50 protein-coding genes and 4 tRNA genes (2 of these 54 running past the window's edge) are annotated in these 57,244 nt (G+C 70.7%); 23 read left to right on the top strand and 31 right to left on the bottom strand.

Annotated elements, in window-relative coordinates:
• The 3 genes in view from ACFO6S_RS06430 to ACFO6S_RS06420 are tightly spaced (at most 40 nt apart) and all read right to left on the bottom strand, a layout consistent with a single transcriptional unit that may run on beyond the window.
• Positions 1-2,021: the 5' portion of an ATP-dependent DNA helicase gene (locus ACFO6S_RS06430; protein WP_378415150.1), read on the bottom strand. It extends 10 nt beyond the left edge of the window; the window shows 2,021 of its 2,031 coding nt (coding positions 1-2,021); it begins with the start codon at positions 2,019-2,021; its stop codon lies beyond the left edge, outside the window.
• 40 nt (positions 2,022-2,061) lie between these two features.
• Positions 2,062-2,655, bottom strand: coding sequence for an isochorismatase family protein (locus ACFO6S_RS06425; RefSeq protein WP_378415148.1), 594 nt, complete (start codon positions 2,653-2,655; stop codon positions 2,062-2,064).
• A gap of 29 nt (positions 2,656-2,684) precedes the next feature.
• On the bottom strand, positions 2,685-3,938 hold the full coding sequence (locus ACFO6S_RS06420; protein ID WP_378415260.1) for a nicotinate phosphoribosyltransferase: 1,254 nt from the start codon (positions 3,936-3,938) through the stop codon (positions 2,685-2,687).
• 214 nt (positions 3,939-4,152) lie between these two features.
• Here ACFO6S_RS06420 and clpS point away from each other — a divergent pair, with 214 nt between their 5' ends.
• The 7 genes from clpS to rdgB all read left to right on the top strand — a co-directional run bounded on the left by clpS (position 4,153) and on the right by rdgB (position 9,247).
• Positions 4,153-4,488 (top strand): ATP-dependent Clp protease adapter ClpS, encoded by a 336-nt coding sequence (gene clpS, locus ACFO6S_RS06415; protein ID WP_378415147.1) that lies wholly within the window; start codon positions 4,153-4,155, stop codon positions 4,486-4,488.
• A gap of 58 nt (positions 4,489-4,546) precedes the next feature.
• The gene (gene aosR, locus ACFO6S_RS06410; RefSeq protein ID WP_378415145.1) at positions 4,547-5,122 is read left to right on the top strand and encodes an oxidative stress transcriptional regulator AosR; all 576 of its coding nucleotides are present in this window, start codon (positions 4,547-4,549) and stop codon (positions 5,120-5,122) included.
• A complete protein-coding gene (locus ACFO6S_RS06405; RefSeq protein ID WP_378415144.1) occupies positions 5,119-6,192 on the top strand; it encodes a P1 family peptidase in 1,074 nt (357 codons plus the stop codon). Before aosR ends, ACFO6S_RS06405 begins: the two co-directional genes overlap by 4 nt.
• Positions 6,193-6,265: 73 nt before the next feature.
• Positions 6,266-6,931 (top strand): rhomboid family intramembrane serine protease, encoded by a 666-nt coding sequence (locus tag ACFO6S_RS06400; protein ID WP_378415142.1) that lies wholly within the window; start codon positions 6,266-6,268, stop codon positions 6,929-6,931.
• A 122-nt stretch (positions 6,932-7,053) separates the two neighbouring features.
• Complete coding sequence (locus ACFO6S_RS06395) at positions 7,054-7,812, top strand: cyclic nucleotide-degrading phosphodiesterase (RefSeq protein ID WP_378415140.1); 759 nt, start codon at positions 7,054-7,056, stop codon at positions 7,810-7,812.
• A 27-nt stretch (positions 7,813-7,839) separates the two neighbouring features.
• Positions 7,840-8,628 carry a ribonuclease PH gene (gene rph / locus ACFO6S_RS06390; RefSeq protein WP_378415138.1) on the top strand — a complete coding sequence of 263 codons (789 nt, stop codon included), beginning with the start codon at positions 7,840-7,842 and terminating at the stop codon, positions 8,626-8,628.
• Entirely contained in the window at positions 8,621-9,247 is a 627-nt protein-coding gene (gene rdgB / locus ACFO6S_RS06385) for an RdgB/HAM1 family non-canonical purine NTP pyrophosphatase (RefSeq protein ID WP_378415136.1), read from the top strand. Before rph ends, rdgB begins: the two co-directional genes overlap by 8 nt.
• 61 nt (positions 9,248-9,308) lie before the next feature.
• Here the strand turns inward: rdgB and ACFO6S_RS06380 are convergent, their stop codons facing one another.
• The 4 genes from ACFO6S_RS06380 to ACFO6S_RS06365 all read right to left on the bottom strand — a co-directional run bounded on the left by ACFO6S_RS06380 (position 9,309) and on the right by ACFO6S_RS06365 (position 11,159).
• Positions 9,309-9,698 carry a DUF3817 domain-containing protein gene (locus ACFO6S_RS06380; RefSeq protein ID WP_378415134.1) on the bottom strand — a complete coding sequence of 130 codons (390 nt, stop codon included), beginning with the start codon at positions 9,696-9,698 and terminating at the stop codon, positions 9,309-9,311.
• Complete coding sequence (locus ACFO6S_RS06375; RefSeq protein ID WP_378415132.1) at positions 9,695-10,093, bottom strand: transcriptional regulator; 399 nt, start codon at positions 10,091-10,093, stop codon at positions 9,695-9,697. The genes ACFO6S_RS06380 and ACFO6S_RS06375 overlap by 4 nt, the downstream gene beginning before the upstream one ends.
• Before the next feature lie 146 nt (positions 10,094-10,239).
• Positions 10,240-10,449: a hypothetical protein gene (locus tag ACFO6S_RS06370; RefSeq protein WP_378415131.1), complete on the bottom strand. Its 210-nt coding sequence runs from the start codon at positions 10,447-10,449 to the stop codon at positions 10,240-10,242.
• Between the two features lie 68 nt (positions 10,450-10,517).
• On the bottom strand, positions 10,518-11,159 hold the full coding sequence (locus tag ACFO6S_RS06365) for a dihydrofolate reductase family protein (RefSeq protein ID WP_378415129.1): 642 nt from the start codon (positions 11,157-11,159) through the stop codon (positions 10,518-10,520).
• Positions 11,160-11,853: 694 nt separating this feature from the next.
• Here ACFO6S_RS06365 and ACFO6S_RS06360 point away from each other — a divergent pair.
• Positions 11,854-12,537, top strand: coding sequence for a DNA alkylation repair protein (locus ACFO6S_RS06360; RefSeq protein ID WP_378415128.1), 684 nt, complete (start codon positions 11,854-11,856; stop codon positions 12,535-12,537).
• 28 nt (positions 12,538-12,565) lie between these two features.
• On the opposite strand, the gene ACFO6S_RS06355 is transcribed toward ACFO6S_RS06360, so the two are convergent.
• The gene (locus ACFO6S_RS06355) at positions 12,566-13,483 is read right to left on the bottom strand and encodes a LysR family transcriptional regulator (protein ID WP_378415126.1); all 918 of its coding nucleotides are present in this window, start codon (positions 13,481-13,483) and stop codon (positions 12,566-12,568) included.
• A 94-nt stretch (positions 13,484-13,577) separates the two neighbouring features.
• On the opposite strand from ACFO6S_RS06355, the gene mqo reads away from it, so the two are divergent.
• The gene (gene mqo, locus ACFO6S_RS06350) at positions 13,578-15,059 is read left to right on the top strand and encodes a malate dehydrogenase (quinone) (protein WP_378415124.1); all 1,482 of its coding nucleotides are present in this window, start codon (positions 13,578-13,580) and stop codon (positions 15,057-15,059) included.
• 108 nt (positions 15,060-15,167) lie between these two features.
• On the opposite strand, the gene ACFO6S_RS06345 is transcribed toward mqo, so the two are convergent.
• Positions 15,168-15,249, bottom strand: a tRNA-Leu gene (locus tag ACFO6S_RS06345).
• Between the two features lie 764 nt (positions 15,250-16,013).
• On the opposite strand from ACFO6S_RS06345, the gene ACFO6S_RS06340 reads away from it, so the two are divergent.
• Both ACFO6S_RS06340 and acpS read left to right on the top strand, forming a co-directional pair.
• Positions 16,014-25,316 carry a fatty acid synthase subunit beta domain-containing protein gene (locus tag ACFO6S_RS06340; protein ID WP_378415122.1) on the top strand — a complete coding sequence of 3,101 codons (9,303 nt, stop codon included), beginning with the start codon at positions 16,014-16,016 and terminating at the stop codon, positions 25,314-25,316.
• A complete protein-coding gene (gene acpS, locus ACFO6S_RS06335) occupies positions 25,316-25,732 on the top strand; it encodes a holo-ACP synthase AcpS (RefSeq protein ID WP_378415120.1) in 417 nt (138 codons plus the stop codon). Before ACFO6S_RS06340 ends, acpS begins: the two co-directional genes overlap by 1 nt.
• Before the next feature lie 92 nt (positions 25,733-25,824).
• Here acpS and ACFO6S_RS06330 read toward each other — a convergent pair whose 3' ends face one another.
• Positions 25,825-26,514, bottom strand: a complete 690-nt coding sequence (locus ACFO6S_RS06330) for a TetR/AcrR family transcriptional regulator (protein WP_378415118.1) — start codon at positions 26,512-26,514, stop codon at positions 25,825-25,827.
• A 181-nt stretch (positions 26,515-26,695) separates the two neighbouring features.
• Here ACFO6S_RS06330 and ACFO6S_RS06325 point away from each other — a divergent pair, with 181 nt between their 5' ends.
• The gene (locus ACFO6S_RS06325) at positions 26,696-27,673 is read left to right on the top strand and encodes a pirin family protein (RefSeq protein WP_378415117.1); all 978 of its coding nucleotides are present in this window, start codon (positions 26,696-26,698) and stop codon (positions 27,671-27,673) included.
• 35 nt (positions 27,674-27,708) lie between these two features.
• Here the strand turns inward: ACFO6S_RS06325 and ACFO6S_RS06320 are convergent, their stop codons facing one another.
• Positions 27,709-28,491: an ABC transporter permease gene (locus ACFO6S_RS06320; protein ID WP_378415115.1), complete on the bottom strand. Its 783-nt coding sequence runs from the start codon at positions 28,489-28,491 to the stop codon at positions 27,709-27,711.
• Positions 28,488-29,462, bottom strand: a complete 975-nt coding sequence (locus ACFO6S_RS06315) for an ATP-binding cassette domain-containing protein (protein WP_378415114.1) — start codon at positions 29,460-29,462, stop codon at positions 28,488-28,490. Before ACFO6S_RS06315 ends, ACFO6S_RS06320 begins: the two co-directional genes overlap by 4 nt.
• Positions 29,463-29,531: 69 nt before the next feature.
• On the opposite strand from ACFO6S_RS06315, the gene ACFO6S_RS06310 reads away from it, so the two are divergent.
• From ACFO6S_RS06310 to ACFO6S_RS06295, 4 genes are all read left to right on the top strand, one after another.
• The gene (locus tag ACFO6S_RS06310; RefSeq protein ID WP_378415112.1) at positions 29,532-30,338 is read left to right on the top strand and encodes a TetR/AcrR family transcriptional regulator; all 807 of its coding nucleotides are present in this window, start codon (positions 29,532-29,534) and stop codon (positions 30,336-30,338) included.
• Between the two features lie 139 nt (positions 30,339-30,477).
• Complete coding sequence (locus ACFO6S_RS06305) at positions 30,478-31,941, top strand: glutamate/gamma-aminobutyrate antiporter GadC (RefSeq protein WP_378415110.1); 1,464 nt, start codon at positions 30,478-30,480, stop codon at positions 31,939-31,941.
• Position 31,942: 1 nt separating this feature from the next.
• The gene (locus tag ACFO6S_RS06300) at positions 31,943-32,419 is read left to right on the top strand and encodes a hypothetical protein (protein ID WP_378415109.1); all 477 of its coding nucleotides are present in this window, start codon (positions 31,943-31,945) and stop codon (positions 32,417-32,419) included.
• Positions 32,419-33,786 carry a dipeptidase gene (locus ACFO6S_RS06295; protein WP_378415107.1) on the top strand — a complete coding sequence of 456 codons (1,368 nt, stop codon included), beginning with the start codon at positions 32,419-32,421 and terminating at the stop codon, positions 33,784-33,786. Before ACFO6S_RS06300 ends, ACFO6S_RS06295 begins: the two co-directional genes overlap by 1 nt.
• An 89-nt stretch (positions 33,787-33,875) precedes the next feature.
• Here ACFO6S_RS06295 and bcp read toward each other — a convergent pair whose 3' ends face one another.
• Positions 33,876-34,349: a thioredoxin-dependent thiol peroxidase gene (bcp, locus tag ACFO6S_RS06290; RefSeq protein ID WP_378415105.1), complete on the bottom strand. Its 474-nt coding sequence runs from the start codon at positions 34,347-34,349 to the stop codon at positions 33,876-33,878.
• Positions 34,350-34,476: 127 nt separating this feature from the next.
• Here bcp and ACFO6S_RS06285 point away from each other — a divergent pair, with 127 nt between their 5' ends.
• From ACFO6S_RS06285 to ACFO6S_RS06275, 3 genes are read left to right on the top strand one after another with little or no spacing between them, the layout of a single operon-like run.
• Positions 34,477-34,698 carry a DUF3618 domain-containing protein gene (locus ACFO6S_RS06285; protein ID WP_378415103.1) on the top strand — a complete coding sequence of 74 codons (222 nt, stop codon included), beginning with the start codon at positions 34,477-34,479 and terminating at the stop codon, positions 34,696-34,698.
• A 26-nt stretch (positions 34,699-34,724) separates the two neighbouring features.
• Entirely contained in the window at positions 34,725-35,192 is a 468-nt protein-coding gene (locus ACFO6S_RS06280) for a hypothetical protein (protein ID WP_378415101.1), read from the top strand.
• 59 nt (positions 35,193-35,251) lie between these two features.
• Positions 35,252-35,650: a low affinity iron permease family protein gene (locus ACFO6S_RS06275; protein WP_378415100.1), complete on the top strand. Its 399-nt coding sequence runs from the start codon at positions 35,252-35,254 to the stop codon at positions 35,648-35,650.
• 27 nt (positions 35,651-35,677) lie between these two features.
• Here ACFO6S_RS06275 and ACFO6S_RS06270 read toward each other — a convergent pair whose 3' ends face one another.
• The 4 genes from ACFO6S_RS06270 to ACFO6S_RS06255 all read right to left on the bottom strand — a co-directional run bounded on the left by ACFO6S_RS06270 (position 35,678) and on the right by ACFO6S_RS06255 (position 38,233).
• On the bottom strand, positions 35,678-36,457 hold the full coding sequence (locus tag ACFO6S_RS06270) for a DUF1206 domain-containing protein (RefSeq protein ID WP_378415258.1): 780 nt from the start codon (positions 36,455-36,457) through the stop codon (positions 35,678-35,680).
• A 76-nt stretch (positions 36,458-36,533) separates the two neighbouring features.
• Entirely contained in the window at positions 36,534-37,772 is a 1,239-nt protein-coding gene (locus tag ACFO6S_RS06265; RefSeq protein ID WP_378415098.1) for a fatty acid desaturase family protein, read from the bottom strand.
• Between the two features lie 63 nt (positions 37,773-37,835).
• A complete protein-coding gene (locus ACFO6S_RS06260) occupies positions 37,836-37,991 on the bottom strand; it encodes a DUF6131 family protein (RefSeq protein WP_378415096.1) in 156 nt (51 codons plus the stop codon).
• 68 nt (positions 37,992-38,059) lie between these two features.
• Positions 38,060-38,233, bottom strand: a complete 174-nt coding sequence (locus ACFO6S_RS06255; RefSeq protein ID WP_378415094.1) for a CsbD family protein — start codon at positions 38,231-38,233, stop codon at positions 38,060-38,062.
• Positions 38,234-38,522: 289 nt separating this feature from the next.
• Here ACFO6S_RS06255 and ACFO6S_RS06250 point away from each other — a divergent pair, with 289 nt between their 5' ends.
• Together ACFO6S_RS06250 and ACFO6S_RS06245 are read left to right on the top strand one after the other, a co-directional pair.
• Positions 38,523-39,260: a TetR/AcrR family transcriptional regulator C-terminal domain-containing protein gene (locus ACFO6S_RS06250; protein WP_378415257.1), complete on the top strand. Its 738-nt coding sequence runs from the start codon at positions 38,523-38,525 to the stop codon at positions 39,258-39,260.
• A gap of 140 nt (positions 39,261-39,400) precedes the next feature.
• A complete protein-coding gene (locus ACFO6S_RS06245) occupies positions 39,401-39,802 on the top strand; it encodes a hypothetical protein (protein ID WP_378415092.1) in 402 nt (133 codons plus the stop codon).
• 73 nt (positions 39,803-39,875) lie between these two features.
• On the opposite strand, the gene ACFO6S_RS06240 is transcribed toward ACFO6S_RS06245, so the two are convergent.
• The 4 genes from ACFO6S_RS06240 to ACFO6S_RS06225 all read right to left on the bottom strand — a co-directional run bounded on the left by ACFO6S_RS06240 (position 39,876) and on the right by ACFO6S_RS06225 (position 43,893).
• A tRNA-Lys gene (locus ACFO6S_RS06240) sits at positions 39,876-39,948 on the bottom strand.
• Between the two features lie 106 nt (positions 39,949-40,054).
• Positions 40,055-41,272, bottom strand: coding sequence for a DUF2254 family protein (locus ACFO6S_RS06235; RefSeq protein ID WP_378415090.1), 1,218 nt, complete (start codon positions 41,270-41,272; stop codon positions 40,055-40,057).
• Positions 41,273-41,286: 14 nt separating this feature from the next.
• A complete protein-coding gene (locus tag ACFO6S_RS06230; RefSeq protein WP_378415089.1) occupies positions 41,287-43,650 on the bottom strand; it encodes an arylsulfatase in 2,364 nt (787 codons plus the stop codon).
• 170 nt (positions 43,651-43,820) lie between these two features.
• Positions 43,821-43,893 (bottom strand) — tRNA-Lys (locus ACFO6S_RS06225).
• A 281-nt stretch (positions 43,894-44,174) separates the two neighbouring features.
• On the opposite strand from ACFO6S_RS06225, the gene ACFO6S_RS06220 reads away from it, so the two are divergent.
• The gene (locus ACFO6S_RS06220; RefSeq protein WP_378415087.1) at positions 44,175-45,374 is read left to right on the top strand and encodes a L,D-transpeptidase; all 1,200 of its coding nucleotides are present in this window, start codon (positions 44,175-44,177) and stop codon (positions 45,372-45,374) included.
• 195 nt (positions 45,375-45,569) lie between these two features.
• On the opposite strand, the gene ACFO6S_RS06215 is transcribed toward ACFO6S_RS06220, so the two are convergent.
• Both ACFO6S_RS06215 and orn read right to left on the bottom strand, forming a co-directional pair.
• Positions 45,570-45,642, bottom strand: a tRNA-His gene (locus tag ACFO6S_RS06215).
• 89 nt (positions 45,643-45,731) lie between these two features.
• Positions 45,732-46,331: an oligoribonuclease gene (gene orn, locus ACFO6S_RS06210; RefSeq protein WP_378415085.1), complete on the bottom strand. Its 600-nt coding sequence runs from the start codon at positions 46,329-46,331 to the stop codon at positions 45,732-45,734.
• A gap of 82 nt (positions 46,332-46,413) precedes the next feature.
• Between orn and ACFO6S_RS06205 the strand changes: the two genes are divergently transcribed.
• Positions 46,414-48,390: a helicase HerA-like domain-containing protein gene (locus ACFO6S_RS06205; RefSeq protein WP_378415083.1), complete on the top strand. Its 1,977-nt coding sequence runs from the start codon at positions 46,414-46,416 to the stop codon at positions 48,388-48,390.
• 63 nt (positions 48,391-48,453) lie between these two features.
• On the opposite strand, the gene ACFO6S_RS06200 is transcribed toward ACFO6S_RS06205, so the two are convergent.
• From ACFO6S_RS06200 to ACFO6S_RS06165, 8 genes are all read right to left on the bottom strand, one after another.
• On the bottom strand, positions 48,454-50,088 hold the full coding sequence (locus ACFO6S_RS06200) for an AMP-binding protein (RefSeq protein WP_378415081.1): 1,635 nt from the start codon (positions 50,086-50,088) through the stop codon (positions 48,454-48,456).
• Positions 50,089-50,193: 105 nt separating this feature from the next.
• Complete coding sequence (gene lysA, locus ACFO6S_RS06195; RefSeq protein ID WP_378415079.1) at positions 50,194-51,537, bottom strand: diaminopimelate decarboxylase; 1,344 nt, start codon at positions 51,535-51,537, stop codon at positions 50,194-50,196.
• Positions 51,538-51,640: 103 nt separating this feature from the next.
• Positions 51,641-52,444, bottom strand: coding sequence for a mycolate reductase (gene cmrA, locus ACFO6S_RS06190; RefSeq protein ID WP_378415077.1), 804 nt, complete (start codon positions 52,442-52,444; stop codon positions 51,641-51,643).
• Between the two features lie 90 nt (positions 52,445-52,534).
• Entirely contained in the window at positions 52,535-54,565 is a 2,031-nt protein-coding gene (locus ACFO6S_RS06185) for an FAD-dependent oxidoreductase (RefSeq protein WP_378415076.1), read from the bottom strand.
• 72 nt (positions 54,566-54,637) lie between these two features.
• Complete coding sequence (locus ACFO6S_RS06180; protein WP_378415074.1) at positions 54,638-55,165, bottom strand: PadR family transcriptional regulator; 528 nt, start codon at positions 55,163-55,165, stop codon at positions 54,638-54,640.
• Positions 55,166-55,272: 107 nt separating this feature from the next.
• Positions 55,273-56,169: an SGNH/GDSL hydrolase family protein gene (locus tag ACFO6S_RS06175; RefSeq protein ID WP_378415072.1), complete on the bottom strand. Its 897-nt coding sequence runs from the start codon at positions 56,167-56,169 to the stop codon at positions 55,273-55,275.
• A 159-nt stretch (positions 56,170-56,328) separates the two neighbouring features.
• A complete protein-coding gene (locus tag ACFO6S_RS06170) occupies positions 56,329-56,910 on the bottom strand; it encodes a DUF4203 domain-containing protein (RefSeq protein ID WP_378415070.1) in 582 nt (193 codons plus the stop codon).
• Positions 56,907-57,244, bottom strand: partial view of an alpha/beta fold hydrolase gene (locus tag ACFO6S_RS06165; RefSeq protein WP_378415068.1) — the 3' end only. It continues 526 nt past the right edge of the window; only the last 338 of its 864 coding nucleotides appear in the window; the start codon falls outside the window, past its right edge; it ends in the stop codon at positions 56,907-56,909. The genes ACFO6S_RS06170 and ACFO6S_RS06165 overlap by 4 nt, the downstream gene beginning before the upstream one ends.

The following is a 57,244-nucleotide window of genomic DNA, read 5'->3' as shown; positions in this document are numbered from 1 at the left end:
GCGAGCCGGGTGAGCGCCTTGCGCACGACCTGCGGGTCCGAGGTCTCCCAGAACGGCGGCAGCGAGGCCCGCAGGTAGCCGCCGTAGCGGGCGGTCGCCAGCCGGGAGTCGAGGATCGCGACCACGCCGCGGTCGTCGACGCTGCGCAGCAGCCTGCCGACGCCCTGCGCGAGCAGCAGCGCGGCGTGGTTGGCGGCGACGGCCATGAAGCCGTTGCCGCCGTGCGACTCGACGGCGCGCTGGCGGGCCACCAGCAGCGGGTCGTCGGGACGCGGGAACGGGATCCGGTCCAGGATCACCAGCGAGAGCGACGGACCCGGGACGTCCACCCCCTGCCACAACGAGAGGGTGCCGAACAGCGAGGTGGCCTCGTCCGCGGCGAACTTGCGCACCAGCTGGCCCGTCGCGTCCTCGCCCTGGCACAGCACCGGGGTGTCGAGGCGCTCGCGCATCGCCTCGGCGGCGGCCTTGGCCGCGCGCATCGAGGAGAACAGCCCGAGGGTGCGTCCGCCGGCGGCGGTGACCAGCTCGGCGATCTCGTCGAGGTAGCTCTGCGCCAGGCCGTCGCGGCCCGGCGGGGGCAGATGCTTTGCGACGTAGAGGATTCCGGCCTTCGCATGGTCGAAGGGGGAGCCGACGTCGAGCGAGTTCCACTTGATCGTCGCGCCGTCGGACGGGGCCTCGGTGCCGGTGGCCATCGCGGGGTCGCTGCGGACCCCGGACTCGGCAGGCAGGCCCCAGTTCACCGCCAACCCGTCGAAGGACCCGCCCACGGTCAGCGTCGCGGACGTCAGCACCACGGTCGACTCGGCGAACAGCTTGGCCCGCAGCAGCCCGCCGACGGACAGCGGCGCCATCCGGACCAGCTTGCCGCGGCGTTCCTCCTCGGCCAGCCACACCACGTCGCGGTGCTTGGCGGGGTCCGGCTCGTCGAACGCGGTGAGCACCCGGACGGCGCTGTCGTGCACCTCGTCGACGGCGGCCAGGGCGGCCGTGCGGGCCGCGGCGGCCTCGGGGTCGCTGGTGTTCATCCCCGGCTTGATCGGACCGATCGCGGTACGCACCGACCAGGCGGCGTCGCGGACCGCGGCCAGCGCGGCGCCGGCGCCGTCGGGCAGTCGTTCCCACCGTCCGGCGCGGCACTCGTCGAGCATCGACGCCCAGCCCTCCGAGGCCGCCTCCATCCGGTCCACGTCCTGCTCCTCGACCAGCTTGACGCAGCGCCGGGCTGCGGCCGTGATCGTGGTCGGGGCCAGCTCGGCGGTGGCCACGCTGGTGACGCGGTCCACCAGTTCGTGTGCCTCGTCGATGACCACCACGTCGTGCTCGGGCAGCACCGCGATGCCGGTGATCGCGTCGATCGCGAGCAGGGCGTGGTTGGTCACCACCACGTCCACCGCCGCGGCCTCGGCCCGCGCGATCTCCGCGAAGCAGTCCTCGCCGACGGGGCAGCGGGCCTTGCCGAGGCACTCGCGGGCGGTGACGCTGACCTGGCGCCAGGCCTGGTCTCCGACGCCGGGCACCAGCTCGTCCCGGTCACCGGTCTCGGTGTCGGAGGACCACTCGGTCAGCCGCTTGACCTCACGGCCGAGCCGGGAGATGGCGAAGGCGTCGAACAGCTCGGCGTTCTCCGGTTCCTCCGAGGCGCCGGTGTGGATCTTGTTCAGGCACAGGTAGTTGCCGCGGCCCTTGAGGATCGCGAACTGGGGTCGGCGTCCCAGCGTCTTGGTCAGTGCGTCGGCCAGCCGCGGCAGGTCGCGGTCGACGAGCTGGCGTTGCAGCGCGATGGTGGCGGTGGAGATCACCACGGTGCGGCCCGACTCGACGGCGTGCCGCACGCTCGGTACCAGGTAGGCCAGCGACTTGCCGGTGCCGGTGCCGGCCTGCACGGCCAGGTGTTCGCCGGTGTCGATGGCGTGGGCGACGGCCGACGCCATGGTCAGCTGGTTGCGCCGCTCGGCGCCGCCGAGCGCGTGCACCGCCTCGGACAGCAGTTCGGGGACGGTGGGGAGTTCGGGCACCGGGCAAGGCTACCGGCCGGTGCCGACACCGCCCGCACCGTCACGCCGGGGCAGCGAGCTCGCCGACGAGGCGGACCCCGGCCGCGCGCAGTCGCTCGAGGGCGGCGCCGAGGGTGTCGGGGGAGACCGCGGCCGTGTACGCCAGCAGCACGGTGGTCTCGAAGCCCTCGCGTCGTGCGTCCAGCGCGGTCGCCAGCACGCAGTGGTCGGTCGCGATGCCGACCACGTCCACAGCCCCGACACCACGCTCGCGCAGCCACCCGGCCAGCGTTTCGCCGGTCTCGGACGATCCCTCGAAGCCGGAGTAGGCGGCGGCGTACGCGCCCTTGGCGAACACCTCCTGCACGCTCCGCAGGTCCAGGTCGGGGTGGAACTGCGCGCCCGGTGTGCCGGCCCGGCAGTGTGGCGGCCAGGTGTCCACGTAGTCCGGGTGGTCGGAGAAGTGGGCGCCCGGGTCCACGTGCCGGTCCGCGGTCGCGACCACGGCGTCGTAGCGGTCGGGCGCGGACGCGAGGTAGTCGCCGACGGCCCGCGCCACCGCGGCGCCGCCGGCCACGGCCAAGGAGCCGCCCTCGCAGAAGTCGTTCTGTACGTCGACGACGACCAGCGCCCGCCCGCCCGATGTCTTGCTCACGTGCTCATTCTCCCTGTGATGTGGCCGCCCTAGCCGACGAAGCGGGTCGGGACGGCGGCCTCGCCGCGGGAGAGCTTGAGCCCCTCCCACGGCAGGCTGACCAGGCCGCGGGCCACGAGGTCACGGCCCTCCGCGAGGGTCGGCAGGCCCGGCTCCCGAACGCCGCCGCGGTACATCGGGACCATCAGGTCCCGGCAGGCCAGATCGCCGGGGTCGGGCCGCTCGCCGTCGGCCGGGTAGACGACCTCCTCGACGATCGTCCCGGTGGGCTTCGTCAGCCGGACGGCGCACTTGGTGCCGCCGCGGGACTCCTTGTGGCTGCTCCGCTTGGCCACCGGCAGGCCGTCGACCTCGACGAGCTTGTAGACCATGCCCGCGGTGGGCGCGCCGGAGCCGGTCACCAGCGAGGTGCCCACACCGTAGGTGTCCACCGGCTCGGCCCGCAGTGCCGCGATCGCGTACTCGTCGAGGTCGCCGGAGACCACGATCCTGGTGTTCGCCGCGCCCAGGTCGTCGAGCTGCGTGCGCACCTGACGGGCCCACACGCCCAGGTCGCCGGAGTCGATCCGGACGCCGCCGAGCTCGGGGCCGGCGACGGCGACGGCGGTCTTGACGCCCTCGGTGATGTCGTAGGTGTCGACGAGCAGGGTGGTGCCCACGCCCAGTGCCTCGACCTGCGCGCGGAAGGCCGCGGCCTCGTCGGGTCCGGCCTCGGTGGTGTGCAGCAGGGTGAACGAGTGCGCGCTGGTGCCTGCGCCCGGAAGCTCGTACCGGCGCACGGCCTCGAGGTTCGAGGTGGCGGTGAACCCGGCCAGGTAGGCCGCCCGCGAACACGCGACAGCGGACTCCTCGTGGGCGCGGCGCGAGCCCATCTCGATCATCGTGCGGCCTGCGGCGGCGCTGACCATCCGGGTCGCCGCCGACAGGATCGCGCTGTCGTGGTTGAGGACCGACAGGATCAGGGTCTCGAGCACGACGCACTCGCCGAAGGTGCCGCGGACCGACAGGATTGGCGAACCGGGGAAGTACAGCTCGCCCTCGCGGTAGCCGTCGATGTCGCCGGTGAACCGGAACTCGCGCAGCCAGTCGACGGTGCGCTCGTCGAGGAACTTCGCCACCACGGCCAGCTCCGGTTCGCCGAACCGGAACCGGTCCAGCGCGTCGAGCAGCCGGCCGACGCCGCCGACCACGCCGTAGCGGCGGCCGTCGGGAAGCCGGCGGGCGAACACCTCGAAGCTGCAGTTGCGGTGCGCGGATCCGTCGGTCAGTGCGGCCGAGAGCATGGTCAGCTCGTACTGATCGGTGAGCAGGGCCGTGCTGGTACCCGGCTGGGACCACTGCGCTGAGCGGTCGGGAGCGTCGGATGCGGCGGTGTCGGAACCTGGATACGTGGTCACCGGGTCACCCTAGCCAGACGATTGCCGCGGGAGCCGTCGGCCACTCGGCGTTTTGTCCGACGATGTTCATTCTGTCCCGATCACGTCGTAGGCTGGCTGTATGGCTCCAGGCCCCACGATGACCCCGACAGCGCGGATTCCCGCAGCAGCCCCGCAGGTCCTACCCGCGGAGGCGGAAGTTACTGACGAGGACGAGGCGCAGGACCGGCCATGGGTGACGCTGGTGTGGGACGACCCGGTGAACCTCATGCACTACGTGACCTTCATCTTCCAGAAGCTGTTCGGCTACAGCAAGGCGAAGGCCACCGACCTGATGATGCAGGTCCACAAGGAGGGCAAGGCCGTGGTCTCCTCCGGGTCCCGCGACAAGATGGAACACGACGTGCAGCGACTGCACGCCGCCGGGCTGTGGGCGACCATGCAGCGGGACAGCTGACGCGGATCTCCCACCGCGGAGACCGAAGAAAACCTGAAAGGACCTGCAGGTACTCATCGTGCGCACATGGAGTCGGAAGAATTCGCTGAGCGGCGTAAGGATTCGATCCGAGTTGGACGCACGGGAGGCGTCGGTGCTCCGGTCGCTGGTGACCTCGGTGCTCTCGCTGCTGCAGGACCGGGCCGCCTCCGCGCCGCAGGACGACCTGGCCGAGCTCACCGGCCTGCGGACCGGGAACTCGACCGCGCCGACGGACGACGCGCTCGCCCGGCTGCTCCCGGACTTCCTCAAGCCCGACGCCGCCGGCGGTGAACGGGCCACCCCGGGCGCGAACGTCAACGGCGCGCTGCGCAGCCTGCACGAGCCGGAGATCATCGACGCGAAGCTCGCGGCGGGTTCGGTGATCCTGCAGACGGTGCCGGCCGAGGGCGGCAAGGTGGTGCTGACCCCCGAGCAGGCCGATGCCTGGCTGTCCGGACTCAACGACGTCCGGTTGGTGCTGGGCGCGACGCTGAAGATCGACGCGGACACCCCCGACGAACTGGACCCCGACGACCCGCGGGCGCCGCATCTCGACGTCTACCACTGGCTCACCTGGATCCAGGACTCGTTGGTGCAGGTGCTGGTGCCGTGATCCCGGGGCAGACCGACTCGCTGACGGACGTCGCCGGGGTGCTGGTGGGTCACCACCACGAACTCGACGAGGACGCTGCGCTGGGTTCGGGCCGGGCCGCCGGGTGCACGGTGGTGCTGACGCCGACCGGCGGCGGCACAGCATCGGTGGACGTGCGCGGCGGCGGTCCGGGTACCCGCGAGACCGACCTGCTCGATCCCAGCCACAGTGTGCAGCGGGTGGACGCGGTGCTGCTCACCGGCGGCAGCGCGTACGGGCTCGCGGCAGGCGACGGCGTGATGCGCTGGCTCGAGGAGCACGGCCGCGGAATCCCGATGGACGCCGACGGGCACGTGGTGCCGATCGTTCCGGGCGCGGTCATCTTCGACCTGCCGGTGGGGGACTGGGCGGTGCGGCCCACCGCGGACCACGGGTTCCTGGCCGCCGATTCCGCCTCGGCGCGGGTCGAGCGGGGATCGGTGGGTGCGGGCGTCGGCGCGCGGGCCGGGACCATCAAGGGCGGCGTCGGCACCGCCAGCCTGGTGCTCGGCCCCGGCCCCGCCGAGGGTGTCACCGTCGCGGCCCTGGTGGTCGCGAACCCCGTCGGTGCCGTTTTCGATCCGGCCTCCGGCCTGCCCTGGGGTGTGGGCGTGGCGGAGCTGGCGCAGCGACGGATGCGGGTGCCGGACCGTGCCGAACTGGCCGCGGCGCTCGCGCTCGGGCAGAAGGGCACGGTGCTCAACACCACCATCGGGGTGGTCGCGACCGACGCGGCGCTGGACAAGGCGGGGTGCCGTCGGGTCGCGGTCGCCGGGCACGACGGGATGGCCAGGGCGATCCGTCCGGCGCACTCGCCGCTCGACGGCGACACCCTGTTCGCCCTCGCCACCGGAACCCACGCGGGCCCGCCCCCCGGCACCGCCCCGCCGGTGCCGGACGCATTCCCCGCGGACCTGCCGGTGCTGGCCGCGGTGTGCGAGGCCGCCGCGGATGTGGTGGCCCGGGCCATCGTCGACGCGATCCTCACCGCGACCCCGGTCGCGGGGATCCCGACCTATCGGGAACTGTTCCCCTCCGCCTTCGACACCTAGGCGACGTCGACAACCCGGCCGAGGCCCAGCCCGGTTGGGTGCGGGTGAGCCCGGAGAGTGGTTGAGTCGAAAGATGACCAACCCCATGGAACAGTTCGGGACGGCTTCGGGACGACCACCGGGGTCAGGCCGGCCGGGAGTGCCCGCGACCACCGAACGCCCGCCCTGGCAGCAGGCCGCGATGGTCGTCGGCGGGTTCGTGGTCGGGCTCTACCTGCTCGAGTTCATCGACATGCTGCTGCGCGGCCGCCTCGACAACGGCGGCGTCGAACCACGCACCCTCGACGGTCTCTGGGGCATCGTGTTCGCGCCGGTGCTGCACGCCGGCTGGGGGCACCTCGTCGCCAACACCATCCCGCTGCTGGTGCTCGGATTCCTGGTGATGCTCTCCGGCATCGGCCGGGGCCTGGCCGCGACCGGCATCATCTGGGTCGTCGGCGGCCTCGGGCAGTGGCTGTTCGGCAGCACGTACTCCGTCCACCTCGGAGCATCGGTGCTGGTCTTCGGCTGGCTCGCCTATCTGATCGCCCGCGGATTCTTCACCAGGAGTTTCGCGCAGTTGGCCCTCGGCGTGGTGGTGCTGATCGTCTACGGCGGGCTGCTCTGGGGCGTGTTCCCGGGGACCAGCGGCATGTCCTGGCAGGGGCACCTGTTCGGCGCGGTCGGTGGCGTCCTGGCCGCCTGGGTGCTCGCGTCCGACGTCCGCAAGGCGCGCGCGGCCCGGGCCGTCACTTCCTGACGGCGTCGAAGTGCCGGCCGGCCTGGGTGTGACGGTGGGCGCACTGCATGGCAGCGGGTGTATTCGTCTCGAAAGGCGTGGGAAGTGTTCAAGCGTCCGACCGTTCGTGGCAGCATGGCAGCATGCGCATCACCGTCCTGGGTTGTTCGGGCAGCGTCGCGGGCCCGGACTCGCCCGCGTCGGGCTACCTGTTGACCGCACCCGGTACACCGCCCGCCGTCATCGACTTCGGCCCCGGCGTGCTGGGCGCGCTGCAGCGGTACGCCGATCCCGGCGAGGTGTCGGTCTTCCTGACCCACCTGCACGCGGACCACTGCCTGGACCTGCCCGGGCTGCTGGTGTGGCGGCGGTACCACCCGAACAAGCCCGCCGGCCGCGCGCTCATGTACGGCCCCACAGGTACCGAACGCCGGATCGGCGTGGCGTCCGCGGAACTCGCAGGCGAACTCGACGACATCTCGGACACCATCGACCTCAGGCTCCTCGAGGACCAGCGTTCGGTGGAGTTCGGCGCGTTGACCGTCGAGGCCCACCGGGTGTTCCACCCGCCGGAGGCCTACGGGCTCCGGTTCACCGACCCCGACGGCCGCACGCTGGCGTACTCCGGCGACACCGGCATGTGCGACGAGGTCGTCGACCTCGCCCGTGGCGCGGACGTGTTCCTGTGCGAGGCGTCCTGGACCCACAGCCCCGACCGACCCGAGGGCATCCACCTGTCCGGGACCGAGGCGGGACAGGTCGCCACGCGGGCCGGGGTGGGCGAGCTGCTGCTCACCCACATCCCGCCGTGGACCTCCCGCGAGGACGTCATCGCCGAGGCGAAGGCGGAGTACTCCGGCCCGGTGCACGCGGTGTCCCCGGGGGATGTCTTCGCCATCTGACCGGTCGCACCGATTAGGCTTCACGTCGTGAGTAGACGACTGGACGGCAGGGCGGACGACGAACTCCGCGAGGTAAGGATCACCCGAGGCTTCACCGGCCACCCGGCGGGATCGGTGCTGGTCGAGTTCGGCAACACCCGGGTGATGTGCACGGCGAGCGTCGAGGAGGGCGTGCCGCGCTGGCGCAAGGGGTCCGGCCTGGGCTGGCTCACCGCGGAGTACGCGATGCTCCCCGCCGCCACCCACACCCGCAGCGGCCGCGAGTCCGTCAAGGGCAAGGTCGGCGGGCGCACCCAGGAGATCAGCCGGCTCGTCGGGCGTTCGTTGCGGGCCTGCATCGACCTCGCGGCGATCGGTGAGAACACCATCGCCATCGACTGCGACGTGCTGCAGGCCGACGGCGGCACCCGCACCGCGGCCATCACCGGCGCGTACGTCGCGCTCGTCGACGCCGTCACCTACCTGCGGGCCGCGGACCTGCTGACCGATCCGCAGCCGATCTCCTGCGGCATCGCGGCCGTCAGCGTCGGCGTCGTCGACGGCCGGGTCCGGCTGGACCTGCCGTACGAGGAGGACTCCCGCGCCGAGGTCGACATGAACATCGTCGCCACCGACACCGGCACCCTGGTCGAGGTGCAGGGCACCGGGGAGGGCGCGACCTTCCCGCGCACCACCCTGGACAAGATGCTGGACTCCGCACTGGCGGGCTGCGAGCAGCTGTTCGAGCTGCAGCGGCAGGCGCTGGAGATGCCGTACCCGGGCGAGCTGCCCGAGCCGAAGAACCCCGAGTCGGCGAAGAAGAAGTTCGGTGCCTGAGGCGGTCCGGCTGCTGGTCGCCAGCCGCAACGCCAAGAAGCTGCGCGAGCTGCGGCGGGTGCTCGAGACCGCCGGGGTGAGCGGCATCGAGTTGGTCGGCCTGGACGAGGTGCCGGACTTCCCGGAGGCGCCCGAGACCGGCGCCACCTTCGAGGAGAACGCCCTGGCGAAGGCGCGCGACGCGGTCGCTGCGACCGGGATGCCCTGCGTCGCAGACGATTCGGGCCTCGAGGTGGACGCACTCAACGGCATGCCGGGGGTGCTGTCCGCGAGGTGGTCGGGCGTGCACGGCGACGACGGCGCGAACACCGCGCTGGTGCTGGCGCAGCTGCTGGACACCCCGGACGAGCGTCGGGGCGCGGCCTTCGTCTCGGCGTGCGCGCTGGTGACGCCCGGCGGGGTGGAGCGCGTCGTGCGCGGGACGTGGCCCGGCGCGATCGCCCGCGAGCCGCGCGGCGACGGCGGCTTCGGCTACGACCCGGTGTTCGTGCCGGCGGGGGAGGGGCGCAGCGCGGCCCAGCTCACCCCGGAGGAGAAGGACGCGGCCTCGCACCGCGGTCGGGCGCTGGCGCAGCTGGTGCCGGACCTCGCGGCGTTGGCCGAGCTCGCCCAGGCGTAGACCGGTACCGGAACGACGACGGCCGCCCGAGATCCTCGGGCGGCCGTCGTCGGTGCGGGTGTCAGAGTCCGAACTCGCTGCGCACCTGCTGGGTGCGCCGGTGCTCGAAGACGAACGACAGGAACGGGACGGTGCCGGCCAGCGCGGTCGCGACGGTGGTGCCGGCCTTCCAGCGGGCCTTGATCGCCAGGTCGACCGTGAAGACCAGGTAGAGCATGTAGAACAGGCCGTGCACCTGGCCCACGTAGAACAGCCAGGCCGGGGCGTCGGCCTTGTCGTCGAGCAGCACGTACTTGTAGACGATCTCGGCGGTCAGCACGAGCAGCCAGATGCCGGTGATCCACGCCAGGACCCGGTAGCGGGTCAGGGCGCCGGCGACCCGCTTGACGTCGGCCTCGGTGCGGGCCGGTGCGACGGTGGCGGTAGCGGTCTCTTCGGGGGCCGTGCTCACTTGGTGCTCCTATCGCCCTCGGCGCGGATCTGCGCGAGGTAGTTGTTGTACGCCGCCATGGCCTCGACCTCGGGGTCGTCGGCATTTGTGCCCACGCTGGCCGCGACGCTGAGCGAGGCGCGGGTGGGCAGCACGTCGGCGGGGATCTCCCGGGGGCCGGCGTCCGCGGCCTCGATCGGGGCGTCGTGGTCCTCGAGCTGGACGAACTTGCGGTACGCGTAGACGACGAAACCCGCGAACAGCGGCCACTGGAAGGCGTAACCGAGGTTCTGGCCGGTGCCGCCGGCCTCCTCGAACCGCATCCACTGCCACCATCCCAACGCCAGGCAGGCTCCTGTCGCGATGACGACGAACAGGATCAGTGCTGGTCGGCGCCGGGAAGGTGAACTTGCCATGCCTCGACGGTACCCGAGCCGACCGAGTGGCCGGCACGACGCCCGACGACCCGTGCGGGCCGTTCGGCCGCCTCGAGGGCACCGCGTCGGACCGTGCCGCGCGCGGGCCGTCGGACCGGGCCACCGGGGCGCTAGGCCGGACCCGGTCAGGTCACTCCCTTGATCCGGATCACGAGTACCGCTCCGACCAGCACAGACAGTGCGGCGACGGCGAACAGCGGCGGGTGGTTCCAGTTGGGGCCGGTCGCGAGGAACGGTGGTGCGATGGCCGACGCCGGTGCGTCGGTGATGCTGACGACGCGGAGGTCCTTCGCCGCCGTCCGCGGGTCGGGCAGCGCCCGGGTGACCAACGCCATGCCCGCCGAGATGGACAGTCAGCGTCGCGACCCCGGGGGCGGCCTCGTCCTTGGACTTGCCGAACCGGTCACCGTCGCCAGAACAGGTGGTGGGCGACTCCGCTCGGGCTCGGTACGACCTCGAGGTGGAATCGGTCGAGCAGCTCGTCGGGTGACTCCCAGAGTCGCAGCCCGGAGCCGAGCTTCACGGGCGAGACCGCCACGTGCATGGTGTCGACGAGGTCGGCGTCGAGGAACTCCCGGACGGTCGTGACCCCGCCGCCGAGTCGGACGTCCTTGCCCTCGGCCGCCTCGCGCGCCTGCTCGAGGACGCCGGCGGGGTCGCCGTCGACGAAGTGGAACGTGGTGTCCGAAAGGGTGATGGAGGGGCGCTGGTGGTGGGTCATGACGAACACCGGGGTGCGGAACGGGGGCTCGTCCCCCCACCAGCCCTGCCATTCGAGGTCGTTCCAGGGCCCACGGTGGGGCCCGAACTTGTTGCGGCCCATGATCTCGGCACCGATGTTGCGTGCGTAGTCACGGGTGAAGTAGTCGTCGAGCCCGCGGCTTCCGCCGGGATCGGTGCGCATCGGCCAGCTGGCGGTCGCGCCGGCCCAGGCGAACATCTCGCCGGGGTCGAGGCCGAACGGGCTCTCGAGGCTCTGGTGCTCGCCCGCACCGATTCCGTCACTCGAGACATTGAAGTTCTGGACTCGCAGTAGCTGTGTCACTCGGGTCTCCTGCCCTCTCGACGATGGATGCACAGGTTGAGACTCCCCGCGTCCGAGAAACTCATCGCGCGCGCTTTCGGTGATCTGTCGAATCGAAGCACCGCGAACGGGCGGTTGCCGGGACATCGGCCTAGAGGTCTCCCTGGTAACCGCCCGTTCGGGCGATCAAGGGCCACATTTCACAGCTCTACGTGGGCGGAGTCCTCGACCCTGTCGTCGCACTCTTCGCCGACGCTGTCGTCGAAGGCGAGCTCGTCGGGGACCCTCAATTCTTGATGAACGCGTTCCTTCATCTGGTGCGTGCCACCGACATGGTGACGGCACCGAACGGTGCGAGTCAGGTGGTCGCCTTGTTCCTGGACGTGGCTCGTCCCCGAGTCGGCCACGCGTAGGACCCGGCATTTCTCCCGTGATCGGGGAGCGGTGAACGCGGGAGGGGTACAGCTGCCCTCATACAGACCTGTGAGGACGAGGTTGCGACCCCCCCGGTGGGGTCGTGACCTCGTTCGGTCCATGATCTTCGACACCGATGTTGCGTGCGTGGTCACGGGTGAACTAGTCGTCGAGCCCGCGGCTTCCGCCGGGATCGGCGCGCACGGGCCAGCTGGCGGTCGCGCCGGCCGTCGAACCGTCGGGGAACCCTCTGCCGCCGCCCGCATAGGCTGACACTTGGACTGGCGCGAAGGAGGCTCAGGTGGCCGAGACGACGGTGGCCGAGTTGACGGCCGAGTTGACGGCCGAGCTGGCCGCGCTCGAGGACCCGAAGTCCCGCGCGGTCAACGAGAGGCACGGCGACGACCACGGGGTGAACCTCGGCAAGCTGCGCGCGATCGCGAAGCGGTTGAAGACCCAGCAGGAGCTCGCGTGCCAGCTCTGGGAGACCGGCGACACCGCCGCGCGACTGCTCGCGCTCCTGATCTGCCGCCCGAAGGCGTTCGAGCGCGACGAGTTGGACGCCATGCTGCGCGATGCGCGCACCCCCAAGGTGCACGACTGGCTCGTGAACTACGTGGTGAAGAAGAGCCCGCTCGCCGAGGAGCTGCGCGTGGCCTGGTCCGCCGACTCGGATCCGGTGGTCGCGAGCGCCGGCTGGGCGCTGACCACCGAACTCGTGGCGAAGAAGCCCGAGGGCCTCGACCTCTCGGGGCTGCTCGACGTCATCGAGGCGCAGATGGCCGACGCCCCGGATCGCCTGCAGTGGGCGATGAACCACTGCCTGGCGCAGATCGGGATCGAGCATCCCGAGTACCGGGCCCGCGCCATCGGGATAGGCGAGCGGCTCGGGGTGCTCGAGGACTATCCGACGCCCCCGAACTGCACGTCGCCGTACGCGCCCACCTGGATCGCAGAGATGGCGCGCCGGCAGCAGCTGAAGTGAGTGCCACTCGCTCGGAGCGCGATCGAGCTCATTCGTCGTCCCCGGGGTCTCGAAGTCGGGCCGATCGCGCGGTGATGTAGGTCCGCAATCGGTGCACGGCCGGAGATGGATGGCGGGTGCCGATCGCCAGACCGATTGCCCGATCATCGATGCCGGTAACGCGCACCGTGGTCAGCCCGGAGACCGCGGTCTCCGATCGCGGCAGCAGTGCGATCCCGAGCCCCCGCGCGACCAGCGCCCGTATCGTCTCGAACTCGCTGATCTCGAACGCGATGTACGGGTCGAATCCGGCGTCCGCGCAGTGCCTTTCGAGCTCCTTGCGGACGTGGTACGTCCGCGGACTGGCGATGAAGTGCTCGTCGGTGAGCTCGTCGAGGTCGACTCGCTCGCGGTGCGCGAGCCGGTGGGTGTTCGCCACGTGGAGCAGTAGGCGCTGGCTACCCAGAACCGTGACGGGGAGGTCGGCCGGGGGCGGGATCATCACCGCGAGATCGAGTCGGCCCTCGCGGACCATCTGCGCGAGCGCCTCGCCGTGCGATTGAACCAGGTGCAGGCGGATGCGGGGCGCGCTGCGGTGAAACTCGGCGAGCAGGGACGGGACGCTGACCGGCCCGAGGGTGAGGGGGAAGCCGAACCGGACGACGCCGCCGTCGGGGTCCGCGTTGCTGCGCACGGTCGTGATCGCATCGTCGAGCTCCCGGATCGCCGCCTCGGTGCGCTGGTGAAGCTCGTGCCCTGCGGTGGTCAGCGTGACGCCCCGCCCCATCTGCTGGAACAGCGGTACGCCCAGCGCCTGTTCGAGTGACTTGATGCGGCGGCTGACCGACGACTGTGGCACTCCCAGCCGGTCGGCGGCGTGGGTGATGTGTCCCTCTCTGGCCGCGGCGTCGAACGCGGCGAGCAGCGGGACGACCGATGCTGTTTCGTCGGACAGAAACCAATCCATATTCGGATGGTAATGGTCGGACAGCCTCATTGGACGGATGGATCTGGTGCGCGCACCCTGGACGCACCCACGAGACGAAGGCAGGTGCGCGACCGTGAATACCCGTCGATCCGCTAGCAGGGCAACACAACTCGGCTCCTACTACGACGTCGTACTGGTCGGCGGTGGCATCATGTCGGCGACGCTCGGTGCGTTGCTCACCAGGCTCGAGCCCGGCTGGTCGGTGCTCGTTCTCGAACGCCTCGACGACCTGGCGCAGGAGAGCAGCGCGGCGTGGAACAACGCCGGGACCGGCCACGCTGGACTTTGCGAACTGAACTACATGCCCGATCCCACCGAGTCGTCCCGGGCCGAGGAGATCGGGCGGCAGTTCCGGCTCTCCCGGCAGTTCTGGGCATCGCTCGTCGATGCGGGGGAGCTGAACGCGTCGTTCGTGAATTCCACGCCGCACATCAATGTGGTCTTCGGCGACCGAGATGTCGCGTACCTGCGGCAGCGGCACCAGACTTTGCGACGGTCACCGCTCTTCTCGGCCATGGAGTACACCGAGGACGCCGAGGTCATCCGCCGGTGGGCGCCCCTGGTGATGGAGGGGCGCGACGAATCCGGGCCGATCGCCGCGACCCGCTACGCGGCCGGCACGGACGTCGATTTCGGTGCGCTGACCCGTGACCTCGTTCGAGGCATGGGCGACCTCGGCGCCGAGGTGCGGACCCGTCACGAGGTGACGCGACTTCATCGCGATCCGGATGGCTCGTGGACCGTCTCGGGACGGGGCAACGGAACCCGGTTCGCGATCAGGTCACGGTTCGTGTTCGTCGGTGCCGGCGGATACGCCCTCAAACTGCTCCAGCGGGCCCGCATCCCCGAAGTTCGGGGGTTTGCCGTGTTCCCGATCGGTGCGCAGTTCATGCGCACCGACCGTCCCGAGTTGGTGTCCCGTCATGAGGCGAAGGTCTACAGCCAGGCCGACGTCGGTGCCCCGCCGATGTCGGTGCCGCACCTCGACAAGCGGGTGATCGACGGGCGCGGCTCGTTGATGTTCGGTCCGTACGCCACGTTCAGCACGCGCCTGCTCACGCGGGGGCGACTCACCGATCTGTTCACCACGATCCGGTTTCACAACATTGCCCCACTGGTTGCGATCGGCATCCGGAACTCGGCGTTGGTGCGCTATCTCGTCGGGCAGCTCCTGGCCTCGCGGGCTCGGAAGCTGCGGCAGCTTCGACGGTTCCACCCCGCTGCCCGGGCCGACGACTGGTCGTTGGTCGACGCGGGCCAGCGGGCGCAACTGGTCAAGCCGCACCCGCGCAAGGTCGGTGTCCTGACCTTCGGCACGGAGGTCGTCACCGGCGCGGACGGATCCATCGCGGGTCTGCTCGGCGCCTCACCTGGGGCGTCGATCGCCCCGGCCGTGATGGTGGAGCTCTTGAGCACGTGCTTTCCCGACCGAGCCCAGAGCTGGCGGCCGACCCTCCGGCGACTGATGCCCGGTCTCGCGCGGCCGGTCGACGTCGACCAGTCGGCGGCCGATGCCGTGCTCGCCGGCACCGGACGCATTCTCGGCGTCGAGTAGTCGCCCACTTCCGTCCTCGGACGAGGGGGCCGGAGCGAAAACGAAACGAGGTCACGAACCCCATCGGATTCGTGACCTCGTCGTCGCGGTTCGTGGAACCGCACCTCGTGCGCGAGGGGGGACTTGAACCCCCACGTCCTAGGACACCAGGACCTAAACCTGGCGCGTCTGCCAATTCCGCCACTCGCGCGTGCGGGCAACAGAATACGCCACGGGCGCGGTCCCGAGACGCGTCGTCTCAGTGAGCGGCGTCGGGGCGCACCCGAGTCGCACTGGAGTCGGATCGGCGGGCCCGAACTTCCCCGGCCCGGCTGGCGGTCTGGGGGTGGCAGTTGGGACGCAGGACGAGGATGTCCTCCGGGGTGAGTCGATTGGGAGCGGGCTTGCCCCTCTGGTGCCCACGACCGGTGAAAAGGGAGGTGTCGATTTCGAGCTTCCTGATTCGACGACTCAGGTGGGCGTGGGTGCCGCCGGCCATCGCGACATCGAGGTGTCGTATCCCCCCCGCGATGCCCGTGGAGTCTCGGACCGCCTGTCGCAGGACTTGCTCCGTGTAGCGCATGGCCCCTCCGAACTGATCGAACGTACATTCGTGTTTGCTGCTACTGCTGGGTAGCGACAGGCTCGGGTGGCCGATTCCCGCGCCGTGCCACGAATATAAATATAACGAGTTGATAACGATCAACATGAGGAGTTCCTCAGGTTTGACGGGACCCTGTTTTCGGCCCAGCCAGCGCGTTCCTTTCCTACTCGCGAGTCACTTCGGAGCCGACTTTGTGACGTCGGTCACGCCTACTACCTGGTAATACGCTTGTCCAGGTGGATAAACATGAGGAACTCCTCATGATCCTGTGCGAACCTGTTTGAGCCCCCGAACGAACCCTCCGCGTGCGCCGACGCGCACTGTGAGGCTTCCGATCGCGGTGGGCTCCGACCAGGAGAGGACTGTCCAGCGTGACGATCGACGAGAGCACACCTGTGGTCAAGGGAAACGGCGCCGGCGGGTCGCGATTCGCGACCACCCGTCCCGGCACCACCAAGTCTCCGCTGCGCGACCGCATCGTCTCCGGTGAGCCTTACGCCCTGGCCTTCGGCGGACAGGGCGCCGCTTGGCTGAGCCCCCTCGAGGAGCTGATCCGCGACAACGGCATCGAGCCCAGCATGACCGCACTGGTCAACGAGGCGGCAGCGCAGCTCGCGCCCGTCGCGCAGGACCTGCTGGTGGTCCGTCCCGCGGGCTTCGACCCGATCGGCTGGATCCTCGAGCAGGACGTCGTCGACGAGGGCGTTGCCCCGGCCGGCCCGTCCGCCGCCGCCCTCACCTCCGCGTCGGTGTCGCTGCCCGGCGTGTTCCTCACCCAGCTCGCTGCGCTCGAAGCGCTGCGGCTGCAGGGCCTCGACCCCGCGACCACCCCGCCGGTCGCCGTCATCGGACACTCGCAGGGCCTGCTCGCCGCCGAGTCCGTCGCCACCGGCGGCACCGAAAACTCCTCGCTCCTCGCACTCGCGCAGCTGATCGGCGCGGCTTCGGTCCTGGTCGGCCGTCGTCGTGGTCTGCTCGGCGGCGCCGAGCGCGCGCCCATGCTCGCCGTCTCCGACGTCGACCCCGCCCGCATGCAGGGCATCGTCGACGAGGTCGCGGAGGGACTGGACCCCGAGCTCGCCGCCGTGATGGCCATCCGCAACGGCCGTCGCCGCGTGGTGCTCTCCGGCCCGCCCGCCCAGCTCGCCCGGGTGCAGCAGCGCGCCGAGCAGATCGCGGCCGACGAGGCCGCCGAGCGGGACGCAAAGAAGCGCGGCGGCGCGGTGTTCTCACCGGTGTTCGAGCCCCTGGCCGTCGAGATCGGCTTCCACCACCCCGGCCTCGCGGATGCCGTCGACACCGTCGGCGCCTGGGCGGCGCGCTGCGGGCTCGACGCCGAGCTGGCCACCCGCCTCGCCCGGGCCTGCCTCACGGACGCCGTCGACTGGGTCGTCGAGGTGGACTCCGCGGTCGACGCCGGCGCCTCCTGGGTGCTGGACCTGGGCCCCGGCGACCTGCTGACCCGGATGACCGCCAACTCGCTGCGCGGCCGCGGCGTCGGCATCATCGCGGCCTCCACCCGCGGCGGCCAGCGCAACCTGTTGACCCCCGGCGCGGCGCCCGAGGTGCCGAAGGCGTGGACCGAGTTCGCCCCCACCCTGGTGACGCTGCCCGACGGCAAGGTCGCCACCTCGACCGCCTTCACCCGGTTGACCGGCCGCTCGCCGATCCTGCTCGCCGGCATGACCCCGACCACCGTCGACGCCAAGATCGTCGCCGCGGCCGCCAACGCCGGCCACTGGGCCGAGCTGGCCGGTGGCGGCCAGGTGACCGAGCAGATCTTCACCGACCGCGTCGCCGAGCTGCAGACGCTGCTCGAGCCGGGCCGCGCCGTGCAGTTCAACTCGCTGTTCCTGGACCCCTACCTGTGGAAGCTCCAGCTCGGCGGCAAGCGACTGGTGCAGCGCGCCCGCGCCGCCGGCGCCCCGATCGACGGCGTCATCGTCACCGCCGGCATCCCGGAGCTCGAGGAGGCCGTCGCGCTGATCGAGGAGCTCGGCGAGGCCGGCATCAGCCACGTCGCGTTCAAGCCCGGAACCGTCGCGCAGATCCGTTCGGTGATCCGCATCGCGAACGAGGTCCCCGACTACCCGGTGATCGTGCACATCGAGGGCGGCAAGGCCGGCGGCCACCACTCCTGGGAGGACCTCGACGACCTGCTGCTGAGCACCTACGCCGAGCTGCGTGCCCGGCCGAACCTGGTGCTGTGCGTCGGCGGCGGCATCGGCACCCCGGAGCGGGCGGCCGAGTACCTCACCGGCCGCTGGTCCGTCGCGGCCGGTTACCCCGCGATGCCGCTGGACGGCATCCTCGTCGGCACCGCCGCGATGGCCACCCTCGAGGCCACCACCTCGCCGGAGGTCAAGCAGCTGCTCGTCGACACCCCGGGCACCCCCGACTGGGTCGGTGCGGGCACCGCCGTCGGCGGTATGGCGTCGGGCCGCAGCCAGCTCGGCGCGGACATCCACGAGATCGACAACGCGGCCTCGCGCACCGGCCGGCTGCTCGACGAGGTCGCCGGCAACGCCGACGCCGTGGCCGAGCGCCGGGACGAGATCATCGCCGCCCTCGACGGCACCGCGAAGCCGTACTTCGGCGACGTCGCGACCATGACCTACGAGCGCTGGCTGCGCCGCTACCTGGAGCTGACCGTCGGGATCGACGCCGCGAAGGTCTTCGACTGCGGCACCGACTGGGCGCAGGCGTACGCCGAGGCCACCGAGCCGGTGTGGCTCGACGGCACCTGGCGTGACCGCTTCGCACAGATGCTCCAGCGCGCCGAGGCCCGCCTGCACCGCAACGACCGCGGACCGATCCAGACCCTGTTCGCCGACGAGGCCACCCTGGACCGTCCCGAGGCCGCGCTGTGCGCCCTCGTGGCCGCCTACCCGGACGCAGGCGCGACCGTGCTGCACCCCGCCGACGTCCCGTTCTTCACCGCCCTGTGCAAGACCGCAGGCAAGCCGGTGAACTTCGTGCCCGTCATCGACAAGGACGTCCGCCGCTGGTGGCGCTCCGACTCGCTGTGGCAGGCCCACGACCCGCGCTACTCCGCCGACCAGGTGTGCGTCATCCCCGGCACCGTCGCGGTCGCAGGCATCACCGAGGTCGACGAGCCGGTCGGCGCGCTGCTGGACCGCTTCGAGCGCGCCACCACCGACGAGCTGCTCGGCGCCGGTGCCACCCCGACCGCGGTCGCAGGCCGTCGCCAGGCCGCCGCGGACCAGGGCCAGCTCGCCGTCGTGCTGGCCTCGCCCGACGTGCTCTGGGCCTCGCGCCTGACCCGCAACCCGGTGCACCGCCTCGGCGACCTCGCCGCCTGGACCGTGGACGGCACGACCGCCACCCACGCCACCACCGGCGCCGCACTGCGCGCCGTCGACGCCGAGACCGTCGAGTTCACTGTGCCGCTGGTCGCCGACCGCGCCGTCACCATCGCGATGACGGTCCCGGCCTCCACGCGTGACGGCGGCGCCCCCGTGGTCACCGAGGCCAACGCCGAGGCCGCCATGTCCGCGCTGCTCGGCGTCGCCGCCGGTCAGGACCTGCCCGAGGTCAAGGACGACACCGCCCGGCTGAACGTCGCCTGGATCCCCGACCTCGTCGCGGACCACGCCGGCGTCACCGCGGCCGGCCTGCCCGCGACGCTGAGCACCGGCGCCAGTGCCGTGCCCGACGTCATCGTCGGCGCCTGCTGGCCGGCCGTGTTCGCCGTGCTCGGCGCCGCGACCACCACCGACGGCATCCACGCCATCGAGGGCATGCTCGACCTCGTCCACCTCGACCACGCGGTGAACCTGGTCGACGCCATCCCGGCCGAGGCCGCGGTGCTCACCGTCAAGGCCGTCGGCGGCGCCGTCGTCGACACCGACATGGGCCGCGTCGTCGAGGTGCGGGTCGAGGTCGGCGCGATGCGCGACCACGGCACCACCGCACCGGCGTTCGCGACCATGGTCGAGCGGTTCGCGATCCGCGGCCGCACCGGCAAGGGCGAGCTGGCCGACCCGGCGCGCGCCGGCGGCTCGCTGACCGACGCCGCGACCGACACCCCGCGCCGTCGCCGCCGCCAGGCCACGATCGTCGCGCCCCGTCACATGGCCGCGTTCGCCCGGGTCTCCGGCGACCACAACCCGATCCACACCTCCGACGCCGCCGCGCTGCTCGCCGGCCTCGGCAGCCCGATCGTGCACGGCATGTGGCTCTCCGCCGCCGCCCAGCAGGTCGTCACCGCGGTCGACCCCGCGGCCACCGTCCCGGCCCGCCGGCTGACCGCGTGGACCGCGCGCTTCCTCGGCATGGTCCGGCCCGGTGCCGAGATCGACGTCCGCGTGGACCGGACCGCCCACGACGGCGGCGCCGAGATCATCGAGGTCGGCTGCCGCGTCGACGGCGAGCTGGTGATGGTCGCCTCCGGCCGCACCGCCGCACCGAAGACCGTCTACGCCTTCCCCGGCCAGGGCATCCAGCGTCCGGGCATGGGCCTCGACGCCCGCGCCCGCTCGAAGGCCGCCCGCGAGATCTGGGACCGCGCCGACAAGCACACCCGCGAGGCCCTCGGCTTCTCGATCCTCGCCGTGGTCCGGGACAACCCGACTGCGGTCAAGGCCCGCGGGGTCGAGCACAAGCACCCGGACGGTGTCCTGCACCTGACCCAGTTCACCCAGGTCGCGATGGCCGTCCTCGGCGTCGCCCAGGTCGCCGAGCTGCGCGAGTCCGGTTCCTTCGTCGAGGGCTCGCTGCTGGCAGGCCACTCGGTCGGCGAGTACAACGCGCTCGCCGCGGTCGCAGGCGTGCTGCCGCTCGAGGCCGTCCTCGAGGTGGTCTTCCAGCGCGGCTCCGCGATGCACGCCCTGGTGCCCCGCGACGAGGCCGGTCGGTCCAACTACCGCCTCGCCGCGATCCGGCCGTCGCAAATCGGCGTGGCCGACGCGGACCTCGAGGAGTTCGTGGCGTCCGTCGCCGCCGATACCGGTGAGTTCCTCGAGATCGTGAACCTGAACCTGCGCGGTTCGCAGTACGCCATCGCGGGCACCGTCGCGGGCCTGGACGCCCTCGAGCTGGAGATCGACCGCAAGCGCGCCGAGACCGGCGGCAAGCGGGCCTACATCCAGATCCCGGGCATCGACGTGCCGTTCCACTCCACCGTGCTGCGCGGCGGCGTCGACGACTTCCGGGAGCGGCTGCTGAACCTGCTGCCCGCGGAGATCGACCCCGCGATCCTGATCGGCCGGTACATCCCGAACCTGGTCCCCAAGCCGTTCAACCTGGGCCGCGACTTCGTCCAGGAGATCGCCGACCTGGTGCCCTCCGAGCCGCTCGTGGAGGTGCTCGCGGACTTCGACGCGTGGGCCGCGCGCCCCTCGGATCTGTGCCGGGTGGTGCTCGCCGAGCTCCTCGCGTGGCAGTTCGCCTCGCCGGTGCGCTGGATCGAGACCCAGGACCTGCTCTTCGGCGACGAGTCCGACGGCGGACTCGGGGTCGAGCGGTTCGTCGAGATCGGTCTCGGCGCGGTCCCCACGGTGGCGAACCTGGCCTCGCAGACGCTCAAGCTGCCCGGCCGCTTCGGCAACCCGGTCGAGGTGCTCAACATCGAGCGCGAGGCCGGCGTCGTGTACTCCACCGACACCGACCCGGCCCCGGTCGAGGACGACGAGCCGGTGGCGGAAGCGGTCTCGGCGGCGCCCGCCGCGGCGGCCGCCCCCGCACCGGCCGCGGCCCCGGCGGCCCCGTCGGGCGGACCGCGCCCCGACGACATCGCGTTCGCGGCGTCCGACGCCACGGCCGTGCTGATCGGGCTGTGGACCAAGCTGCGCCCGGACCAGGTCGGCCCCGCCGACACCATCGAGGCGCTGTGCGACGGCGTGTCCTCGCGCCGCAACCAGCTGCTCGTCGACCTCGGTGCGGAACTCTCGCTCGGCGCCATCGACGGCGCGGCGGACGCCGACATGGGCGCCCTGGCCGTGACCGTCAACAAGCTTGCCCGCACCTACAAGCCGTTCGGACCGGTGCTCACCGATTCCCTGAACGACCACCTGCGCAAGGTGTTCGGCCCCTCGGGCAAGCGTCCGGCGGCCATCGCCGAGCGCGTCACCAAGGTCTGGGAGCTCGGCGCCGGCTGGGCCTCGCACGTCACCGCCGAGGTGGCGCTCGGCACCCGCGACGGTGCCAGCATCCGCGGCGGGTCGCTCGGCGGCCTGTCCGACGGCGCGCTGTCCGACGGTGCCGCGGTGGACGCGGTGATCGACGCAGCCGTTGCGTCCGTGGCCTCGCGTCGCGGCGTCGCCGTGTCGCTGCCGGCCACCGGCGGCGGCGCCGGCGGTACCGTCGACGCGGCCGCACTCGGCGAGTTCACCGAGCACATCACCGGCCGCAACGGCGTGCTCGCCTCCGCGGCCCGGCTGGTGCTCGAGCAGCTCGGCCTGGCCCAGGAGGCCGTCGTCGCGACGGACACCGACTCCGACCTGGTGGACCTGGTCTCCGCCGAGCTCGGCTCGGACTGGCCGCGACTGGTCGCCCCGGCATTCGACGCGCGCCGCGCGGTGCTCATCGACGACCGCTGGGCCACCGCCCGTGAGGACCTGGCCCGGCTGTGGCTCGAGTCCGACACGTCGGAGCTGGAGACGGCGAGTTTCGTCGGCGCCGGCAAGACCGTTGCCGCCCATGCCAACTGGTGGCAGCAGCGGGCACAGGCGGAGGGCCGCGCCGAGTTGGCGACGACCTACGCCCGGATCGCCGCCGACGCGGTCGCGTCCGACGACCAGCCGGCGCAGTGGGCCGACCAGATCGCCGTCGTCACCGGCGCCAGCAAGGGTTCCATCGCCGCCTCGGTGGCGGGCACGCTGCTGCGCGGCGGGGCCACGGTCTTCGTGACCACCTCGCGCCTGGACTCCGAGCGGCTCGGCTTCTACCGGAAGCTGTACCGTGCCAACGCCAGCGCCGGTGCCGCCCTGTGGGTGGTGCCCGCGAACATGGCGTCCTACTCCGACGTCGACGCCCTGATCTCCTGGATCGGCGACGAGCAGACCGAGACCGCGGGCGGTGCCAAGAAGCTGGTCAAGGAGGCCGTCACCCCGACGCTGCTGTTCCCGTTCGCCGCGCCCCGGGTGGGCGGCGAGCTCTCCGACGCCGGCGCCCGCGCCGAGATGGAGATGCGGGTGCTGCTGTGGTCGGTCGAGCGACTGATCGCCGGACTGTCGAAGATCGGCTACGACCGTGACGTCGACACCCACCTGCACGTGGTGCTGCCCGGCTCCCCGAACCGGGGACTGTTCGGCGGCGACGGCGCCTACGGCGAGTCCAAGGCCGCGCTCGACGCGGTGGTCACCCGCTGGCATGCCGAGCGCAGCTGGGCCGACCGGGTGACGTTGGCGCACGCGCTGATCGGCTGGGTGCGCGGCACCGGGCTGATGGGCGGCAACGACCCGATGGTCGACGCCGTCGAGGCGAAGGGCGTGCGCACCTGGTCCACCGACGAGATGGCCGCGCAGCTGCTCGGCCTCTGCGACGCCGACGCCCGCGTCCGGGCGGCCGAGGCGCCGCTGCAGGCCGACCTGACCGGTGGGCTCGCCGACGTGCAGTTGGACCTGGTGGCCTTGTCGCGTCAGGCCGCCGCGGACGCCGAGGCGGCGGCCGAGAATGCAGCCGAGGCAACGGAGTCCGAGTCGGGCACCGTCGCCGCACTGCCGGCCCCGCCGCGCATCGCCGACGCCCTGCCCGAGCCGACCTGGCCCGAGTTGGACGTCAACCCGGCCGACCTGGTGGTCATCGTCGGCGCGGGCGAGCTCGGCCCCTACGGTTCCTCGCGGACCCGCTTCGAGATGGAGGTCGACGAGCAGCTCTCGGCGGCCGGCGTCCTCGAACTCGCCTGGAACACCGGGCTGATCGCCTGGGAGAACGACCCGGTCGCCGGCTGGTACGACGCCGAGACCGGTGATCTGGTGCCCGAGGCGGAGATCGCCGAGCGCTACCACGACACCGTCGTCGAGCGGTGCGGCATCCGCACCTACGTCGACGAGGGCGCCATGGTGGACAACACCGCGCCGCTGCTCACCTCGGTGTTCCTCGACAACGACCTGACGTTCGTGGTCGGCAGCGAGGCGGAGGCGCGGGCGTTCGTCGAGTCCGACCCCGAGCACACCGTCGCGGCGGCCGTGCCGGACAGCGGCGACTGGCAGGTCACCCGCCGGGCCGGCACCGAGATCCGGGTGCCGCGCAAGGCGAAGCTCACCCGCACGGTGGGCGGACAGATCCCGACCGGGTTCGACGTCACCAAGTGGGGCATCCCCGCGGACATGGCCGGATCCGTGGACCGGGTCGGCCTGTGGAACCTGGTCACCACGGTGGACGCGTTCCTCACCGGCGGGTTCACCCCGTCGGAGCTGCTGCGCTGGGTGCACCCGTCGACGGTGGCGAACACGCAGGGCACCGGCATGGGCGGCATGACGTCGATGCGCTCGCTCTACATCGACACGCTGCTCGGCGAGTCCCGCGCGAACGACATCCTGCAGGAGGCACTGCCGAACGTCATTGCGGCGCATGTCGTCCAGTCGTACGTCGGCGGCTACGGCGCGATGGTGCACCCGGTCGCGGCGTGCGCCACGGCGGCGGTCTCCGTCGAGGAGGGTGTCGACAAGATCCGGCTCGGCAAGGCGCAGCTGGTGGTCGCCGGCGGCTTCGACGACCTCGGCATCGAGGGCATCATCGGGTTCGGCGACATGTCGGCCACGGCCAAGTCCGAGGACATGACGGCCAAGGGCATCGACGAGCGTCGGTTCTCGCGGGCCAACGACCGCCGTCGCGGCGGCTTCGTCGAGTCCGCGGGCGGCGGCACCATCCTGCTGGCGCGGGGCGACCTGGCGCTGGAGATGGGCCTGCCGGTGCTCGGTGTGGTGGCGTGGGCCGGTTCGTTCGCGGACGGCGTGCACACCTCGATCCCGGCCCCCGGAATCGGCGCCCTCGGCGCCGGTCGCGGCGGTCCGGACTCGCAGCTGGCGCTCTCGCTGAACGCGCTCGGCGTCACCGCGGACGACATCTCGGTGGTCTCCAAGCACGACACCTCCACGGCGGCAAACGATCCCAACGAGGCGGAGCTGCACGAGCGGCTGGCGGCGGCCCTGGGCCGCAGCGAGGGCTCCCCGCTGTTCGTGGTCTCGCAGAAGTCGCTGACCGGTCACGCCAAGGGCGGCGCCGCGGCCTTCCAGCTGATCGGTCTGTGCCAGGTCCTCGGTCAGGGCGTCGTTCCGCCGAACCGCAGCCTGGACTGCGTCGACCCGAAGATGGCCGAGTTCGAGCACCTGGTGTGGCCGCGTGAGGCGATGCGCTTCGGCGGCGGCTTCCCGCTCAAGGCGGGCCTGCTCACCAGCCTCGGCTTCGGTCACGTGTCCGGACTGATCGCGGTGGTCCACCCGCAGGCGTTCGTGGAGTCGATCCCCGCCGCCGAGCGGGCCGGCTACCTCGCCTCGGCGCAGGAGCGGACCGTCGCAGGTCAGCGCCGGCTCGCCGCGGCGATGTGCGGGGGCGCGGACCTCTACGAGCGTCCCGCGGACCGTCGCTTCGGCGGCGACGCGGTGCCGGCCAAGGCCGCCCGGCAGCTCGAGGCCGACATGCTGCTGACGGACGGAGCGCGGCTCGGCGCCGACGACGTCTACCGCGCCGGCACGCCGGGCTGCCGCTGATGGCCATCCTGGGAATCGGCTTCGACCTGGTGACGGTTTCGGAGTTCGCGGAGCAGCTGCAGCGTCCCGGCACCGCGATGCTGTCGAGCTTCCGGCCGGGGGAGCGGCGGTACTGCGAGTCGAAGAGCACCGACCCGGCGCGTCACTACGCGGTGCGCTGGGCGGCCAAGGAGGCGGTGATCAAGGCCTGGGCGTCCTCCCGGTTCGCCCGGCCGCCTGCCGTCGGTGACAACGCCTACGCGCAGATCGAGGTGATCAACGACGCCTGGGGACGGCCGAGCATCAAGCTGCACGACGAGGCCGCGCAGTTCCTGCCGGGCGCCATCATCCACCTGTCGCTGACCCACGACGGCGACATGGCCGGGGCGATGGTGGTCATCGAGGAACCGGACATCGTGGTGCCGCTCCCGCGCTGACCGGTATACCGGACGGAACGACGAGGCCGGCCGGCGGAGAAATCCGCCGGCCGGCCTCGTCCGGTTTCACGCACCCGCTCCGGGTCGCGTACTCAGCCGCCGCGGGAGTCCTTCTCCGCGACCAGCAGGTAGGCGGCCATCAGGCGCTTGAGCTCGTCGACGGCGTCGGCATGGCTCTGGCCGTCCTGCACCGAGAAGTTCAGCATCGAGTACACGACGTGCACCAGCACCTCGGCCATCATGCTGCGGCGGTCGCGTTCGGTGCGGGGGGTGAGGGGGGCGAGCATCAGCGCGATCTGCCCGGCCAGGCCCTGCTCCTGGATCTTGCCGGTGGCGCGGGTCGACGGGGTGGACTGCATTGCCAGCCACACCTCCCGCCGGGACGGGTCGGTCGTCCACAGCTTCGCGAGGTGGTCGACGAAGCGGTTGAGGAAGCGCAGCCAGTCCAGCGACGGCACCTCCCCGTTGAACTGCTCGAGCTCGGCGCGGACGTCGGCGAAGTCCTGCCGGTTCAGTTCGCACACGATCACGTACTTGTTGGCGAAGAACTGGTACAGGGTGCCGATCGGGACGTCGGCGCGGGCGGCGACCTCCTCGCAGGTGAACGACTCGAAGCCGACATCGGTGAGCAGTTCGCGTGCGGAGGCGAGGAGGGCGTCGAACTTGCGGCGACTGCGCTCCTGCGTCGGACGCTTGCGGGGCAGCAACTCCTGCGGACCGTCCGGGTCCTCCAGGGCCGGGTCCGCGCGGCGCGAGGCTCGACTGCTGGTGATGGATTCCACAACACCAGGTTAACTGCAGGGACTTCCGATCCGACGCACCGCCGGTCTGGTGTTTCTCCCGGTACCGGATACTTTCGTCCCCGGTGCCGTCGGTCCGGCCCGGGATATCCTGGAACCCGCCCGAAATGTCGGACCGTGGGAGCCTGCCGAACCGGCAGTGCCGCCCGGGATTGAGGAGACGATGAGCAATCTTGACCCCACGCCGGCCGAGGTCGTCTGTTCCGACCGCGGACCGGGGGCGGCCCCTCGGGTGCTCGACTACCGGGACGTGCCGCTCGGCGGACCGCGTGCGATGCCGGTACGGCGGTCGCTGCCACAGCGCGGCCAGTCGTTCATCGGCGCGTGGTGCTTCCTCGACCACTACGGGCCCGACGACGTGAGCACCAGTGGCGGGATGCGGGTCGCCGGCCATCCGCACACCGGGCTGCAGACGGCGTCCTGGCTGTTCACCGGCCGGATCGAACACCGGGACACCACCGGTGTGCACGCGGAGGTCCGGCCGGGCGAGCTCAACCTGATGACGGCGGGCTCGGGCATCGCGCACTCCGAGTTCTCGACGCCGGACACCACCGTCCTGCACGGGGTGCAGCTGTGGGTGGCGCTGCCCGACGAACACCGTTTCACAGCACCGGCTTTCGAACATTACGCGCCGCCGGTGCTCGATCGCGATGGGGTGCGCGTGCTGGTCTTCCTCGGCAGCCTGCTCGGTCAGCGGTCGCCGGTGCGGACGTTCAGCCCGCTGCTCGGCGCCGAGCTGACCCTCCCGGCGGGCCGGGGCGTCGTCCTCGACCTCGACCCCGGTTTCGAGCATGGCGTGCTGGTGGACACCGGGGCCGCGACGGTGGCCGGGGAGTCGGCCGAGCCGGGGCAGGTGGTGTACCTGCCCGTCGGCACGACGGCGGTGGAGGTGACGGCGTCGGGGGACGAGCCGCTGCGGATCCTGCTGCTCGGCGGCGAGCCGCTCGGCGAGGAGATCGTGATGTGGTGGAACTTCATCGGCCGCAGCCACGACGAGGTGGTGGCGTTCCGTGAGGACTGGGAACGCGAGCGTGCCGACCGGGGCGACGCGTCGGGCCGGTTCGGGCCGTTCCCGGCGCAGTGGCGCGAGACCATCCCCGCGCCGGTGCTGCCGAACACCCGCCTCAAGCCGCGGGGCTGACCGGCGTACCCGCGTTCGGCCGCCACCGCACCCGCCTACCCGGTGATGCGGTTGCGGTAGAGAAGGTTGGACCAGACGAATCCGACCGCGGTGATCAGTGCGCACCAGCCGACGGCGAGCCAGGCGCTGTGGCCGATCGGCGTGCCCATCAGCAGTCCCCGGACGGTCTCGATGATCGGGGTGACCGGCTGGTTCTCGGCGAACCACTGCAGCCACGAGGGCATCGAGTCCGCGGGCACGAAGGCGCTGCTGACGTAGGGCAGGAACATGATCGCGAACGTGAAGCCGCTCGCCGCCTCCGGATTCTTCGCGAGCAGTCCCAGGGCGGTCGACAGGTAGGACAGGGCGAAGATGAAGCCGCCGATGACGCCGAGAACCGCCAGCCACCTCAGCGGATCGGTGGTCGGGCGAAAGCCCAACAGCAGCGCGACCGCGATGACGATGGCGGTGGTGGCCAGGTTGCGGACCACGCTCACGAGCACGTGCCCGGTCAGGAACGACGACGGCGCGATGGGCAGGGTGCGGAAGCGGTCGATGATGCCCTCGGTCATGTCGGTGGACACGCTGACCGCGGTGGTCGATGCGCCGAAGGCCGCGCACAGCAGGATGATTCCGGGAACGACGTAGTTGATGTACTCCGTGCCGGTGTCGATCGCGCCACCGAAGACGTACACGAACAGCAGCATCAGCATGATCGGCAGCGCCGCCGCCATGAGCATGGTGTCCGGGCTGCGCAGGACATGCCTGAGGTTGCGTCGGAGCATCACCGTCGAGTCGGCCACGACGGAGGTGAGTTCACGATCGGTGTGGGTGCTCATCGGGCGGCCGCTTTCGTCGAGGTGGGTCCGGGCACGCGCGGTGCGCCGGTGAGGGCGAAGAAGACGTCGTCGAGGTCGGGGGTGTGCAGGGCGAACCTCTCGACCGCGAGTTCGGGGGAGTCGAGGCGATCCAGCAGCGCCTTGAGGGAGGCGATGCTGCCGTCGGTGGATACCTCGACTGTCAGGGTGGCGTCGTCGGTGACCGCGCCGGGCAGCGCGCCCGCGGCGAGGTCGAACTGGGCACGGTCCGCGAACTGCAGTTCCATGCGGCCACCGTCGACCAGTCGCTTGAGCTCGTCGGGGGTGCCCTCGGCCACGATCCGGCCACCGTCGATGACGGCGACGCGGTCCGCGAGCTGGTCGGCCTCCTCGAGGTACTGCGTGGTCAGGAAGATGGTCACACCGTCGCCGGCGAGCTCGCGGATGACGGACCACATCTCGCGGCGGCTGCGCGGGTCGAGTCCGGTGGTCGGCTCGTCGAGAAAGACGACCTTCGGATGGGCGACCAGGCTCATCGCCAGGTCCAGCCGGCGGGCCATGCCGCCCGAGTAGTCCCGCACCCGGCGGTCGGCCGCGTCGACCAGGTCGAACCGGTCCAGCAGTTCCGCCGTGCGGCGACGCGACTCGCCTCGGCCGAGGTGGTTGAGCTCGGCGACGAGCATGAGGTTCTCGCGGCCGGTCAGCACCTTGTCGACCGCGGCGTACTGGCCGGTGACGCTGATGCGGCCGCGCACCGCCCGAGCTCCGTCGGGGAGTGGGTGTCCGGCGACGCTCACCTGGCCGGAGTCGAAGGGCAGCAGGGTGGACAGGATCCGGACCGTGGTGGTCTTGCCGGCACCGTTCGCGCCGAGCAGGGCGAAGATCCGGCCGGCCGGTACCTGCAGATCCAGGCCGTCGAGGACCGTGTGGTCGCAGTAGGACTTGGTGAGGCCGGAGACGTGAATCGCCCCGGTGGGTTCGTCGTTGGTCATCTGTCATCTCCCGCGTTCCTGAAACTGTGTATGTCATACACTTCGGTTTATAACGTACACAATTTTACGATGAGCGCAAGAGGTGACGACGGGAGCGGTACGGACATGGACACGAGTGGTGCGGACACCGAGGGGGCGAGCGATCTGCCCCGGGCCGTCAGGCTCGCCTGGGGGCTCACCGAACCGGGGAGCAGGGGGCCGCGCCGCGGGCTGAGTCTCGAGAAGATCCTCGACACCGCCATCGAAGTCGCGGACGCGGAGGGCGCCGCCGCGCTGTCGATGGCCCGCCTGGCCAAGGAGTTGGGCTTCACGACCATGTCGCTGTACCGGTACGTGAAGAGCAAGGACGAGCTGATCGAGCTGATCTCCGACCGGGTGGTGGGACCCGCGCCGCACATCGAGCCGGGCATGCCGTGGCGGGACGCGTTGGCGCAGTGGGCAACCGCCGAGTACGCGGCGCTGATGCGGCACCGGTGGTGGCTGCACCTGTCCCTCGGGGGTGTCCCGCCGACGGGGCCCAACAACATCGCGTGGCTCGAGTCCGGGCTCGGTTGCCTGGCCGACACCCCGCTGTCGCCGCCGCTGCGTTTCCAGATCGTCCTCAACACCTCGCTGTACGTGATCGGGCGGGCGCGCTTCGCCGCGGACTTCGAGGCGGCCTCCGCCACGGTGTCGCCCGAGGACGCCGCTGCGCTGGAGTATCCGGTGCTGTTGCCGCGGCTGCTCGACCCGGCGACGTTCCCGCACCTGACCGCGGCGGTCGCGAACGGCACATTCGACGGTGACCCCGACGTCGACTGGGACGACGCGGACTTCACCTTCGCGCTCGGCCTGTTGCTCGACGGCATCGAGAAGCTGATCGACACGCATCGCTGAGCCGGCCCCGCCAGCTCATCCGCTCCGGGTGAAACCGCTCCGGCATCGCCGCGTCGCCGTGCGCTCCGGGGGTCGAGGGGGCAGGGTGGGTGGCAGCCCGCCGCCGCCGTGGTGGCCTGTCCGACGGGATGGTGGCCGAATGAGCGTGGAAACCACAGGGGACCCGAGTCCCACGGCCGCGCACCGGAAACCGCCCGCGCCCCGCCAGCAGTACATCACCTGGATCGCGCTGGCGATGATGACCACCAGCTCGGTGGCCAGCCTGCGGTCCGCGCCGTCGATGGCGGTGTACGGGCTGGCCTGCGTGTTCCTCTACCTCGTCCCCGCGATCGTGTTCCTGCTGCCGACCGCGCTGGTCTCGGCCGAGCTCGCGTCGGGCTGGGCGGGCGGCGTCTACCGCTGGGTGAGCGAGGGGATCTCGGACAAGGCCGGGTTCCTGGCGGTGTGGTGCCAGTTCGCGATGACGATCTTCTACTATCCGACGCTGTTGGCGTACGTCGCGAGCACCTTTGCGTACGTGGTGAACCCGCAGCTGGCATCGAGCGGTCCGTACACCGCGATCGTGATCGTCACCCTGTTCTGGGCGGGGGTGTTCGTCTCCTCCCGGGGGATGAAGGCGGTGGCCGGGCTCTCCAGTGCCGGACTGGTGCTGGGCACCCTGATCCCCGGCGTGCTGCTGATCGTCATGGGCGTGGTGTTCCTCGGCCAGGGCAACCCGTCCGCGGCCCCGATGGAGTTCAGCGCGCTGCTGCCCGCCTGGACCGGCGTCGCCAGTCTCGTGCTCATCGTCAACAACTTCCTGTCCTACTCGGGCATGGAGATGAACGCCGTGCACGTCTCCAGCCTGCGCAAGCCGGCCAGCGAGTTCCCCCGCGCGATGTTCGTGGCGATGGGGCTGGTGCTGGGCATCTTCATCCTGCCCGCCATCGCGATCAGCTGGGTGGTGCCGGCGGAGAGCCTGTCCCTGACCGCGGGCGTCATGCAGGCCTTCGACACCTTCTTCGCGCACTTCGGATTCGGTTGGGCCACACCGATCCTCGCGCTGATGCTGATCGCGGCGTCGCTGGGCGGCATGCTCACCTGGCTGGCCGGGCCGTCGAAGGGCCTGCTGATGATCGGCCGCCAGGACGGCTTCCTGCCGCCGATCCTGCAGCGGCTCAACGTGCACGGGATCCAGCAGAACATCCTGGTGGCGCAGGGCGCGGTGACCACCGTGATCGCACTGCTCTACGCATTCATCCCGGAGGTCTCCAGCGCGTACTGGATCCTCTCGGTCATCACCACGCAGGTCTACCTGGTGGTGTACGTGCTGATGTTCGTGGCGGCGATGCGGCTGCGGCGTCAGCAGCCGGACCATCCGCGCGGCTACCGCGCGCCCGCGTTGTTCCTGCTGTGCTGGGTGGGCCTGGTCGCCAGCGTGGCGGCGTTCTGCATCGGCTTCGTCCCGCCCTCGCAGTTCGGCGGCGGCAGCGTGCTGGTGTATGTGCTGATCGTCGGCGGTGGGTTCGGCATCGTGGGACTGGGTGTGCCGCTGCTGATCCTGGCGCTGCGCAAGCCGTCCTGGAAACAGGAACTCGTCGCCGATCCCGTGAAGGAGGCGTGAGATGGCCGGTACCGCAGAGGACGACGGCGTGAGCATCGCGGCCGTGGACGACCTGCACACGCGGCCAGAGAACACCCACCGGATCGTCTACCTGGCGGCGGCGGCCGTCTTCGTCGGACTGGCGGTGTGGGGGCTGGTCGCGTTCAACCAGCATCGGGACGACGCGGCCGCGCAGGACAAGGCGACCCAACTGTCGGCTCGCTTCGACGAGGCCGGATTCGGGACCCTGGACACGGAGGCCACCGCGCGGGTGCTGGGCACCGACGGCGGCGCGGCGTGCAGCGACCCCGGCAGCGCGTTGCGCGACGCCGTGCTGCACCAGCAGATCGTTAGCGGCGCGGCCGGGCCGGGCCAGCGCCCGATCATCGGCACCCTGCAACTGGTCGAGGCCCAGCGCCTGGTGCTCGAGGTCTACTGCCCGGACCAGCTGGCCGGATACGACGCGCACGTGCGCGACCTCAAACTGGTGGAGGAATGATGGCGGGAAGTCAGACGTCGACGACGGACGAGATCCGCGGCGCAGTGCGGGCCCTGATGCCCACGGCGCGTGACGAACTCGCGACGCTGGTCGCCTTCCGCTCGGTGGCCGACCCGCGGCAGTACCCGGCGCAGGAGTGCGTGCGGGCCGCGCAGTGGGTCCGGGACGCGTTCGTGGCGGCCGGGATCGGCACAGTCGACCTGATCGAGACAGCCGACGGGTCGAACGCCGTCGTCGGACACCAGCCGGGACCGCCGGGTGCGCCGACGGTGCTGCTGTACTGCCACTACGACGTCCAGCCGCCCGGCGACGAGAGCAAGTGGCACACTTCGCCGTTCGAGCTCACGGAGCGCGACGGTCGCTGGTACGGACGCGGCGCCGCGGACTGCAAGGGCAACATCGTGATGCACCTGCTGGCGCTGCGGGCGCTCGGCACGCCGTTCCCGGTGGGCATCCGGGTGGTTGCCGAGGGCTCCGAGGAGATGGGCACCGGCGGGCTCGAGGCCCTCGTGGAGGAGCGGCCCGAACTGTTTCAGGCCGACATGATCCTGGTGGTCGACACCGGCAATGCGGAGGTTGGCCTGCCGACCGCCACCACCACCCTGCGCGGCATCGCCAACGTGGTGGTGCACGTGGAGACCCTGGCGGGGGCGGTGCACTCGGGCATGTTCGGCGGGCCCGCCCCGGACGCGTTGGCGGCGCTGGTGGCGATGCTCGCGAGCCTGCGCGACGCGGCGGGCAACACCGCCGTGGCCGGGCTGGACGCGACCGCGACGTGGTCGGGGGTGGACTACCCCGAGGCCCAGTTCCGTACGGACGCGGGCGTGCTCGACGGCGTCGGGCTGGCCGGGACGGCTTCGGTGGCCGACGCGGTGTGGGCCAGGCCGGCGCTGACCATCCTCGGCATCGACTGCCCGCCGGTGGTCGGTTCGGCCGCGGCCGTCCAACCGCGCGCCTCCGCCAGGCTGAACCTGCGGGTGCCGCCGGGCATGGACCCGCAGCAGGCGCAGGACGCGTTGGTCGCGCATCTCGAGGCCGCCGCGCCGTGGGGCGCGCGAGTCACCGTCGACAGGGAGCCGACCGGGTCGCCGTTCCGGGCCGAGATCGACGGCCCGGGGTATGCGGCGCTCGGCGCGGCCATGACGGAGGCCTTCGGCAAGCCGCTGGGCACCGTCGGGCAGGGCGGGTCGATCCCGCTGTGCAACGTCTTCGCCGACCAGGTCCCGGGGGCGGAGATCGCCCTGATCGGGGTCGAGGAGCCGCGCTGCCTCATCCACGCCCCGAACGAGAGCGTCGACCCGTCCGAGATCGAGAACCTGGCGGTCGCGGAGGCGTTGTTCCTGCGCCGGTTCGCCGGCACCCGCTGACGGCGCCGCCCTGTGACCACGACGCCCGGCTGACCACGACGCCCCCGCGTCCGGGATCGAACCCGGGCGCGGGGGCGTCGGTCGACGCGTCAGACGGACAGGTCGCGGCGCAGCTTGGCGACGTGCCCGGTGGCCCGGACGTTGTACTGGGCCACCTCGATCTTGCCCTCCTCGTCCACGAGGAAGGTCGAGCGGATCACGCCCTGCACGGTCTTGCCGTACATCTTCTTCTCGCCGAACGCGCCCCACGCCGTCAGTGTCGTCCGCTCGGGGTCGGAGAGCAGCGGGAAGGTCAGCGACTCGGCGTCGCGGAACTTGGCCAGCTTGGCGGGCTTGTCGGGGGAGATGCCGACGACGTCGAGGCCCGCGCCGTTCAGCTCGGCGAGGCTGTCGCGGAAGTCGCAGGCCTGCTTGGTGCAGCCGGGGGTGCTGGCGGCCGGGTAGAAGTACACGATGACCTTGCGTCCGCGGAAGTCGGACAGCGACACCTCCTTGCCGTCGGCGTCGGGCAGGGTGAACTCGGGTGCGGCGTCTCCGGGGGAGAGCTTGAGGTTCTCGGTCACGACGTCAGGCTACTTGCCCGGCGGCCGGCTCGGCGGCCCCGCCGCGGGTTCCTGGCTACGGCCGGGGCGGTAGTCCCGGTACGGTCAAGGCACACATCACAAGGCGATGAGAGAAAGCGGGATTCACGTGCCCAGGGACACCGACAGCATCGAGCGCGACATCGAGCGGGCGCGCAACCAGCTCGCCAGCACCCTGGACGAGCTCAGCGTCCGCACCAACCCGAAGCGGCTGGTCGAGACCGCGAAAGTCTCGCTGGTGGCCAAGGTGAACGAGCCGCCCGTCAAGTACGCCCTGGTCGGCGCGGGTGCGCTGGTCGTCGTACTGGTGCTGCGCAAGATCTTCAGCTGACCGAACCGGCGTCCGCCCGGGTGCACGTGGTCGAGCAGACCTCGCTGGTCGATGCGCCGCGCGAGGAAGTGTGGGCCCGGGTGGTCACGCCGGCCGGCATCAACGGCGAGATGATGCCGGTGATGCGGATGGCGACGCCCCGCGGTCGGCGGGGGCTCACCGTGGATACCGTCGAGGTGGGCCGAAAGGTCGGACGGTGTTGGCTGTTCCTCTTCGGCCTGCTCCCGTTCGACTACGACGACCTGACGGTGGCCGAGCTGGATCCGGGACACCGATTCCACGAGCGGTCCACGATGGGCTCGATGCGACGCTGGGAACACGAGCGGACGCTGACCGCGGACGGGCCGTCGCGCACCCGCGTGCATGACCGGGTCACCTTCGAACCCCGTCGGGCGCTGGCCGTCGTCCCCGGACTGGGCGGGCTGCTGGCCCGCGGCATCTCGGCGTTCTTCGCGCACCGGCACCGTCGGCTGCGTCGGCACTTCGCGTCGTAGCGGCAGGTCGCGAGAATTCAGCGCCCGTCCGGCACGTGAGATGCGACTAAACTCCGGTGATGGAGCGAAGCAGCGATGCCGCCCGAACCCGCGAAGGACGCGACCGCCGTTCGTCGTTCGACCGCTTCGTTGAGCAGGCCGAACTCCGGGTCAGCCAGGCGCCGTTCTTCTTCCTGTGTGCCGGGATCGTTGTGGTGTGGCTGATCAGCCTGCCGTGGTGGACGGACCTCAAGGCCTGGCAGGTCGCCATTCACACCGTCGCGAGCGTCTTCACGCTGCTGCTGGTCGTGCTGCTCGAGAACGCCGGCCGCCGCGCCAACGAGGCCTCGCAGGAGAAACTCAATGTCCTTGCCGAGGCACTGGCCGCGCTGCTGGCCTCGCCCGCACTCGACGACCCGGCCCTGCGCACCGCCGCGGACCGGCTGCGGGAAGCCGTCGGGCTCGAAGAACGCCAGTGAGCTGTCGTTCCCGGTTGCCTGCCGTTGTCACATCTTGGCGTATCGGGCCATGGCGAAGCTGTACAGGCCGTAGGTGATGATCCCCAGGCCGGCCAAGACGAGGAGTGTCACGCCGTATGGCTGGGCCAACAGTGTCTTGAGGGCGCCGTCGAGCCCGGTGGCTCTGCTCGGCGCCGATTGGGCGGCGGCGAGGATGAGCAGCAATCCGATCGCCGCGATGGCCAGCCCCTTCGCGATGTATCCGACGATGCCCAGCCGTCGCACGAGGTCGCTGGTTTCACCCTCGAGGTCCTCGACGAAGTTCCGGCTGGCTCCCTTGTAGACGTGGTAGCCGCCGACCGCGATGACGATCAGGCCGACGACGATCAGTGTGACGGTTCCGGCGGTACTCTGCATCATGCGTGCGCTCAGCCCCGCACTCTGGGCGCTGCTGGATTTTCCGCTGCCCCGGGCGAACCCGAACGCGGTGACGGCGAAGGCGAAGTAGACCATCGCCAGGGCGAGAGCCTTGATGCGGTTGATCACTTCGGACGATGTGTGCTCGGATCCCGGCTCCGACGACTTTCCGAGCGCCGCTTCGGCGAGACGCCACAGTGCCATCACCAGGAAGGCGAAGACGCCCACCCACAGGGCGAACCTTCCGCCCGGCTTGCTGGCCAGTTCCGCCATCGCGCCGGATTGGTCGGTGGCACCGGCGGCGCCGCCCAAGGCGACGCGGACGGCGATGTAGCCGATGATCAGGTGGACGATTCCGCTCGTGATGAAGCCCGCCCGGGCGAATCGTTCGAAGATGCTGTTCTGGGCCACCCTGGCCGTCGTCGAGGACGAGTTCTCGTACGACGTCGAGGGCTTGCCGTCAGAGGATGCCGTGGGCGAGTCGCGATCAGCCACGGCGACCGCTCCACGCCGGTGGGCGAATCCCGTGGGCTGCGGAACGCGAGGCCCGTAGTGCGGTGCGCAGCCCGATTCGGGCGGTCCCGACCTCCTGGGCGCCGGGTCTGCGGAACTTGAGTTCGGAGGCCGTTTCCGGTGCGTCGTCCGATGTTGCGACCAGAAACCGGTCCGGCAGCGCCAGCTTGTGGACGGTGCGGAGCACCAGAAGATACTGCATCGCAAGCGAACCCGTGGTGTACGGCAGGTCGAACCTCGCGCACAGGGCCTGCACCTTCGCCGAGATCTCCGCGTAGCGATTGCTGGGAAGGTCGGGAAACAGGTGATGCTCGATCTGATAGCAGAGGTTGCCGCTCATGAACGCCAGCACCTTGCCGGCCCGGAAGTTTGCGGTGCCGAGCATCTGGCGCAGATACCATTCCGCCCGGCTCTCGTGCTCGAGTTCAGCGAGGGTGAACTTCTCGGCGCCGTCGGGAAAGTGCCCGCAGAAGATCACGACGTACGCCCACAGGTTCCGCAGCAGGTTGGCCGTGATGTTCGCCTTCAGGGTCCGGCGCCACCGGCGTCCGCCGAGGATCGGGAAGAGCAGGTAGTCCTTTCCCGCCTGTCGGGCGATCTTCCCGAGCAGTGCTCGCGTGTGGGCGGACCTCTCGGCGTCGCTGCCGGTCCGGGCCCGCTCGGAGTACAGGCCGTGTAGGGCGATGCCCCATTCGAATGTGGCCGCCAGCAACAGGTTCCGCAGGGGTTGGAGCAGATGGCCCGGACGCCACGGCTGGTCGCGGGTGATGCGGATGACCCCGAAGCCGAGGTCCTCGTCCATGCCGACGACATTGCTGAACACGTGGTGGCGGTAGTTGTGGGAATAGCGCCACTGCGAAGACAGGCCAGCCATGTCCCACTCCCAGTTGGTGGAGTGGATTTCGGGATCGTTCATCCAGTCCCACTGGCCGTGGGACACGTTGTGTCCGATCTCCATGTTCTCGATGCTCTTGGCCGCGGCCAGCGCCGTCGTTCCGAGTGACCAGCCGATCGTTGTCCGGCTGCCGACGATCAGCAGCCGAGCGGCGGTGTCCAGTACCCGCTGGAAGGCGATGGCGCGGCGGATGTAGGCCGCGTCGCTCTCACCGAGCGAATCGGTGACCTCGCGGCGGATGCCGTCGAGTTCGCGGCTCAACTCCTCCACATCTCTATCGCTGAGATGTGCGTATTCCTTGATGTCGGAGATCGCCATGACCGTTCACCAGCCCGCGAGACCGCGAACTCGCGGACCATGTGGGCGTGGGGCGGGACTCGGTCAGTAGTAGTGGCGCCGGCCACCGACGGCATGGCCGGCCGATCCCGCGACCATCAGCACGATACCGACGACGAGCAGGATGACCCCTATGTACAGCAGCACGGGGATCGCGAGTAGCCATCCGGCGACGGCGAGGATGATTCCGAGGATGATCATGACGACTTCCTGGTCTTGTTGACGGGACAGAGCATGAGGTTGAGGTCGAGCAGTTGCAACGACCCGAGTCAATGTTTGAAGGCGTCCTTGACCTTGGCGCCCGATTGCTTGAGATTGCCCTTGGCCTGATCGACGCGCCCCTCGGTCCGCAGGCGGGTGCTACCCGTGATCCTCCCGACCACCTTCTTGACCGAACCCTTTGCGGCTTCGGCCGAGTGCGCAATCTTTCTACCGATGCTCATGACGGTGCTTCTTCCTCTGATGCGCGACCGAAACCGGTGCCGCGGGCGATCGTCAGTGTGTGGGTGCGCGGTACCGCCTCGCCCGGACGGTGAAGGGGCGTCGCCGATCGTGCCCGCCGGTGGGCGCCTGCGTGCGGACCCCGGTGTGTGGCGCCGGACCGACGCGAGTACAGGTCGTGCCGGGCGTGCTCTCACGCTAGTCGTACCTAGTCAACGCCGTATTCGAAGGTGTGTCAACGGTGTAGTTCTATGCTTGAGGCCTACGCTGATTGATTGGAGTGTGTTGGTGATGTCGATGGAGCCGGCTCCTCGCGCGACACGTCGTGGTGGCGGTACACCCGGTGTCGGGCCGATCACCCGGCACCGGATCCTGGAGGTCGCGCTCGAGATGATCGACCGCGACGGAGTCGAGTCACTGTCCATGCGTCGACTCGGGAAGGCCCTGGACCGTGATCCGATGACCCTCTACCGTCATGCGCCGAACAAGGCGGCGCTTCTCGACGGCGTTGCGGAGAAGGTCCTCGACCAACTCGAGATCGACGCCGGCGGTCAGTTCGAGGTCGACGGCAGCGACTGGGTCGCGCAGTTGCGTTCGGTCGCGCGGGGGTTTCGTCGATTGGCGCTCGACCATCCCAATGTTGTGCCCCTACTCGTCACCCGCCCGCTCTCGACACCCCTCGGGCTCCGGCCGCTCGGTACGCTGCGGCCACTCGAAGCTGTCCTGTCCCTGCTTACACGGGCGGGCTTCACCGACACCGAGGCCCTGCACGTCTATCGGGCATTGTTCGGGTTCCTCAACGGGCACATCCTCAACGAGCTGCAGGAGCTGGTCGAACGCCCGGAGGAGACCGACGACCTGCTACGCCTCGGCTTGCACCGACTACCGATCGGTGACTTTCCGCTCCTGCGTGGCCTTGCGCCCGTGCTGGCCGCGTACGACGGCGAAGCCGAACTCGAACGTGGCCTCGACATCCTGTTCGCGGGCCTGACCGCAACCCTGACCGACCCCGACGGCGCGGCTGCCTGAAGCTGCGACAGCGCTTGTAGGTCTACGACGTTGACGTGGGCCGACCAGCGGAGTTGACTCAATTGCATACACACCAAGTCAGCAGGTTGCGTCATGTGGTTGGTGATGTTGCCAACGCTGGACAAACGCAAGGAGCCGACATGGCTACCAGCACAACGATCTGGATCGTCGTTGCCGCAGTCGCGGTGATTGCGATCCTGGCCGCGCTCGCCTGGGTGGCGCGGAACAAACGCAACGAACACCGTCACGTCGAAGCCGAGGAGATCCGCACCCAGGCCGGGGAGGAGTCACTCCGGGTCGGCCAGCGGGAGGCGCTCGCGGACGAGACCGCCGCCAAGGCTCGCGCCGCCCAGGCTGAAGCCGAGGCCAAGGCGGCCGAGGCTGAGGGCCTGGAACAGCGCGCCGCCGCTCACCGCATCGAGGCCACCGACTCCCGTGACGAACTGAACCAGCAGCTGGATCGGGCCGACACGATCGACCCGGCCTCGACGACACCGGAAGCGCCTCGACCCGGCGGGCACAGGGAGCCCCCAGATTCGTGAACGGTGGCCGGCCAGGTGTCCCCGGAAGCCGCGAAAGCCCCCCTGATCGTGAAGACCAGGGGGGCTTTTCGGGTGCGCCCACAGGGACTCGAACCCCGGACCCAGTGATTAAGAGTCACTTGCTCTACCAACTGAGCTATAGGCGCATCGCCGCTCGATCGGTTCAGACCCAAGCGCTGCGACGTGGAGAACTGTAGACGAGCGCGCCGCGTGAATCCAAATTCGCCCCTCCGGTGTCCGCAGCGGGGGCGATCAGGATGACCGACCGCTGCCGCCGGGCGGCGGGTGAAGGTGTGTGAAGCGTCCGGACAGTTCGTCGACCCAGTCCTGCCGGGCGGTGAGCATCCGATGGTGGACGGGCACCGACCGGTTTCGTTCCCGTATCAGCAGCGTCCGGAGTCGGTCGAGGGTCATCGGCGAGGCCGCGGCGGCCGCGATCACGTCGTCGAGGGCGGTCCGCACGAAGTCGTCGAATCCGGGCCGCGGGACGACGATTCGCGGTACCCCGGCGCTGTCGACGATCCGCAGCGGCGCCGTGTCCGCATCGGCGACCCGGTCGAGCAGGTCTTCGATCTCGTCGAGCACCTGGACGGCCGTCGCGGGATCGTTCACCGCGGGTGAGAGGGCTCGCAGGGCGATGTCGGCCAGCAACCGGAGGGCGAGCAACGGGTCCTGGACGAAGGTTCGCTCCCGGCCGCGGACCAGGGCGTCGAGGACCGCGGCGGCCGGCAGGTCGGTGCCGTGTACGTCCGCGACGGGCGCGCCGCGATGCAGGGTGGCGCCGGGGAGCCCGCGCAGCACGATCACCGAGTCCGCGGCCCGGGCGGTGACCAGGAGCCGGTCGACATCAATCTCCTGCACCACGCTCGGCGGGTGCGGCCAGGTGACCGTCGTGCGCAGCGGCGGCAGCGGAGCAGGTGGATAGGCGGGGCGTCCGGTGGCGGCGGGGTAGAGGGCGGCGAGGATCGTCCGGCCGTGGTCCGCGATGGAGCCCAGGGCCGGGGCCAGTTGGATGGCGGCGAAGGCTCGGAGCTGGAGTGTTCGCAACAGCGCGAGCATGACGAGCAGCAGCAGCAAGGTGATGACGGGGAGGATCATCGAAACCTCGGTCCGGGTGCCGATTGCGAGGGCCGCCGTGACGGCGAAGACGGCCAGGCCGAGGGCGAAGGCGAAGGTCCGCCAGACGATGGGGTCGTCCCGGAACAGCGTCAGGCGAGGTGTGAATGTGGTGGCGGCCCACTGAACCACGAGGAAGAGCAGCGAGAAGATCACGGCGACTGCGCCCAGCAGCCCCAGGCCGAAGGTGATCAACAGGTCGGTGACCTGACGGGCGGGGACCGTCGGCCCGCCCGAGAGGGTCGGAATGACCAGGCCCAGCCCCAGGCCGACCAGGATCGACAGCAGTTGGGCGAGTCCGGCGCGCAGGCGTCGCCTGTGGCGGAGGAAGGCCTGGCCGACGGGGGTGGGCACCGGTCACTCACCCGTCACTGACGCGAGATAGCGACCCGGATGACCTCCTCTGGGTCGATGAGGTGGGAGTGGTCGTCCTCGCCGACGTCGATCTGCACGACCTCGATTCGTCCGTTGAACCTGCTGGGGTCCGGGTAGTCGGCGCTGACGGGCATCCCGTAGTCGTCGCCGATGTCCGTCGTCTCGTCCGCGGAGAAGATCATCGGCTGGGTCGTCTCGACCCGACCGTCGCCGACGACGCGGCCGTCGTAGTAGAGGGTGACGTTGCCGCCCTTCGCGAGTCCGCCGCCGTCGTAGGCGAACTCGGCGCGGACCTGGTGGCTGCCGGGGGAGAGGGCCTCGGTGGCCTCGGTCACGAACTCCGTCATGCCGAGGAGGTTGTAGATGAACCTGGCGCGTCCCTCGTCGACGTAGAGCGCCCACCCGCCGAATCGGCCGCCCTGCGCGACGATCACCCCGCTGGTGCTGCGGTCGGCCGGTGTCTGAATCGCGGCGGTGACGCTGAAGGACCGGTTCTTGATGTCGAGGACGCTGTTCTCGCTGAGCCGCTTCATCCCGGGGAACAGCACCTGGGTGTTGCCGGACACCAGTTGTGGCCGGCCGGCGATGGTGGCATTCATGCGCTCGAACCGGCGATCGTCGATCGGCAGCACGTTGTACTTCACTGCCTCGATCAACCACAGCCGTTGCAGCGCCGTGAGCTTCTCGGGCATCTCTGCCGCCAGGTCGTGGGCCTGCGTCCAGTCGGTGGTCCCGTCGTAGAGTTCCCACACGTCGTCGTCGAGGGCGGGCAGCACCTCGTTCGGCAGCCACGGGGTGCTGTGCCGGGTCACCGCGCTCCAGCCCCTGAAGTAGATGCCGCGGTTGCCGGCCATTTCGAAGTACTGCAGGTCGTGTCGTTCGGGTGCGTCGGCGTCGTCGAAGCTGTAGACCATGCTGGTGCCCTCGATGGGGGCCTGCTGCACGCCGTTGACGAAAGTGGGCTCGGGCAGCCCGGCAGCCTCGAGCACCGTCGCGGCGACGTCGATCACGTGGGTGAACTGGGACCGGGTCTCGCCCTTGCTGCGGATGCCTGCGGGCCAGTGCACGATCGTCCCGTTGCGGGTGCCGCCCCAGTGCGAGGCGACCTGCTTGGTCCACTGGAAGGGGGCGCACATGGCCCACGCCCAGCCGACCGAGTAGTGGTTGTAGGCCTCCGGTGTCCCGAGCTTGTCCTTGGCCGCGGCCATGAACTCTGGCGTCTCGATAGCGGCCATGCCGTTGAAGTTCGCCATCTCGTTGAAGGCGCCGTTGACCGTTCCCTCGGCGGAGGCACCGTTGTCGCCGATGATGTAGTAGACCAGCGTGTTCTCGAGGGCTCCGAGCGACTCGATCGCGTCGATCACCCGGCCGACGTGGAAGTCGGTGTGCTCGAGGAATCCCGCGTACACCTCCATCTGACGTTCCAGTACCGGCCTGAGGGCCTCGTCCATCTCGTCCCAGGCCGGGATCGCGTCCGGCCGGGCGGTGAGGTCGGCGTCGCCGGGCACCACGCCGCGCTGCTTCTGCTGCGCGAAGATGGACTCGCGCTGCGCGTCCCAGCCGTCGGCGAACCGGCCGGCGTACTTGTCGGCCCACTCCCGCGGCACGTGATGCGGGGCGTGGGTGGCGCCGGGCGCGAAGTAGACGAAGAACGGCTTGTCGGGCGCGAGCGACTTCTGGGTGCGCACCCAGTCGATGGTGCGGTCGGCCAGGTCCTCGGTGAGGTGGTAGCCCTCCTCGGGCGTCCGGTCGGCCTCGACGGGCGTGACGCCCTCGTAGAGGGCCGGGTAGTACTGGTTGTTCTCGCCGCCGATGAACCCGTAGAAGTGCTCGAATCCGCCGCCGCCGGTGGGCCAGGCATCGAACGGGCCGACGGGCGAGGTCTGCCAGGGCGGCACCTCGTGGCACTTGCCGAACTGGGCCGTCGAGTAGCCGTTGAGTTTCAACGTCATCGGCAACGCAGCCTTGGTGTTCGGGCGCAGCCCGGACGAGCCGGGCGCCGAGGTCGCGGTCTCGGTGATCATGCCCATCCCGACCGAGTGGTGGTTGCGCCCGCTGAGCAGCGCCGCACGTGTCGGCGCGCACAGCGCGGTGGTGTGGAATCGGTTGTAGGTCAGCCCGTCGCGCTGCAGGCGTTCCGCGGTAGGCGTGTGCACCGGTCCGCCGAAGGCGCTGCTGGCGCCGTACCCGACGTCGTCGAGCAGGACCACGAGCACGTTCGGTGCGCCGGCGGGTGGCAGCAGCGGCTCGATCGGCGGGAACGCCGTGTCCGGGTCTTTCGCGTCGTAGGTCACCAGGCCGACTCGCGGCCGGTCGGGAATGGGAAGTACCTCACGACGATCGGTCCGGTCCACCATGGCTGCTCACATTCCGTTGTCACGCATCGGAACGCCCTTCGGCGCCTGTAGATGCATCCACGGTAGCGGCCGGTTCCGGTACCGGCAGGACGAATCGGCGTGCGGAGTCGGCAGATGGTGGAGAAACGCGAAAGCCCCCCTGGTCGTGACGACCAGGGGGGCTATTCGGGTGCGCCCACAGGGACTCGAACCCCGGACCCAGTGATTAAGAGTCACTTGCTCTACCAACTGAGCTATAGGCGCATCGCCGCTCGCTCGGGTCAGACCCGCTCGCTGCGACGTGGAGAACATTAGACGAGCGCCTCGAGCGAATGCAAATCCGAATCATTCTCGCTGGTCAGTAACGCTTTGGTCGGTGGGCCCGATTGACATGCGAATGAGATCTTCCGGGCCGCGTCGCGGTTGGCCCGCCCAGCTAACTGCTGGCATCATTGGCAGTTCGACGGGCAGGCGCTGGGGTACCCGATTTCGGTGCCGGCGGCGCCTGTCGATCGCGATGTGGAACTTCAAGAAGTGGGGTTGAGATGGTGCGGGTCTCGCTGAGCGCATGGGCGCTGGGGGCGGCGGCAATGGCCCTGGTGGCCACGGGATGCTCGGTTCCGTCGACGGGGTCCGCCAACGCGGCGCCGGCCGACGTGGCGATCGACCTGAATCCGGTCACGGAGATGATCAAGCCGAAGCTGACCCCGTCGGTCGCGGACGGTGCGGTCGGGCACTCGCCGAGTGATCCGGTCGCCATCCAGGCGGCGGACGGACTGCTCTCGACGGTCACCTTGACCGATGCCGCGGGTGCGCAGGTGCCGGGCGTCGTCGCGCCGGACGGGTTGTCGTGGTCGAACACCGCGCCGCTGGCGTACAACGGCCGGTACCGGATCACCGCGGAGGCCTTCGGACTCGGCGGTGCCACGACGATGAAGTCGGAGTTCACCACCAGCTCGCCCGGCAACCTGACCAAGCCGTACGTCATGCCGGGCGACGGTGACGTGGTCGGCATCGGCCAGCCGGTCGCCGTGCAGTTCGACGAGGACGTGCCGGACCGGATGGCTGCCCAGTCGGCGATCACCGTCACCACCGTCCCGCCCGTCGAGGGTGCCTTCTACTGGGTGAACAACCGTGAGGTGCGCTGGCGGCCGGAGAACTACTGGGCGCCGGGCACCACGGTGTCGGTCGCCGTCAATGTCTTCGGCAAGGATCTCGGCCGCGGCCTGTTCGGTCAGTCCGACGTGACCTCGGGGTTCAAGATCGGCGACTCGATGATCGCGTACGCGGACGACAACACCAAGCAGGTCACGTTCGAGCGCAACGGTCAGGTGGTGATGACAATGCCGACCTCGATGGGCAAGGACAGTTCGCCGACGGACAACGGCGTCTACATCATCGGCGACCGGTTCTCGCACCTGGTGATGGACTCGTCGACTTACGGCGTCCCGGTGAACTCGGCGCAGGGCTACAAGACGCCGGTCGACTGGGCGACCCGAATGTCGTACAGCGGCATCTTCTTCCACTCCGCACCGTGGTCGGTGGGGGAGCAGGGCAACACCAACACCAGCCACGGCTGTCTCAACCTGAGCCCGGCCAATGCGAAGTGGGTGTTCGACAACACCAAGCGTGGCGACATCACGGTCGTGAAGAACACCGTCGGCGGCACCCTGTCCGGCACGGACGGCCTCGGCGACTGGAACGTGCCGTGGGCGACGTGGAAGGCCGGAAACGCCAACGTGTAGTCCCCGGTTCCCCATCCACGGGCCCCGCAGCCGATTTCGGCCGCGGGGTCCGTCTTGTTTGCGTGGGGTGCCGTGGGCCCACGGAGAACGGGTGAGGGTGGCGGGGGCGAGCGGAGAAGATGCGTCGCGCGGGCGAAGGTGAGTGCGCCGGAAACGAGAGAAGGCCCCCGATCGAAATCGGGGGCCTTCTCTTCGGGTGACCGACGGGACTCGAACCCGCGACAGCCAGGATCACAACCTGGTGCTCTACCAACTGAACTACGGTCACCATCACGTCCACGGCTTCGCCCTCTCGGGCTGTTCCGCATCAGCGAGAACGATATTAGCCTGACTCCCCGCCGGAAAGCCAATCGGTTTCTACTCCGCCTCGAGAACCTTGACGATTTCGGCAATCTCGCTGGTGGAGGGCCCGGGCTCGGCGACAAACGCGGTCTGCCGGTAGTACTTGAGTTCGCGGATCGACTCCTTGATGTCCGCGAGGGCGCGGTGCGCAAGGCCCTTCTCCGGCTGGCCGAAGTAGATCCGCGGGTACCAGCGGCGGCACAGCTCCTTGATCGAGCTCACGTCGATCATCCGGTAGTGCAGGTAGTCGTCGAGCAGCGGCATGTCGCGGGTGATGAACCCGCGGTCGGTGGCGATGGAGTTGCCGGCCAGCGGCGCGGTGCCCGGGTTGGGGATGTGTTCGCGGATGTAGGCGAGCACCTGGGCCTCGGCCTCGGCCAGGGTGACCGTCGACGCCCGCACCTCCTCGGTGAGGCCGGAATGCGCATGCATCTTCCGGACCACCTCGGGCATGTCGTCGAGCGCGGCGTCGTCGGCGTGGATGACGATGTCCACACCCTCGCCGAGCACGTTGAGCTCGCTGTCGGTGACCAGTGCGGCCACCTCGATGAGCTTGTCGGAGCCGAGCCGAAGTCCGGTCATTTCACAGTCGATCCACACGAGTTTGTCCTGCACGGGATCCACAGTAGTCAGGGGTGGCCGCGCTAGTCTCGTGCAGGACACATTCGTGGTGTCGAAGCTGACGAGGAGTGCATGAATGACGGTGGACCCGACCGCATCCGGTGATTCCGGGCCGGCGCCCGACCAGGCTTCACTCGCAGAACGGGCCAAGGTGGCGCAGGCCGCCGCCGAGGAGGCGGCCCGGGTGGCGGCCGCCGCGGCTGCGGCCGCCGAGACCGCGCTGCGGGAGGCCGAAGCCGCCGCGCAGCAGGCCCAGCCGCCGGCCGGGGCGACCCAGCCCGTCGAGCCTGCCCCGACGGTCGAGAGCCCGGTCGCGGTCGAGTCCGCCCCGGCGGCCGCCGCGGCTGCGGCCGCCGAGACCGCGCTGCGGGAGGCCGAAGCCGCCGCGCAGCAGGCCCAGCCGCCGGCCGGGGCGACCCAGCCCGTCGAGCCTGCCCCGACGGTCGAGAGCCCGGTCGCGGTCGAGTCCGCCCCGGCGGCCGCCGCGGTCCCGGCCCCGCCCGCAGGCGCCGCGCAGGAGATCGCCGCCGGCTACGCCTTCGCGGGCGCCGCGCTCGAGCTCGGCACCGTGATGGTGGACGGCGTCGTCGATCCGACTGCGCGAGTGCGGATCCCGCTGGCCACCCTGAACCGGCACGGCCTGGTGGCCGGCGCGACGGGCACCGGCAAGACCAAGACGCTGCAGGGCATCTGCGAGCAGCTCTCGGCCGCCGGCGTGCCGGTGGTGATGGCGGACGTCAAGGGCGACGTGTCCGGGCTGTCCGCGTCCGGCGAGGCGGGGGAGAAGATCGCCGCCCGTGCCGCGTCTACCGGCATCGCGGACTGGGCGCCCGCCGCGTTCCCCACCGAGTTCCTCTCGCTCGGCACCGGCGGCATCGGCGTCCCGGTCCGCGCGACCATCACCAGCTTCGGTCCGATCCTGCTGAGCAAGGTGCTGGGGCTCAACGCCACCCAGGAGTCGACCCTCGGGCTGATCTTCCACTGGGCCGACATCCAGGGCCTGGCCCTGCTCGACCTCAAGGACCTGCGTTCGGTCATCGCGCACCTGACCTCCGACGAGGGCAAGGCCGACCTGAAGGGGATCGGCGGCGTGTCGTCGGCGACGGCGGGGGTGATCCTGCGGGCCCTGGTCAACCTGGAGGCGGACGGCGGCGACACCTTCTTCGGTGAGCCGGAGTTCGAGACCGAGGACCTGCTGCGGGTCGGCCCGGACGGCCGGGGCGTCGTCACGCTCTTCGAGCTGGGCGCCCAGGCGGCCCGGCCGGTGATGTTCTCCACCTTCCTGATGTGGGTGCTCGCGGACCTGTTCCAGACGCTGCCCGAGGTGGGCGACGTGGACAAGCCCAAGCTGGTGTTCATCTTCGACGAGGCGCACCTGCTGTTCGCGGACGCGTCGAAGGCGTTCCTGCAGCAGGTCGAGCAGACCGTGAAGCTGATCCGCTCCAAGGGCGTCGGCGTGTTCTTCTGCACGCAGCTGCCCACCGACGTGCCCAACAACGTGCTCAGCCAGCTCGGGGCCCGGATCCAGCACGCGCTGCGCGCGTTCACCCCGGACGACCAGAAGGCGCTGAACAAGACGGTCCGGACGTACCCGAAGACCGCGCACTACGACCTGGAGAAGGCGTTGACCTCGCTGGGCACCGGCGAGGCCGTGGTGACGGTGCTCTCGGAGAAGGGCGCGCCGACACCGGTCGCGTGGGCGATGATCCCGCCGCCGCGGTCGCTGATGGACACCGTCGGGGAGCCCGCGATCCGGGCGGCGGCCGCGGCCAGTCCGCTGAACGCGAAGTACGGGCAGACCGTCGACCGGGAGTCGGCCTACGAGCGGCTCACGGCCAAGGTCTCCGGCGCGCCGAACGCGGACGGGCTGGACCTGCCGCCGCTGCTGCCGGACCTGCCGGACCTGCCGCCCCCGCCGCCGGACGAGCCGAGCGCGGTCGAGCGGATCATGGAGAACTCCGCGGTCAAGAGCTTCCTGCGGTCCGCGGCCACCGTCGCCGGTCGGGAGATCTCTCGGTCCCTCTTCGGCACCGGCCGCCGCCGCAGGCGCTGACGCACTCGTGCGCGGTCGACGGGTCACCGGACCCGTCGACCGCGCACGAGCGGCGTGGCCGCCTCAGGGTTTCGGGAGCAGCCGGGGGACCACCTTGCCCGCGGGATTGCGGGGCAGCTCGTCCAGGAAGACCACCTCGCGGGGCACGCAGAAGCGGGCCAGGTGGGCCTTGACGTGGACGCGGATGGCGTCCTCGCTGAGCGCCTCGCCGTCGGCGCCCCCGCCGCGCACCACGTAGGCGACCAGGCGGGCGCCGAACTCGGGGTCCTCGGCGCCGACCACGGCGTTCTCCAGCACCCCGGGCAGCAGGCTGAGCAGGTCCTCGACCTCGCGCGGGTAGACGTTCTCGCCGCCGGAGACGATCATGTCGTCGCTGCGCCCGTCGAGGAAGAGCAGGCCGTCGGCGTCGAAGTGGCCGAGGTCGCCGGTGGCCATCAGGCCGTCCCGGACCTCCTTCTCGCTGCCGTCGCGGGTGTAGCCCTCGAAGAGCATGCCGTTGCCGACGAAGACCCGGCCGACGGCGCCGCGGGGCACCTCGGCGCCCCGGTCGTCGAGGATCCGCAGCACCGTGCCGAGCGGGGGCCTGCCTGCGGTGGTCGGGTGCGCGTCGAGCTCGTGGGGCTGGGCGATCGAGGCCCAGCTCACCTCGGTGGAGCCGTAGAAGTTGTACAGCACCGGTCCGAACACCTCGCGGGTCCGGTGCACGACGCCGGTCGGGATGGCGGAGCCGCTGGCGGCGATCACCCGCAGCGCCGACAGATCCGCCGCGCGTTCGTCGGCGGGCAGGTCGGTGATGCGTTGGAGCATCGTCGGCACCACCCAGAGGGCGCTGGCGCGGTGCCCGGCGACCAGCGCGACGGTGGCGGCGGGGTCGAAGCGCCGGCTCAGCACCACGGTCGAACGCAACGCGAGCGCGATCTGCACCGCGGCCAGGCCCCAGGTGTGGAAGATCGGCGACGCGACCACCGTCGTCTCGCCGCTGCGCAGCGGCAGCCGGGACAGCAGCGCGGAGGCGGGCATCCAGCTGTGCGGTTCGGGCCGGTTGGCGCCCTTCGGGGTGCCGGTGGTGCCGGAGGTGAGGACGACGATCCGGCCGCGTCGCGGGCGGGCGGGCAGCCCGGAGGCGCCGCCGCGGCGGCCGTCCTCGACCAGCCCGTCGAACCGCGCCCAGCCCTCGGCGTGGGGGTGCTCGGCGTCGGGATCCGTGAAGACGGCCACGCGCATCGTGGAGTCCGGGATCAGGGCGGCGAACTCGGGGTCGACCAGCAGCCAGTCCAGCTTCTGCTCGGCGGCGACCTCCGCGAGCTGGGCGGCCGAGGCGCCGGTGTTGAGCAGCACCAGGTCGGTGCCGAGCCGCGACGAGGCGCCCATCGCGACGAGGAAGCCGCGGTGGTTGCGCGCGAGGACACCGATCCGCCCACGCTCGCGCAGGCCACGGTCGTGCAGGGCGACGGCGAGGGCGTGCGCGTCCGCGTCGAGTTGCCGGTAGCTGATCGCGCCGAGCTCGTCGACGACGGCGATCCGGTCGCCGTCGCGGCGCGCGGCCACCGCCAGCAGCCCGCCTGCGGTGAAGTCCCACTGGTACCAGGCGGAGACCACCCCGGCGAGCCGACCCGGCCCGATCGGGCCGAGGATGCCGGCGCGGGTGATGGGGACCAGGCCCTTGATCAGGTCGGTGGCTCCGGAAAGGCGCGGCATCGGGTGGTGTCCTCCTGGTGGCGGTGAGGTGGTCCCGGCGGCGGCGACATGGTGTCGCACGCCACACGGGATCAACCTACTTGCCGGTAAGGACGGGCGCCACGGCTACCAGGACAGCTCGCGCCGCATCAGGTCCTCGACGGTCTCGCGCCGGATCACCTCGCGGCTGCTGCCCTCGCGCACCGCGACGATCGGCGGCCGCCCGACCGCGTTGTACGTCGATGCGAGGCTGTGGTGGTAGGCGCCGGTACCGGGGACGGCGAGCACGTCGCCGGGGTGCAGGTCGGAGGGCAGTTGCACATCCACCGCCAGCTCGTCGCCGGCCTCGCAGTGCCTGCCCGCGACCGTGACCACCGCAGGCGCGGCGATCGAGTGCCGATTCGCGAGGGCGACGCTGTAGTGCGCGCCGTACAGCGCGACCCGCGGGTTGTCGCTCATCCCGCCGTCGACGCAGACGAACGTCCGGCCGCCGGTCACGTGCTTGACCGACACCACCCGGTAGACGGTCACCCCGGCCCGGGCCGCCACCGCGCGGCCGGGTTCGAGGGTGATGCGCGGTCGGGGGAAGCGGTGCCGCGCACAGGCGTCGTCGAGTGCGTCGTCGAGCGTCGCGGCCAGTGCGCTCAGGTCCAGCTGCGGTTCGCCCCCCACATACGAGATACCGTGCCCGCCACCGAGGTTGAGTTCGGTGAGGATGGTGCCGTGGTCGATCCGGATCTGTGCCATCTGCGCGATCATCCGATCCACCGCGGTGCCGAAGTGCCGGGCGTCGGTGATCTGCGAACCGAGGTGGCAGTGCAGCCCGACCAGGTTCAGGCGTGGCTGCCCGAGCACCCTCCTGACGGCCTCGTCGGCCTGGCCGTGCTCGAGGGGGAAGCCGAACTTCTGGTCGGTGACGCCGGTGGCGACCGCCCGGTGGGTGTGCGCGTCGATCCCCGGGGTGACCCGGACGAGGACGTTCTGGCGGCGGTTCAGCGTCGCGGCCAGCAGGGTGATCTCGGCATGCGAGTCGATCACGATCCGTCCGACGCCGGCGTCCCGGGCGGCGGACAGCTCGGCCGGGGTCTTGGCGTTGCCGTGCATGATGATTCGCCGCGGATCGACGCCCGCGGACAGGGCAATGGCGAGTTCGCCCGCCGAGCACACGTCGAGCGAGAGGCCCTCCTCGGTGACCCAGGTGGCCACGGCCCGGGTCAGCAGCGCCTTTCCGGCGTATGCGATCTCGGCCTCGGGGAAGACTTCTCGGTAGGTGCGGCAGCGGTGCCTCAGGTCGAGTTCGTCGAGGACGTAGCTCGGCGTGCCGTACTGGTCCGCGATGTCCGCCAGCGCGACCCCGGCTACGGTGATGCGGCCGTGGTCGTCGACGTGGGTGCTGGCCGGCCAGACGGCGGGGTCGAGGCGCGGGGTCATTGCCGAGCGCAACGAGGGGAAGATCTCGAGCAGGGTCACCGTGGGCTCCTTGGGTGGGTGTCACCCTCCGGAGTACCCGCCGCGGCCGCCGGATCCGCCGTCCTTGACGGGACCCTGACGGCCGCGGGGCGAAGGCTTACGCCTAGCCGCCGAGCTTCTTGTAGAAGGTGCCGACGATCGGCGCGATCACGGCCCGCGGGGTGTACTGCCCGGCCACCGACATGCCCTTGCTGATCAGGCCCGGCACCACCCGCATCTTGTTCTTCGCGAGCGAGTCCAGGGAGAGCTTCGCCGTGTAGGCGCTGGAGATCCAGAGGAAGTCCGGCACCAGCCTGTCGACCAGCGAGGCCTCCGCCGGGTCCGGCTCCTCGGTGCGCACCGGGCCGGGCGCGAGCAGCGTCACGTTGACGCCGGTCCCGGACAGCTCGCCGCGCAGCGACTCGGAGAAGGTGTTCACGAACGCCTTCGTCGCCGCGTAGGTGGCGTTGTTCGGGATCGGCATGTTGCCTGCCGCCGACCCGACCATCAGGATGGCCCCGGAGTCACGGGCCAGCATCCCCGGCAGCACCGCGAGCGTGAGGTCATGCACCGCAACGGCGTTGAGCTCGACCTGGTCCCGCTCGTAGCCCGGGTCCAGCTCGGCGATCGGGCCGAACGTCGCGATCCCGGCGTTGTTGCACAGGATCGAGACCGGGCGCTGCGCCAGCTCGGTGGTGAGCACCGCGCGGGCGTCACGGTCGGACAGGTCGACCGCGCGCACCTCGACGGTGACGCCGTGCGCCTCGGTCAGGCGCTGCGCCAGCGCGTCGAGCAGGTCGCCGCGCCGGGCGACCAGGATCAGCGAGTGACCGCGCGCGGCCAGGTCGGCGGCCAGCGCCTCGCCGATTCCGGAGGAGGCGCCGGTCACGACCGCGCGGGCATCAGGGGTGGGGGTAGGCAGGCTCACGGTGGCCAGGTTAGGCGCTCCGCGCTCGTGCGCGGTGTGCGGGTCCAGGGGGACGGCAGCCGCACCCGAGCGGCGGAGCCGCCTGTGCCCTCACAACGATGCCGCGAGCCGGGTGCCCTGCTCGATGGCCCGCTTGGCGTCGAGTTCGGCCGCGACGTCCGCGCCGCCGATCACGTGCAGGCTCACTCCCGCTGCGGTCAGCTCGTCGGCGAGCTCGCGCACCGACTCCTGGCCCGCGCACAGCACCACGTTGTCCACCGTCAGCGTCTGCGGGCGTTCCCGCTTGTCGCCGAAGGTGATGTGCAGGCCCGCGTCGTCGATCCGCTCGTAGTTCACGCCCGAGACCTGGTGCACGCCCTTCTTCTTCAGTGCCGCCCGGTGCACCCAGCCGGAGGTCTTGCCCAGGCCCTTGCCGATCTGTCCCGGCTTGCGCTGGAGCAGGTACACCTGCCGCGGCGACGGCTCGGACACCGGTGTGGCGAGCGCCCCGGCCGCGGTCTCGTCGGCGGTGACGCCCCATTCCCGTTGCCACCGACCGAGATCGAGTGTCGGGGAGGATTCGTGGGTGAGGAACTCGGAGACGTCGACGCCGATGCCGCCTGCGCCGATCACCGCGACGGTGTCGCCGACGGTGCGGTGACCGCGGACCAGCTCGGCGTAGGTGAGCACGCTCGGGTGGTCGACGCCCGGGATCGCCGGGACGCGCGGGGTGACGCCGGTTGCGAGGACCACCTCGTCGTAACCGCCCTCGATCAGCTCGGGCGCGGTGACCCGGGTGTTCAGGTGCACCTTCACCCCGGTCAGCTCGAGCCGCCGGGCGTAGTAGCGGATGGTCTCCGCGAACTCCTCCTTGCCGGGGATCCGGCGCGCGATCCCGAACTGGCCGCCGAGTTCGTCGCCGGCCTCGAAGAGTTCGACGGTGTGGCCCCGTTCGGCCAGGTTCAGCGCCGCGGACAGCCCGGCGGGGCCGGCCCCGACCACCGCGACGTTCTTGGCGCGTCGGGTGGGGGAGAGCACCAGCTCGGTCTCGCGGGCAGCCCTCGGATTGAGCAGGCAGGACACGGGCTTGTTCACGAAGGCGTGGTCGAGGCAGGCCTGGTTGCAGGCGATGCAGGTGTTGATCTCGTCGGTCCGGTCGGCCTCGGCCTTGCGGACCCACTCGGGGTCCGCGAGCATCGGCCTGGCCATCGAGATCAGCTGGACGTCGCCGCCGTCGAGGATCTCCTCGGCCGTCTCGGGCATGTTGATCCGGTTCGACGCACACACCGGAATGCTCACCTCGCGGGCGAGCCGGGCGGTGAAGTCGGCGAAGGCGGCCCGCGGGACCGAGGTGACGATGGTCGGCACCCGGGACTCGTGCCAGCCGATGTCGGTGTTGAGGATCGTGGTGCCGGCGTCCTCGAGCTCGCGGGCGAGGGTGACGATCTCGTCCCAGGTCTGCCCCTTCTCGACCAGGTCGGCCATGGACAGCCGGAACAGGATGACGAAGTTCGGTCCGACGGCCGCCCGGGTGCGCCGGACGATCTCGACGGCGAACCGGCGCCGGTTCTCGGCGCTGCCACCCCACCGGTCGGTGCGTCGGTTGGTGCGTTCGGCGAGGAACTGGTTGACCAGGTAGCCCTCGCCGCCCATGATCTCGACGCCGTCGTAGCCGGCGGACTGGGCCAGCCGGGCACAGCGGGCGTAGTCGTCGATCGTCGACTCGATGCCGCGACCGGTCAGCGCCCGCGGCCGGAACGGGTTGATGGGGGCCTTGATCGAGGACGCGGAAACGCTCAGCGGCTGGTAGGAGTAGCGGCCGGCGTGCAGGATCTGCAGCGCGATCTTGCCGCCCTCGGCGTGCACGGCATCGGTGACCACACGGTGCCTGGCCGCCTGCGACTTGGTGATCAGGTCCGCGCCGAGCGGTAGCAGCCAGCCGGTCCGGTTGGGCGCGTAGCCGCCGGTGACGATGAGCCCCACCCCGCCGCGGGCGCGTTCGGCGAAGTAGGCCGCCAGCTTCGGGAGGTCACGGGTGCGGTCCTCGAGCCCGGTGTGCATCGACCCCATCACGACGCGGTTGCGCAGGGTGGTGAAGCCGAGGTCCAGGGGGGAGAGCAGGTTCGGGTACGGGTTGCTCACGGATGCGGCCTCTCGCGGGTCGGTGTGTCGCTGGCGGATCGGATCGGGTCGGGTGTCCGGCGTGCCGGACGGTCAGAGGGCATCGAGTACCTCCTGGCACCAGGCGGTGAAGCCGTCCTCGACCCGGATGCCGCCGCGCAGCACCAGGTACTGGTGCAGGTCGGTGCCGGTCAGCGCGTTCGGGGTCGGGAAGTCGCGCTTCTCGATCTGCCGGTAGAGCTCGAGGCGTCCGGCATGGTCGTCGCGGTGCCGGGTGACCTCGGCGCGTAGGTCGTCGAGGTCGCCGTGCGCCGCCGCCCGGATCTTCACCGCCAGCTCGTCGCGGAGATGTCCGGCCGCGGTCGGTTCGGCGATCCATCGCCGCAGCTCGGCGCGGCCGTCCGCGCTCACGCGGTAGACCCGCTTGTCCGGCCGGCCGTCCTGGCCGACGACTTCGCCGTCGACCCAGCCGGAGGTGTCCATCCGCTTGAGCACCCGGTAGATCTGCTGGTGGCTGGCGCTCCAGAAGAAGCCGATCGACTTGTCGAATCGGCGCGCCAGCTCGTAGCCCGAGCCGGACTGCTCGGCGAGCGAGACCAGGAGTGCGTGTTCGAGTGCCACGCGGCTCAGTATTCATGCAACGCGATGACTATGCAACGGGGTGAATATGCAACGAAGCGAATAGAGGTCTGGTGGCCAAGCATGCGAGACCCTCGGACGGGTGCCGGTCAACCCGTCAGCAGCGGCAGGAAGGTCGCCGCGATCACCCGATGACCGGCCGGGTTCGCGTGGATGTCCTTGTATTCCGAGCACATCCAGGTCAACGTGCAGATCGTCGCGACGTTGCGGGGGAGGGATCCGTGGCCCGGAACGTCGACCGGGTTGCCGAAGTCGTTGCTGGCGAACGCGCCTGCCACGTCGGCGGTCTGCCAGCCGGTCGCGCTGTTCGCGGCGCCGATGGTCGCGCCGAGGAGGTTCTTCGCGGACGCGACCGCGGTCGCCCGCGTGCGGCCCGGCTCGCCGACGCGCCAGCTGGCGATCTGCGATTCGTAGTAGTTCATCCCGACGTAGCGCGGACCGTCCCCGCCGGCCGCCCGCAACGCGCTGTTGATCCGGGTCAGGTTGGCGCCGACGGTGGCGAGTCGCTCGGTGAGGCAGCCCGGGTCGGGCAGCCCCGCGGGCGCCCGGCCGAGGCAGGGATAGATGTCGTTGGAGCCGATGTCCTCGGTGACGAACCTGACCTGTCCGCGGTGCGCGGCCAGGAACTGGGTCGCGTAGTCGAGCTGGGACCGTGCACCGGGGTAGGCGCACCGGCCGCCGCCGTCGATCATCGTCGTGGTGGTCTCGCTGTCGCAGCCGAGGCGGACGAACCTCAGGTTCGGATCTGATTGGCGCAGGGTCGCGTAGAGGTTGTCGCTGTACGAGACGGGTTCGTCCCGGCCCGTGGTCGGCTGGTAGCCCGCGGCCACGGAATCGCCGAGCGAGACGTAGTAGGTCACCGCCGGCGGCGGATCCGCCGCGGCGATGGGTGCGGGCACCGCCACCGGGGCCGCGGCGGGCGTGGCGGCGATGCCGAGTACGGCGGCGGCGAGGGCGACGCCGAGGGTCAGAAGTCTCGCGTGCATCGTCGACTCCAGTTCTTCGAAGAAGGTCTTGGCGGACCGATCAAGAAGCTGAAACACGAAATGGCGTACGAATGCGGGGCGGCCGGTGGAGGAGCGAGGGCGGAGTGTCGTGCCGCGGTGACTCCCCGGCGCCTGCTGCCCCACACGAGTGGGCTGCCCCTACTTGCGGGCGCCGTTCCTGGTGTCGAGCTGGAGCTTCTCCGGGAACAGTCGGCGCTGCACGAACCAGCCGGCGCCGGCGAGCGCGATCCACAGCAGCGTCGAGGTGACCTGCTCCCAGCCCTCGGCCGGGTCGTGCAGGAACGCGAGCGAGTCGGTGGTGCGGCCGAGTCCGCCCAGGATCATGCTGGCGCCACCGATCGAGGTCAGCCACAGCAGCGCCCGGGCCCGGTACCTGTCGGCCAGGAAGGCGGAGGCGACTCCCACCGAGACGATCACGATCCCGCTCAGGGCCCAGTTGCTGTCGCCGTGCTGCAACACGTCCGCTAGCTTTGCGCCCGCCATCGCGCCGGTGAGTCCGCCGATGAAGTAGGCGGAGAACTTGAAGATCAACGAGGTGACGACCCACGCGGTGACCGCGCCGATCAGCGCGAACAGGAACAGCGTCGTCAGTGACGCGTTGAACAGGTCGGCGATCAACCAGCCGAGTCCGAAGCCGGCCGCCAGCACCGCGACGTGCAGTGATCCGATGCCCCAGAAGCACAGCACCACGCCGACCAGCAGTACCGCGAGTCCGCTCATCGTTCGTTCCCCTTCACGCGCGCCAGGACCGCCTCCGCGAGTGCCGGGGCGGCGACCTCCGGGATCCAGTGGCTGACCCCGTCCAGTTCCACGAAACGGTACGGGGCGTCGACGAATTCGCCGCACATTTGCGCCCCGGCGCGGCCGATCGCCGTGTCGGCGGTGCTCCACACGTATGTCGTCGGCACGCGGACCGGTGGCAGCGCGTTCATGGTCCGGTCCATCGCCCGGTACCAGGACAGTGCCGCGGTGAGCGCGCCAGGCTCGGTCAACGCCCGCACGTGCACGTCGGCCCGGGCCGGGTCCACGTCGTCGTACACCGCGCGCAGCCGTC

It is taken from the genome of Rhodococcus kronopolitis (genome assembly GCF_042654025.1).
GTDB lineage: Bacteria > Actinomycetota > Actinomycetes > Mycobacteriales > Mycobacteriaceae > Rhodococcus_G > Rhodococcus_G kronopolitis.
This window is presented reverse-complemented; position numbering and strand designations above follow the sequence as displayed.

Bases quoted from the DNA above. Each gene is read 5' to 3' on its own strand.
- ACFO6S_RS06265 (WP_378415098.1), bottom strand. From the start codon at position 37,772: ATGGCGATCTCCGACATCAAGGAATACGCACATCTCAGCGATAGAGAT.
- ACFO6S_RS06395 (WP_378415140.1), top strand. From the start codon at position 7,054: ATGCGCATCACCGTCCTGGGTTGTTCGGGCAGCGTCGCGGGCCCGGAC.
- ACFO6S_RS06245 (WP_378415092.1), top strand. From the start codon at position 39,401: ATGGCTACCAGCACAACGATCTGGATCGTCGTTGCCGCAGTCGCGGTG.
- ACFO6S_RS06260 (WP_378415096.1), bottom strand. From the start codon at position 37,991: ATGATCATCCTCGGAATCATCCTCGCCGTCGCCGGATGGCTACTCGCG.
- ACFO6S_RS06175 (WP_378415072.1), bottom strand. From the start codon at position 56,169: ATGCACGCGAGACTTCTGACCCTCGGCGTCGCCCTCGCCGCCGCCGTA.
- ACFO6S_RS06170 (WP_378415070.1), bottom strand. From the start codon at position 56,910: ATGAGCGGACTCGCGGTACTGCTGGTCGGCGTGGTGCTGTGCTTCTGG.
- ACFO6S_RS06420 (WP_378415260.1), bottom strand. From the start codon at position 3,938: ATGCTCTCGGCCGCACTGACCGACGGATCCGCGCACCGCAACTGCAGC.
- ACFO6S_RS06400 (WP_378415142.1), top strand. From the start codon at position 6,266: ATGACCAACCCCATGGAACAGTTCGGGACGGCTTCGGGACGACCACCG.
- ACFO6S_RS06315 (WP_378415114.1), bottom strand. From the start codon at position 29,462: ATGACCAACGACGAACCCACCGGGGCGATTCACGTCTCCGGCCTCACC.
- ACFO6S_RS06255 (WP_378415094.1), bottom strand. From the start codon at position 38,233: ATGAGCATCGGTAGAAAGATTGCGCACTCGGCCGAAGCCGCAAAGGGT.
- ACFO6S_RS06300 (WP_378415109.1), top strand. From the start codon at position 31,943: ATGGCCGGTACCGCAGAGGACGACGGCGTGAGCATCGCGGCCGTGGAC.
- ACFO6S_RS06375 (WP_378415132.1), bottom strand. From the start codon at position 10,093: ATGGCAAGTTCACCTTCCCGGCGCCGACCAGCACTGATCCTGTTCGTC.
- ACFO6S_RS06305 (WP_378415110.1), top strand. From the start codon at position 30,478: ATGAGCGTGGAAACCACAGGGGACCCGAGTCCCACGGCCGCGCACCGG.
- ACFO6S_RS06200 (WP_378415081.1), bottom strand. From the start codon at position 50,088: ATGCCGCGCCTTTCCGGAGCCACCGACCTGATCAAGGGCCTGGTCCCC.
- ACFO6S_RS06230 (WP_378415089.1), bottom strand. From the start codon at position 43,650: ATGGTGGACCGGACCGATCGTCGTGAGGTACTTCCCATTCCCGACCGG.
- ACFO6S_RS06250 (WP_378415257.1), top strand. From the start codon at position 38,523: ATGTCGATGGAGCCGGCTCCTCGCGCGACACGTCGTGGTGGCGGTACA.
- ACFO6S_RS06295 (WP_378415107.1), top strand. From the start codon at position 32,419: ATGGCGGGAAGTCAGACGTCGACGACGGACGAGATCCGCGGCGCAGTG.
- ACFO6S_RS06320 (WP_378415115.1), bottom strand. From the start codon at position 28,491: ATGAGCACCCACACCGATCGTGAACTCACCTCCGTCGTGGCCGACTCG.
- ACFO6S_RS06310 (WP_378415112.1), top strand. From the start codon at position 29,532: ATGAGCGCAAGAGGTGACGACGGGAGCGGTACGGACATGGACACGAGT.
- ACFO6S_RS06275 (WP_378415100.1), top strand. From the start codon at position 35,252: ATGGAGCGAAGCAGCGATGCCGCCCGAACCCGCGAAGGACGCGACCGC.
- acpS (WP_378415120.1), top strand. From the start codon at position 25,316: ATGGCCATCCTGGGAATCGGCTTCGACCTGGTGACGGTTTCGGAGTTC.
- ACFO6S_RS06355 (WP_378415126.1), bottom strand. From the start codon at position 13,483: ATGGATTGGTTTCTGTCCGACGAAACAGCATCGGTCGTCCCGCTGCTC.
- ACFO6S_RS06220 (WP_378415087.1), top strand. From the start codon at position 44,175: ATGGTGCGGGTCTCGCTGAGCGCATGGGCGCTGGGGGCGGCGGCAATG.
- ACFO6S_RS06325 (WP_378415117.1), top strand. From the start codon at position 26,696: ATGAGCAATCTTGACCCCACGCCGGCCGAGGTCGTCTGTTCCGACCGC.
- ACFO6S_RS06205 (WP_378415083.1), top strand. From the start codon at position 46,414: ATGACGGTGGACCCGACCGCATCCGGTGATTCCGGGCCGGCGCCCGAC.
- ACFO6S_RS06370 (WP_378415131.1), bottom strand. From the start codon at position 10,449: ATGGCGTTGGTCACCCGGGCGCTGCCCGACCCGCGGACGGCGGCGAAG.
- clpS (WP_378415147.1), top strand. From the start codon at position 4,153: ATGGCTCCAGGCCCCACGATGACCCCGACAGCGCGGATTCCCGCAGCA.